This is a genomic window from Nocardiopsis sp. NPDC006139, from assembly GCF_040614155.1.
Classification (GTDB): Bacteria; Actinomycetota; Actinomycetes; order Streptosporangiales; family Streptosporangiaceae; genus Nocardiopsis; species Nocardiopsis changdeensis.
This window is the reverse complement of record NZ_JBEXTT010000028.1, coordinates 1-52860: the sequence shown is the minus strand read 5'-3', so window position 1 is coordinate 52860 and position 52860 is coordinate 1. Positions and strand designations below refer to the sequence as shown.

Sequence of the window (52860 nt, the reverse complement as noted above, 5' to 3'; positions counted from 1 at the left end):
GGCCGCCGGGGTCAGGTGTCGGCGGCGTCGAAGCGGTCGCGGGCCCGTTCGATCTCGGGGGTGTGGTCCCGGATCCAGGCGAGCAGCACGTCCACCGGTTCCCGCATCGTCTTGCCCAGGGGCGTGATCCGGTACTCCACGGCGACGGGCCGGGTGGCGACCACCTCCCGTTCCACGATGCCGTTGCGCTCCAGGCGGCGCAGGGTGGCGGTGAGCGACTTCTGGGTGACGGCGGGGATCGCGCGGCGCAGCCCGTTGAACCGGGAGGGGCTCTCGCACAGCACGGCGAGCACCTCCAGCGACCACTTGTCCAGGACCTGGTCCAGGAGTTCGCGGTGGGGTGCGGTGATCTCCAGGGCGTCGTGGGCCCGCGGGGAGGTTTCCGGCATGACACCTGGTCTCGTTGAAGTTTCTTTCGGCTACCAGGTACCAAGGGTAAACCACTTCGGCACCCGTCACGAGGAGACCGCCATGGCCGTCCGCCGCTTCACCCCCGAGGGCATGATGCAGCCCGTCCCCTACCACCACGTCGCCGTCGGGACCGGTACCCGGCACGTGCACGTCAGCGGCCAGATCGCCCGCGCCGCCGACGGCTCCCCGTCGGCCCCCGGGGACCTGGCCGGGCAGGTCGCCCATGCCCTGCGCAACACCGCCGCCGGCCTGGCCGGGGCGGGGGCGACCTTCGCCGACGTCCTGCGCCTGACCTTCTACGTCACCGACTGGGAGCCCGAGAAGATCGGCGCCTTCATGGAGGGTGTGGAGGAGGTGTCGGCTGAACTGGGCCTGCCGCGGCCGATGCCCCCGGCCTCGCTCATCGGCGTGGACCACCTCTTCGAGCCCGACGTGCTGGTCGAGGTCGAGGCCACGGCCCTGCTGGACTGACCCCCCGGGGCTCAGGCGAGGCGGGCGGCCCGGTCCAGGAGGTACTTCTCCTCGACCGGGTTGACCGCCAGGGCGGCCGCGGCGCGGTAGGCGGCGACGGCGCCAGCCGCGTCCCCGGTCTCCTCCAGCAGGTGGGCCCGCACCGCCGGGTGCCTGCGCCGCGTCAGCGGGTCCTCGGCCAGTCCGTGGCGCCGGTCCAGGTCCGCGAGCAGGGCCAGCCCCCGCTGCGCGCCGTAGGCGCGGGCGACCGCCACCACCCGGGCCAGCCGTACCGGGGCGCTGGGGGAGAGGCGCTCCAGCCACAGGTACAGCACCGCGATCCGGGTCCAGTCGGTCTGTTCCGGGGCCGGGGCGGCGGCGTGCACGGCCGCGATGGCCGCCTGCAACCGGTACGGCCCGGTCTCGTGCGGGTCCCAGGCGGCGTCGAGCAGCTCCGTCCCCTCGTCGATCAGTGCGCGGTCCCACAGCGTCCGGTCCTGATCGTCCAGGGTCAGGAGTTCGTCGTCGTGCCCGGTGCGGGCGGGCCGCCGCGCCTCGGTGAGCAGCATCAGGGCCAGGAGTCCGGCCGCCTCGCCGTCGTCGGGGCGCAGGTCGCGGAGCATGCGGGCCAGCCGGATCGCCTCTGCGGACAGGTCCGTGCGGGCCAGCGATCCCCCGGTCGTGGCGGTGTACCCCTCGTTGAAGACGAGGTAGAGCACCCGCATCACGGAGGCCAGGCGCTGCTCCAGGTCCTCGTCGGTCGGCGGGGTGAACCGGGCGCCCGCGCGGGCCAGGCGCTGTTTGGCGCGGCTGATGCGCGTGCCCATGGTCGCCTCGGTCGTGCCGTGGGCGTGGGCGATCTCGGCCGTGGTCAGGCCGCCGACGGCGCGCAGGGTCAGGGCCGCCCGGTCCGCCGGGCCCAGCACCGGGTGGCAGCACAGCAGGAGCAGGGTGAGGCTGTCGTCGGCCGCCGGCGCCGGGGGCGCGGACCGGCCGGGGTCGAGCAGGACCGACTCGGCCGCCCGCTGCTCGCGCAGGCGCCTGGCCTGGTCGGAGCGCAGGAGGTCGACCATGCGGCGGTAGCCGACCCGGATGAGCCAGGAGCGGGGTTCGCGGGGGACCCCCTCCTCGGGCCAGGTCCGGTTCGCGGCCAGCAGGGCCTCCTGCACCGCGTCCTCGGCGAGGTCGAAGCGGCCGAAGCGGCGCACCAGGGCGCCGAGCACCTGCGGCGCCTCGGTGCGCAGCAGGTGCTCGGTCTCGGGGTTCACGCGGCGAAGTCCTCACCCATGATCGGCCGGATCTCCACGGGTTCCCCGAGCGCCTCCACGATCCGGGAGGCGATCTCGACGGCGCGCTCGTGGCCGGACACGTCGATCACGGCGAAGCTGGCCAGGACCTCCTTGAGCTCGGCGAAGGGCCCGTCGGTGGCGACCACCCCCTCGGGTGAGCGGCGGACGGTGGTGCTGACGGCGGGGTGGCCCAGCCCTTCGGTCGAGACGAGCTCGCCGCTGTGGAGCAGTTCTCTTTCGAGCCGCTGGTAGGCGGCGAACGCGTCGAGCGCGTCCTGCGAGGGCGTGTCGGCGGTCGCGGCGTCCCAGGCCGCGGCCGGGGTGTAGCCCAGGAGCAGGTATTTCACGGTGTCCTCGTTTCCGGTGGCGGTGTGAGCACGGTAACCGTCCGGGCCGGTCGGTGCGGCCGCCGCGCCACCGCGGTCATCGGGTGGCGGCGACGGCGCCCGCGGGTCCTTCCCGGCGGTTCCTCTCCGGTACCTCGGAGCCGGCGCCGGGACTCCGACACCCAAAAAGAGTGATCTGGATCACATTGAAAACCTGTCGGAAGGCGCGTGCCCGCCGCGAGGTGTCGGTGCAACCCCGATCGAGGAGGACGGCATGAACGAGAACACCCGGCCGAGCGAAGCGGTCACGGCCCTGGGCCGGCTCGTGGGCACCTGGGCGGTGACCGGCGGCGCCGAGGGCACCGTGCGGTACGAGTGGATGGAGGGCGGGTTCTTCCTGCTCCAGCACGTGGAGCTCACCCAGTTCGGCGAGCCGGTCACCGGCATGGAGGTCATCGGCAACCTGCACCCGTTCGGGGAGCCGGTCGGCTCCGACGTGGTGTCCCGGTTCTACGACTCCCGGGGCAACACCCTGGACTACGTCTACGAACTGGTCGGCGACACCCTGACCATCTGGGGAGGCGTCCGGGGCGGCCCCGCCTACTTCACGGGGGAGTTCTCCGCGGACGGCTCCACCGTCACCGGCGCGTGGGTCTACCCCGGCGGGGGCGGCTACGACTCCACCATGACCCGGATCTGAGGCCGGGGACCGTCGCGCCCGGGGCCCGCACGGCGCGGGCCCCGGGCCGTGCGGCGCGGCCCTCAGCGCAGGCGGTCGTAGACCAGGGTGACCGTCCCGTGCTCGCCCGCGGCGTGGGAGGCCAGGGCCCACTTCTCGGCGGGCAGGCCGTCCTCGAACAGGCGCGGGCCGCCGCCGATGAACTCGGGGACGATCATCAGCGCCAGCCGGTCGACCCGGTCGGCGGCGAGCAGCGGCCTGATCAGGCTGGCGCTGCACGGCACGAGGATGTCCCCGCCCTCCTGTGCCTTGAGCCCGTCGACCACATCGGCGGCGGGGGCGTTCTCGATCCGCGCGCCCTCCCACGGGGAGGCGGCCAGGGTCCGGGACAGGACCACCTTCTCGGTCTCGGCCAGCCAGGCGGCGAACCCCCGGTCGCGGGGGTCGGCCGTCTCGTCGTGGGCCACCGGCGGCCAGTAGCCCAGGAACCCCTCGGCGTTGACCCGCCCCATCAGCGCCGTGGTGGCGGTCCGCCACAGGTCCGTGAGGTGGTCGCGGGCGACGTCGGTGACGGCGTACGGCGCCACCCAGGCGTGGTCCTGCGGGCCGCCGGGCCCGCAGTACCTCCCGTCGAGGGAGAGGTTCATGTTCGCGATGACCCTGCGGTCGGCGTGGCCGGTCATTTCGTGCTCCTCGGAGTGTCGGAAGGGGTGCCGCCGACGGTGGCGGCGAGCCGGTCCAGGGCCTGGTCCCAGCCCAGGCCGATGCCGGCGACGAAGTCGGCGGAGGCGACGGTGCTGTCGGTGATCCGCAGCCGCACGCGGAGCCGGGTCGCGTCTCCGGCGTCCTCGAGCGCGAACCCGTAGTGGCCGGTGAACGCGACGCCGCCCCCGGGCAGCAGCGGGGAGAGCCGGAAGGCGATCCGCTCGCCCGGGACGGCCTCGTCCACCACCCCCTCGGCGCGGCCCACGACACCGTCCGCGCCGGAGGTGTCGGCGGCGTCGCGGTAGGCCAGCACCGCCCGGCCGCCGGGCCGCGCCTCCAGGGCGGCCTCGGTGACGGCCAGGTCGTCCGGCGTCCACCAGCGGGCGAGCAGGTCGGGCTCGGTGAGGTGGCGCCACACGGTCTCTCGCGGCGCGTCCAGTACGCGTGTGAAGGCGAAGCTCCGCTCGTCGGCCCAGCGCTCCCGGTCGGCGGCGCGCGTCTCGGCGGCCAGCGACGCGGTGTAGGCGTCGAAGGACCCGCGGTGCTCGCGTGCCTGCCCGGCCAGCCCGTCCAGGAGGCCGGCCAACTCGCGGAGCGGGCCGGGCTCCAGGGCGTAGATGCGCCGGTTGCCGGTGCGGTGGGAGGTCACCAGGCCCGCCCGCTCCAGGCGTTGCAGGTGTTTGGTCGCCTGCGGTTGGCGCAGTCCGGCGCGTTCGGCGACCAGGCCCACCGACAGCGGGCGCTCCGCCAGGATGCGTGCGATGCGCAGCCGGGCGGGCTCGCCCAGCGCCTCCAGTCGTTCGTGCATGACCCGAGTATTCACTACAGAGAATATTCCTGTCAAGGAATACTCTGGTTCGGGTGCCGGAGCCCGACCGGCCCGGCCCGATAATGTCCCGGTGACCACCCCCGAAATCTCGGCCCGTGAGGCCGAAGTGCTCGACCTGCTCGGCGGGCACCTCAGCAACGCGGAGATCGCCGCACGGCTGTTCATCTCCGTGCGCACCGTCGAGTCGCACGTCTCCTCCCTGCTGCGCAAGCTCGGAATGCCCGACCGCCGGGCGCTCGCCCGCGCCGCTGCCGAGCGCTCCCGCGGCGGGGGACGGGACCGGTCGGCTCCGGCCCTGCCCGCGCCGCTGACGACGTTCGTCGGCCGGGTGGGGGAGCGCCGCGACCTGGCCGAGGCGGTCCGCGGGCACCGCCTGGTGACCGTGGTCGGCGCCGGCGGGGTGGGCAAGACCCGCCTGGCCCTGGCGGTGGCCGCGCAGGCCGCCGACGACTTCCCCGACGGGGTGTGGTTCGCCGACCTGGTCCCGCTCACCGAGCCCGGGCGGGTGGGGGCGGCCGTGGCCGCGGCGGTCGGCGTGGGCGAGCGCCCCGGCGGCGACTTCGACGAGGCGGTGTCGCAGGCCCTGGCCGACCGCCGGGCCCTGCTGGTCCTGGACAACTGCGAGCACGTGCGCGAGGGCGTCGCCCCGTTCCTGGAGCGGCTGCTCACCGCCTGCCCGCTGCTGCACGTGCTGGTCACCAGCCGCGCCCGGCTGCTGGTGCCCTTCGAGCGCACCTTCCCGCTCCCGCCGCTGTCGCTGGAGGGCGGCGAGGACTCCGAGGCGGCGGCCCTGTTCCTGGAGCGCGCCGCGGCGGTCGGCCCGCCGCCGGGGACGTCGGTGGGCGAGGAGGTCGCGGCCGTCTGCGAACGGCTCGGGGGCATGGCGCTGGCCATCGAGCTCGCGGCGGCCCGGTGGTCCACGCTGGGCCCGGACGGCCTCATGGCCGGGCTCGCCGACCAGCTGCGCGTGCTCACCGGCGGCCCCCGCGCCGACGACCGGCACCGGTCGGTGCGCGCGGTGCTGGACTGGAGCCACGGACTGCTGGAACCGGAGGACCGGGCCCTGCTGCGCCGGGTCTCGGTGTTCGTGGCGCCGTTCACCCCCGAGGCGGCCGCCGAGATCGCCGGGTTCGCGCCCCTGGACGGGGCCGCGGTGGTCGACGGGCTGGGCAGGCTCGCCGAGCAGAGCCTGCTCTCGGTCGCCCCCTCCTCGACCGGGACCCGCTACCACGCCCTGGAGACCATCCGCCAGTACGGGGCCGAGCACCTGGCCGGGGCCGGCGAGCAGGACGAGGTGCGCGCCCGCCACCTGCGCTGGTGCCTGGCCCGCGCCGCCGAGCTGGAGGGCGGCGGGGGAGCCGGCTGGCGCACCCGGTTCGACGCCGTCGCCGAGGACCTGCGCGCCGCCCTCACCGCCACCGCCGAACGGCCCGAACACCGCGCCGGGGCCCACCGGCTCGCCCTGTCCATGGGCAGCCTGGCCTTCACCCGCACCCTGCTCGGCGAGGCCCAGCAGCGGTACGTGCAGGCGGCCGGGCTCGCCGACCGGGACGGCCCCGCGGTCGCGGCGCTGCGCAGCGCCGCCGCGGTGGCCGGGTGCCGCGGGCTGGACGGCGACTCCTACCGCCTGCACCGCTGGGCCGCCGTGGCCGCGGAACGCGCCGGCGACGGCCCGGCGGCGGCACGGGACCTGGCCGACTCGGCCGTGATCGCGTACCGCTTCTCCACGTCCTTCGCGCAGCTGCCCCCCGCCGAGGAGGTCAAGGAGGCGCTCGCGCGCGCCCGCGATCTGGCCGACGACTCCCCGGCCTCGCGGGCGGCGCTCGCCCTGGCCGAGGCCGCGGTGGTCGCGGACGCCTTCGGGGCGCTCCAGGGGGATCCGGACAATCCGGCCTCGGAGACGGTGGCCAGCGCCCGGCACGCCGTCGACCTCGCCCGCGAGGCGGGGGACCCGGTGGCCGAGTCCGCCGCCCTGGACGCGCTCTCCGGCGCCCAGTGCTGGACCGGGGACTCCTTCGCCTCCGCGGAGGCGGCCCGGCGCCGGATCGAGATCCTGGACCGCGTCCCGCCCTCGCCCGCCGCCACGCACGAGCTGATGGACGCCCTGGCCATGGCCGCGGCGACCGCGATCGGCGTCGGCGACCTGCCCCGGGCCCGCCGGTGGGGCCGGCGGATGGCCGACCACCCGCTGCTGTCCGAGGCGGGGCACCACGCCGCCTCCTGGCTCCTGGTCGCCGACGCGTTCGCGGGCGAGGTCGAGGGGGTGCTCGCGGGCGCCGAGAGGTTCAGGGAGGCCTGGCAGCGCAGCGGCCGGCTGCGGACGCGCTCCCTGGGTCCGGCCGCGGCGGCGGTGGCGATGGTCCACGGCCTGCGCGGGGACCCCGACGCCCGGGCCGAGTGGCTGGAGGTCATCGACCGGGCGGGGCCCGGGGACGACCACCGCCTGGGCTACGGGGCGGTCTTCGACGCCCTGCTCCTGCTCCACCACGGGGACGCCGACAGCGCCCTGGAGCGCGTCGCCCCCGAGCCGGAGCGGGTGTGGAAGTGGGTGTGCTGGGTGTGGCTGCACTGGTACACGGCGCTGCGGGCGGAGGCGGCGGTGCTCGCCGGGCGCGCCGACGCCCGGGAGCTGGTCGACGCGGCCCGGGCGGTGGTGGCCGGGAACCCGGTGGCCACCGCCCAGGTGGAGCGGGCGCGGGCGCTCCTGGACGGCGACGCGCCGGGGCTGCCGGCCATCGCGGCGGCGTTCGAGGCGGCGGGCTGCCGCTACCAGGCGGCCCGCACCCTGGTGCTCGCCGGGGGCGGGCACCGGGCGGCGGGCGAGGCCGCGTTCACCGCCCTGGGCCTGGTCCCGGGGACCTGAGCGGCCCGTCCGGGGCCGCCTCCGCAGGGGCCCGCCTCGGGTCCGCGCGGAGGCGGCCCCGGCGGCGCCCCGACGGGGGAGGGCCTCAGCCCGCCGCCCGGCGCACCAGGTCGGCGATCCGCTTCTCGACCTCGTCGGTGACCTCCACCAGGGCGAACGCGGTCGCCCACATCGGCCCCTCGTCCAGCAGGGCCGGGTCGTTGAACCCCAGCGTGGCGTAGCGCGCCTTGAACTTGGCCGCGCTCTGGAAGAAGCAGACGACCTTGCCGTCCAGCGCGTAGGCGGGCATCCCGTACCACGTCTTGGGCGCCAGCGAGGGCGCCTCGCGGGTGACGATCGCGTGCACGCGCTCGGCCAGGACCCGGTCCTCGTCGGGCATCTCGGCGATCTTGGCGAGCACGTCCCGCACCGCCTCGGCGGCCTTCTCCTCGCGCGAGGCCCGCCGCGACGCCTTCTTCTGCTCCTGGGCGTGCTCCTTCATCGCCGCCCGCTCCTCGGCGGTGAACCCCTCGTACGTTCCCTTGTCGGCCATGGTCGCTCCCCGTCGTCGTGGATGGTGCCCGGCCGGGTCGTCCCGGCCCCTTGTGACCACCATCCTGCCCCGGCGCGGGTCAGGGGCGCCTCCGTGGTGGCCACGGAGACCACCACGGATCGCGGTCCCGGTGGTCCTGCCGGGGCGGGCGGCGCCGCACCGGGCGGGGCGCCCTCGGCCCGGCGGCCGGCGGAGACGATAGAGGACCGCGCACCTATGGGACCATGCACATATGTGCGCTATCCTCTATCCATGTCATTGCGGCACGCCATCCTCGGCATCCTGTCCATCCGACCCATGAGCGGCTACGACCTCAAGAAGGCCGTCGACGGCAGCGTCGGCCACTTCTGGACCGCCGACCAGTCGCAGATCTACCGGACCCTCTCCGCCCTGGTGGAGGAGGGGCTGGCGTCCCGCGGCACCGTTGTCCAGGAGGGCCGCCCCACCCTGCACCCCCACACCGTCACCGAGGCAGGACTGGCCGAGCTCGACCGCTGGCTCGCCTCGCCCCTCAAGACCCCGCCCACCCGCGACGCCTTCCTGGCCCGGGTGTTCTTCGCCGACCGCCTGCCGCCCGAGGACGTCCGCGCGCTCCTGGACGCCCGCCGCCGGGAGATCGCCGCGGAACTGGCCGAACTGGAGGCCGTGGAGACCCCCGACCCCGCCGACCTGCCCGAGGGCGTCTCCGCGCTGGGCTACCAGCTGCGCCTGGCCGCCCTCGACAACGGCATCGCCCACGCCCGGGCCGAACTCGCCTGGCTCGACGCCACCGAACAACGACTCGAACGGATCACCCCATGAGCCCGCCCCCCGCCGCCCGGCTGCACCGGATCGCCGCCCGCTACGCCGCCAGACCCACCGTGTCGGCCTTCGCCGCCGCGATCGAGCAGCCCTCCACCGGGTTCTCCTGGAGCCACGGCGACACCGAGCGCCCCTACTTCATCGCCAGCATCACCAAGCTGTACACCGTCGCGGTCGTCATGCAGCTGCGCGACGAGGGCGCGCTGACCCTGGACACCCCCGCCGCCGACCTGATCGGCGCGGACACGATGCGCGGCCTCAACACCCACGGCGGGCGCGACCACGGACCGCGCATCACGGTGCGCGAGCTGCTGTCGCAGACCTCCGGAATCCCCGACTACTTCGAGCAGAAGCGCCCCGACGGCACCACCTTCCTGGACGACGTCCTGCGCGCCGACGCCGCCTGGACCGCCGACGAGCTCATCGACATGGCCCGCCGCCTGCCGAGCCCGTTCGCCCCCTCCACTCCGGGCCGGGCGTACTACAGCGACACCAACTACCAGCTGGTCGGGCGCATCATCGAGACCGTCACCTCCGGGAGCCAGGAGGAGGCCCTGCGCACCCGGATCACCGGCCCGCTGGGCCTGCGCGACACCTGGATGCTCACCCCGGACACCCTGGACCGCTACGGCGAGGCCGCCCCGCTCCTGCACCGCCGCCGGGCCCTGCGCATCCCCCGCGCGATCGCCTCGTTCCCGCCCGACGGCGCGGTGGTCTCCACCGTCTCCGACCAGCTGCGGTTCCTGCGGGCGTTCACCGGCGGCCGGCTGTTCCCGGAGCACTACCTGGCCGAGATGACCGCGCGCTGGAACCCGGTCTTCTCACGCCTGACCCCCATCGACTACGGGACCGGGATCATGCGGTTCCGGGTGCCCCGCGTGCTGTCGCCGTTCGCGCCGGTCCCGGCGATGGTCGGCCACTCCGGCGCCTTCGGCAACGCCCTCTACCACCTGCCCGGACGGGACCTGTACGTGGCCGCCACCGTCAACCAGATGGAGCCGCGCTCCCTGGTGCACGGCCTGGTCGCGCAGCTCGTCGCCCGGCTCTGAGGGGCGGCCCGGGGCCCGGTTCAGCCGGGGGTGTCCAGCCGCTGGGTGCCGACCACCGAGAGCAGGCGCAGGGCGCCCTCCGACGGGGAGCCGGGCTCGGCCGTGTAGATGACGACCCGCTGGTCCCGGTCGGCGACGTCCAGGACGTCGCAGTCCAGGGTGACCGGCCCCACCAGCGGGTGCTCGATGGTCTTGCGCAGGGCGGGGGCCGGGCCCACGTCGTGGGCGGCCCACAGCCGGGCGAACTCCGCGCTGCCCGCGAGGAGGTCGCCCACCAGGGCCGCCACCTCGGGGTCGTCGGGGTAGCGGGCGGCGGTGACGCGCAGGTCCCGGGCCGCGATCCGGGAGAACGCCGCCAGGTCCGACAGCCGGTACCGCCGCCGGTCCGATCCCGGCGGGGCGAGGAAGACCTGCCGCACGAGGTTGCGGTCCTCGCGGGACAGGGCGGAGAAGTCCCCCATCAGGGCGGCCGCCAGGTCGTTCCAGGCGATGACCTCGTAGGTCGCCGACAGCACGACCGCCGCGGCGCCCGGCAGTTTGCCCAGCAGGCGCAGGATGCTCGGGCGCACCTCGCGGGAGGGGCCGGCCGGCGGTCCGGGCGGGGAGCCGGCGAGGTAGTAGAGGTGGTCGCGTTCGGCGTCCGACAGGCGCAGCGCCCGGGCCAGCCCGGCGAGCACCTCGCGGGAGGGGTGCGGGCCGCGGGCCTGCTCCAGCCGCGTGTAGTACTCGGTGGAGATGAACGCCAGCTGCGCCACCTCCTCGCGGCGCAGCCCCGGTGTGCGGCGCCGCGGACCGGCGGGCAGGCCCACGTCGGCGGGGGTGATGCGCTCGCGTCTGCCGCGCAGGAAGCCGGCCAGCTCTCGTCTGTCCACCCTCCCAGTGTGCCCGGGCGGCGGGGCCGATCCAGGTACCGCCGGTACCTGGATCCGTTCCGCCGCCGGGCCCACGCTCATGGCCATGGACACTGTGAACGAACACGACACCCGCACCCTCGGCCTGCTGGCGGACCGGACCGTCCTGGTGACCGGCGCGAGCAGGGGCATCGGCGCCGCCGCGGCGCGCCTGTTCGCCGCCGAGGGGGCCCGGGTCATGCTCACCGCCCGGACCGGGGACCGGCTCAAGGCCGTGACCGAGGAGATCCGGGCCGCCGGCGGCACCGCCGAGTACACGGTCTGCGACCTGGGCGACACGGACGCCGTCCGCGCCGCGGTCGAGCGCACCGTCGAGGTGTACGGCCGGCTCGACGCCGCCTTCAACAACGGGGCGGTCGCCCTGCCGCCCGGCCCGCTCGACCAGGCCCCCGAGGCCGACCTGGACCTGATCTACGCCGTGAACTTCAAGGGCACCTGGGCGGCCCTGGCAGCCCAGGTCGCCGCCATCCGCGCCACCGCGGGCACGGGCGCCATCGTCAACTGCTCCTCCGTCGGCGGCTGGCGGGGCAACGCCCTCCTGCCCGCCTACGGGGCGATGAAGCGGGCGCTCAACAGCCTCACCGAGTCGGCCGCGATCACCTACGGGCCCGAGGGCATTCGCGTCAACGCCGTCGCGCCCGGCACGACGCTGACCGACATGGTGGGCGCCTGGGAGGAGGTGTCCCCGGGCATCGTCGACGTCCTCAACGCCCGGACCCCGCTGCGCCGGGCGGCCGAACCCGGGGAGATCGCCCAGGCGGTCGCCTGGCTGCTCAGCGAGCGGGCCTCCTACGTGACCGGGGCGGTCCTGCCGGTGGACGGGGGGCTGCACACGGCGTGACCCGCTCTCGGCCGCGGGGCCGACCGGCCGTGCCCGGCGCTTTCCCGGGTAGGGATCCCGGCGGCCCCCGCGGGGGGCCTGCGAGCCGAGACCGGAGGGATGCAGCGCGGTGGGAGACGACAGTGCGGCCGACGAGGCGGCGGAGCGGCGGTTCTTCGCGGGCCTGCCCGCGACACGGGGCGCGGCCGGGGCGCTGATCCTGTCCCCGGCGGGGGAGGTCCTGCTGGTGGAGCGCACCTACAGGCCCGACGCGCCCTGGGGCCTGCCGGGCGGCATCGTCGAGCGCGACGAGTCCCCGCTGGCCGCCTGCCGCCGGGAGCTGGCCGAGGAGCTGGGGGTCGTAGCCGCCGTCCGGCGGCTGGTCGCCGTGGACTGGGTGGCGGCCGAGGGGGTGCGCACCACCGCCCTGCACTGGCTGTTCACCGCCGAGCTGCCCGGGGGCGCCCGGCTCCGGCTGCCCCCGGAGGAGCTGTCCGGGTGGACGTGGGCGGACCCCGGCCGCGTCGGCGGCCTGCTGGCCCCGCACACGGCCCGCCGGGTCGCGGCGGGCCTGGCCGCCGCCGCGGCGGGGGAGACCGTGTACCTGGAGAACGGCCACCCCGCCCTGGGCGCCTGAGCACACCCGTAGGGGGGCGGGGCCCGGGCTGATGCGCCGCGGTCCGCGGCGGCCGGACCCTGAGGTGTTCCTGAGGCGGCCGTGAGCCCGTCCGGACCCGGGGCGGGCACTCTCACGGGTATGAGCACACCCGCCGACAGCGGCCCCATCGACAGCCCCGACCCCTCGGTCGCCGAACACGTGCGCCGGTACATCGCCACCGGCGGCGCCAGCGGCTACCTGGAGGGCGGGACGACCAACCTCGTCCTCACCCACCGCGGCCGCACCTCGGGGCGGCTCTACCGCACCGGCCTGTTCTTCGGCACCGACGGGGACTCGCTGGTGCTGGTCGCCTCGGGGGCGGCGATCACCCACACCCACCCGCAGTGGTACCTCAACGTGACCGCCCACCCGGAGGTGGAGGTCCAGGTGCGCGACCGGCGCCTGCGCATGCGCGCCCGCACCGCCCAGGGCGCCGAACGCGAACGCCTGTGGGCCATGATGGCCGGGCGCGCCCCGGTCTACCGCACCTACTACGAGCCCCGTACCCGCCGCACCATCCCGGTGGTCGTCCTGGACCCGGCCGACCCGGCCTGACCGGGGCTATGAGGCGGCGGCCTGGGCGATGGCCTGGGCGTGGAGGCTGAGCCGGTTCCGGTGAGTCCGGGGGGAGAGCGGCGCGGCGTCGATCGCCGCGCGCGCCGTGGCCGGGTTCCGTGACGGGGACGCGGCGCCGCGGGGCTTGACCCTGCCGCAGGGTCAACCCTCCAGCATGGGCCGCACCACCCGTACCGAGAAAGGCGGCGACCCCGTGCGCCACTTCACGATCCACCACGACGGAGCCGCCATCGCGGTCTCCCGCGGCGGCCGGGGCCGCCCGCTGGTCCTGTGCCCCGGCCTCGACACGACCCGGGCCGAGCTGGGCGAACTGGTCGGGCTGCTGCGGCGCGACCACGACGTCGTGGCCTTCGACCTGCGGGGCCACGGCCTCTCCCCGGCCGCCGGCCGCTACACCTTCGAGGCGTTCCTCGGCGACCTGTCCGCCGTGATGGCGCGCACGCGGCGACCGGGGGCGGCGCCCCTGCTGGTGGGCTACTCCCTGGGCGCGGACCTGGTCGTGCACTACGCCTCGGAGAACCCGGACGGCGTCGCCGGACTGGTTCTCATCGACGGGGCGAACCCGGTTCCCGAGCCGTTCGTCACCGAGGACCTCCTGCCGCTGTTCCGTGCGATGTGGGAGGACGCGGCGGCCCGGCGCGCGGCGGACCTGGGCACCGACCGGCAGGTGCTCCTCACCGGCCGCGAGATCCTGGACCTCAATATCGAGGTCGACGCGATCCGGGCGCGGATCCTCGACCGCTACCGGAGGATCGTCCCGCCCGTCACCGTGATCGCCTCGGCCTCCCTGTCCGGGGGGCGGCGCGGGGGTGCACGGGGAGCGCCTGGACCGGAACTGGCGCGCCGGCATCGACCGGCTCGTGCGCGAGCTGCCCCGCGTCGCGGTCACGCGGCTCGACGCCGACCACCGGATGCCGTTCACCCACGCCGCGGAGATCGCCCGGATCATCCGCGGGGCGCACGGCGGTCCGGCGACGACCGCGCAGGAGACCGGTCCGATGCTGACCATCGGAGAACTGGCGTCCTACGCCGGGGTGACGGTGCGCGCCGTGCGGCACTACCACGCCGAGGGGCTGCTGGCGGAGCCGGAGCGGGACCGCTCCGGCTACCGCCGGTACGGCGCCGACGCCGTGATCGAGCTGATCCGGATCCGCACACTCGCCCGGGCCGGGGTCCCGCTGTCGCGGGTGCGGGAGCTGCTGCGCGCCGACCGGGAGGGGTTCGCCGCGGCCGTGGACGACATCGACGCGCGGCTGGAGGAGCTCGCCGACGGGCTGGCGTCCTACATCACCGGGCTGGCCGAGGAGAAGGGCGACGCCTATGTGGACGACGTCGACGTGGAGCCGACGATGGCCGGCCTGATGGACGCGCTGGCCTTCGACACCGTGCCGCAGGCCCGCCGGCTGATCGAGCTGCTGCGCGGCCGGGGCTGGTCCGGCTGGACCAGACTGGCGCGGGTCGAGGGGGACACCGGCCCCCGGTGAGGCCGCGGGGGTGGGCGGCCCCCGGGCGCGGCGGACGGCCCGTGCGGCGCCGAACTTCGATCCCGCTCGTACAATGGCCGCATGCACACCGAGCGGATCCCACCGCACCCCGACGTCGCGGCCCTCACCCTGCAGCGGCTCCTGGAGGCGCTGGTGGACCCGGTGCGGCGCAGCATCGTCGAGCAGCTCTACGACGCCTCGGCCGACGTCGCCTGCGGCGGCTTCGACCTGCCCGTCGGCAAGTCCACCGCCACCCACCACTTCCGGGTGCTGCGCGAGGCCGGGCTCATCCGCCAGTACTACGAGGGCACCTCGCGGATGAACACGCTGCGCCGCCGGGAGATCGACACCGCCTTCCCCGGCCTGCTGGAGTCGGTCGTGGCCGCGGACCGGGCGGACCGGGCCGCCGCCCGCTGAGGCCAGCCGCGCGGGTTTGCGTTCGAGCGCGCTCGAAGGCCTAGCGTCCCGCGCATGACGACGACACCGAAAACCTGGATCATCACCGGCGCCTCCCGCGGCCTGGGACGCGCCCTGGCGCAGGCGGCCCTGGCCGCGGGCGAGCGCGTGGCGGCCGCCGTGCGCGACCCCGGCGGCGTCGCCGACCTGGCCGCCGAGCACCCCGACCGCTTCCTGGCCCTGGCCCACGACGTCCGCGACACCGCCGCCGCCCCGTCCCTGGCCCGGGCGGTCCTGGACCGGTTCGGGAGCATCGACGTGCTGGTCAACAACGCGGGGCGGGCCGTGGTCGGAGCGGCCGAGGAGGTCGGCGACGGCCCGCTGCGCGAGCTGATGGAGCTGCACCTGTTCGGCCCCGCCGCCCTGGTCCGCGCCGTGCTGCCCGCCATGCGCGCCCGCGGCGCGGGGACGATCGTGCAGATGAGCAGCCAGGGCGGGCGGATCTCCTTCCCCGGGGTGTCGGCCTACTCCGCGTCCAAGTTCGCCCTGGAGGGCTGGTCGGAGTCCCTGGCCGGGGAGGTCGCGCCGTTCGGGGTGCGGGTGATGCTCGTGGAGCCCAGCCGGTTCCGGACCGGCTTCAACGGCGCCGACGTGCTGGAGTTCGCCGCCGACTCCGCGGTCTACCGCGACGTGCTCGCGGCGGTGCGCGCCGACATGGCGGGGGCGGACGGCCGCCAGGAGGGCGACCCCGAGCGCGCGGCCGGGATCATCGTGTCCCTGGTGCGCGGCGGGGAGGTGCCGCTGCGGCTGCCGCTGGGCCGCGAGGCCGTCGAACGCCTGGGCGCGGCCCACCGGCGCGGCCTGGCCGAGCTGGAGCGGTGGGCCGGGACCGCCCGCGACGCCGACTTCGCCGGGGTGCCGGCCTCGGTCCGGCCGGTCTAGTCTGGCGCCATGGCCACCGATGAGCTGATGAACCGGGCCCTGGCCGCCCTGGAGGACGGCGCCCCGCCGTCGGTCGAGGCGATCCACCGGCTCACCGACCCGGCCGTCGCCACCGGGCCGATGACGATCGCCGAGGTCGCGGACCGGCTGGAGCTGTCCCCGCACACACTGCGCTACTACGAGCGCGTGGGGCTGGTCCGGGTGGCCCGCGACTCCGGCGGGCACCGGGTGTACGACGCCGGGGCGGTGCGGCGCCTGGTGTTCCTGACCCGGATGCGGCTGTCCGGGATGGCGGTGCGCGACCTGCGCCGCTACGTGGAGCTGGTCGACGCCGGGGAGCACACGGTGCCCGAGCGGCTGTCCATGCTGCTCGAGCACCGCGAGGCCACCCGCCGCCGGATGCGCGAACTGGCCCTGTCCCTGGCCGCGATCGACTACAAGATCGCGACCTACGGGGGAGCGGCCGGCCCCGAGGGGGCCTAGGCCAGGGGGCCGCCGGCGCCCAGGGCCAGGTCGGCGAACCGCTCGCCGATGCGGCGGTGCGCCGCGGTGTCCGGGTGCAGGGAGTCGGGCAGGGGCAGCTCGGCCGCGTCCGCCTCCCCGTACAGCTCCAGGCCGTCCAGGTAGTGCAGGTGCGGGTCGTCGGCCGCCCGGTCGGCGACGATGCGGGCCAGCTCGCCGCGGATGTCGGCGAGCGCGAGCCGACCGGCCGCGCGCGCGGCCGCGTCGCCCCCGGCCCGGTAGGACAGCCGGCCCTCGGCGAGGGCGGACATGTCCATCTGCGTGGGCCCGGGGACCTCCTCGTGGATGGCGCAGTGGATCGGGGAGACCACCAGCAGCGGCGTGTCCGGGTGGCCCTCGCGGACGGTGTCCAGGAACCCGTGCACGGCCGGGCCGAAGGCGCGCCGGTGCATGGCGTCCTGGTTGACGACGTTGATGCCGAGCTTGACGCTGATCGCGTCCGCGGGGACCTCGCGCAGGGTGCGGGCGGTGAAGGGGTCCACCATGGCGTTGCCGCTCAGGCCCAGGTTGACCAGGTCGACCCCGGCGCGCAGCGCGGCGACGGCGGGCCAGGTGGCGGTGGGGCCCGCGGCGTCCGAGCCGTGGCTGATGGAGCTGCCGTGGTGCAGCCAGACGCGCCGCCCGCCGGCGGGCGCGGGGGCCACGGGGGCGTCGGTGCGCAGGGCGACGGGGATGGTGGCCTCGTTGTGCGGCAGCCAGATCTCCACGTCCTTGTCCCGGTCGGGCAGGCCGGTGAAGCGGACGGTCCCGACGGGGCCGCGGCGGTGCTCGACGGCACCGGTGGCCATGTCGATGACCAGGGTGTCCCCGCCGTCGACGTGCCCCTGGGCGGTGAGGCGACCGTCCACGAGCAGGTCGTAGACCCCGGCGGGGCGCGGCGGGGCGCCGGTGAAGGTGCGCTTGGTGGGCAGGGCGTCGAGTTCGACGACGGTGGCGCGGGTGCGCAGGGCCAGGCGGACGCCGGAGGTCTGGGCGGCGATGTGGTCCATCATCGGGTCGGGCGCCTGGGCCAGGGCCCGCCGGGGCAGGCGCATGGGGCGGGGGCCGTGGGCGGTGGGCCGGATCTCGACGGCTCCGCGCAGCAGGTCGGCGGTGACCGGGGTGGTGACGGGGTCCATGGCGGGTTCCTAGTGGTGGTCGGGTGCGGGCCAGTTCCGCAGCAGGGAGTCGAGGGCGTCGATGGTGCGCGACCAGGTCGCCTCGGTGTCGGGGGCGCTGTGGTCGAAGCCCCCGCCCATCTCCAGGCTCACGTAGCCGTGCAGGGTGGCGCCCAGCAGCCGGACGGCGTGGGTCTCCTCGGCACCGGGCAGGTCGTAGCCGCGCAGGACGGCGCGGGTCATCCGGGCGTGCCGGGGTCCGGCGCTGGCGGCCGCGGTGGCGGCGTCGAGCCGGAACCGGGTGGCGTCGTAGCGGCCGGGGTGCTCGCGGGCGTAGTCGCGGTAGACGTCCGCCAGCGCGGCCAGGGCGTCCCTGCCCGAGCGCCCGGCCAGGGCGTCGGCGGCCCGGTCCGCGAGCTCCTCCAGAGCCAGCAGGGCGATCCGGGTCTTGAGGTCGTGGGAGTTCTTCAGGTGCGAGTACAGGCTCGCGACCTTGACGTCGAACCGGCGGGCGACCTCGGAGAGGGTGACGTGCTCGAACCCGGCCTCGTCGGCGAGGTCGGCCCCCGCCCGGACGAGGAGCCCGGTGCTGAGCCCGGCGCGTGCCATCATGACCTCCCTTTTCGACTACAGCGACCCTATATATGCCTAAAGGCTTTAGGGAAGCGCTGGATTCCTGTAGGGCGTGCGACCCCGGTCACGCCGACCGCACGCGCGGCCGCGCGGGGCCCTTCCCACAAGCCGGGCCGGAGCATGGGTTCGGCGGATGGACCCTCGGAAATGGACCGACGAGGCCGCGATCGCGCGGTGGGACGCCTCCGCCACCCGGGAGGCCATGGAGGCGCACGGCCGGGACGGCGACTTCGCCGAACGGCACCTGGCCGACCCGGCCCTGCTGCGGATGCTCGGGCCGGTGTCGGGGCTGCGGGTCCTGGACGCGGGCAGCGGCGACGGCTACCTGAGCCGGATGCCGGCCGCGCGCGGGGCGCGGGTGGTGGGGCTGGAGCCCGCCGGGGCGATGGTCGCCTTCGCCCGGGAGCGGGAGGAGCGCGACCCCCTGGGGGTGGAGTACGTCCAGGGGGACCTGGCCCGGACGCCCGTCCCGGGCGGGCCGTTCGTCTTCGGGATCGTGCACCCGGCCTTCGAGGGGCCGGCCGGGAGCCGGCGCCGGCACGGCGAGTACCGGCAGGGCCGCTACCTGGAGGAGTACGTGGTGCACGGCCCCGCCGCGCCGGACTTCCACCGGCCGCTGTCGGCGTACCTGAACGAGGTCGCCGCCCTGGGGCTGCGGCTGCGCGAGGTCGCCGAGCCGGGGCTGGACCCGGACGCGGCGCGCGAGGCGGTGGCGGCGGATCCGGGCGTCGGGGCGTACGTCAGGATGCCGAACTTCCTGTTCGTGGCGGCCGAGGCGCCCTAGGCCTCCAGGCCGCGTTCGATGCGGTACTGCTCGGCGAGTTCGGGGTACTCCTGCGCGGGCACCTCCACCAGGTGGGCCGGCCGGCCCAGGGACTCCCCGATGCGCTCGGCCGCCGCGCGGGCCGCGCCGGCGGTGGCGTACACCCCCGCGACGACGGTGTGGCCGGTGCCCACGGGGTCGGGCTCCTCCTCTTCCAGGCGCACGCCCGTGCTCCAGGGGATCGGGCAGGGGCCGTCGTGCTCGGGTTCGGGGCACAGCAGGCGGGCGACGGCCCCGCCCTGCGCCAGGGCCTCCTCGCCGGTGGCGAAGCCGGGGACGAGGATCTCGAAGGTGCGGGGCCGGTCGGTGCTCATGGGGTCCCTCCTCGGTGCGGGCCCGGTCGACGATAGTCCCGCCGCCCCGGCCGCGCACCCGGTTTTCACAGGTCGGCACCGCGGTCGGGCCCGCGCCGCCCCTGGCTGCGGTCCGGGCTCAGGAGCCGTCGCCGGTGAAGTAGTGGGAGATGTCCTCCCACGTGAAGGGCTCGCGCCAGGCGGGGGCGCCGGTGAGCCAGCCCGACATCGCGGTGGCGACCTCCTCGGGGGACTCGGTGTACGTGCGGTGGTGCTCGGTCGGGCCGCCGTCGCGGTACTCGAGCTGGTACCGGCCCTCCCGATGCCTCCACAGCACCTGCACGTAGTGGTCGTCGGCGCGTTCGACGATGAGGAACTCGTTGCCCGCCTCCAGGCCCGCCACCATCGTGTCCACGTCCCGGGGGGTGGGGTCGTGGACCGTCCGTCCGCTCTCGTCCCATGCCTTGGTGGTCATGGGGCGAGTATCGGCCACGGGTGCGACATCCGCGACCACTACTCCCCAACATTCCTTTTGACTCCCCACTAAAGGGAAGTTTAGAGTACAAAAAAGCACTCCAATGGGGAGTGATGGGGGAGGAAGGGGAGTTCCGATGAACGCCATCTACCGGTCCGAGGCCGGGGAGCGGGAGGTCCGGCGGCGGTACCTGGAGGCGCTGGACGCCTGGCCGGTGCCCGCCGAGCGGGTGCGCCTGCCCACCCGGGAGGGCGAGACGTTCGTCCTGGCCTGCGGCCCGCGCGACGCGCCGCCCGTGGTGCTGCTGCACGGCTCGGGGGCCAACTCCTCGGTGTGGGCGGGCGACGCCCCCACCTGGTCGCGGCACCTGCGGATGTACGCCGTGGACCTGGTCGGCGAGCCCGGGCTGAGCGCCCCCGCCCGCCCCGCCCTGGACTCCGACGCCGTCGCCCTGTGGCTGGACGACGTCATGGACGGGCTCGGCCTGTCCCGGGCGGCCTTCGTGGGGATGTCCCTGGGCGGGTGGACCGCCCTGGACCACGCCGTCCGCCGGCCCGGGCGGGTCGAGCGGCTGGCGCTGGTGTGCCCCGGCGGCATCGGCCGCCAGACCCCGCTGCGGCTGGCCCCGGCCCTGGCCTGGACCCCCTTCGGCCGGTGGGGCAGGCTCCGCTCGGTGCGCGCCGTCCTGGGGCTGCACGAGCCCCGGTACGCGCCGCTGGTGGAGGAGGTCGCCGCCGCCTTCGGGGAGTTCCGGCCGCGCACCGAGACCCTGCCCGTGTTCTCCGACGCCGCCCTGCGCTCCCTGGACATGCCGGTGAAGGCCGTGATGGGCGACAGGGACCTGATGCTCGACTCGGCGGACACCGCGCGGCGGCTGCGCGCCCACGTCCCGCACGCCGAGGTCACCGTGCTGCCCGGCGTGGGGCACGCCGTCATCGGGCAGGGCCCCGCGGTGCTGGACTTCCTACGCGCCTGAGTGCTCCGGGACCTCCAGCTGCGCCTCCAGGGAGTCCAGGACGGAGGCCAGCCCCGCCCGGAACGTCTCGCGGGCCTCCTGCTCCAGGTAGGGCTCGGACTCGTCCCCGTTGGCGAACGCCCCCGCCCGCGCCATCGCGGTCAGGGTGGGGAAGCGCGCGCCGAAGTCCGGGGCGACCTCGTCCAGCAGGCCCGACCGCTCGCGCCACCACACGTCCTCGGGGATCCCGGTGACCGCCCCCGCCCGGCGGGCCTCAGCGGCGACCTGCACCTGGCCGCGCACCAGGTTGAACAGGGTCCCGTAGGCGGTGCGGATGCGCGCCGGGGGCAGGCCCGCCCGGTGCAGCACCGCCGCCAACGACTCGAAGAGCCGGTACTCGTTGGGGCCCAGCACCGGGCGGGCGGTGGAGACCTCCAGGGTCCAGGGGTGGCGCAGGTAGAAGTCCCACAGCCGCACGGCCCAGGCCTCGGTCGCGGCGCGCCAGCCGGGGGAGCGGTCGGCCTCCGCGGCGTCGGCGGGCTCGCCGAAGACGTGGTCGTACATCAGCTCGACGAGTTCGTTCTTGCTGGCCACGTAGGTGTACAGGGACATGGCGGTGCGGCCCAGGCGCTCCCCGACCGCCCGCATGGACAGCGCCTCCATGCCCTCGGCGTCGGCCACCTCCACGGCGGTGGCCACCACCAGGTCCACGGTGAGCTCGGGTCGGCGGCCGGCGGCCGGGGCGGGGGCCGCCTCACCCGGGGAGCGCCACAGCAGGGACATCGTGCGGCGTGCGTCTCCGCGCCCGGGGTACACGACCACGAATGTCCTCCTTATGGCATAAACTCGACCGGTCTGAGAGTTTATCGCATAAGGAAACCTGGAGAACAGCGTGCGAACCGAGCATCCGGCCGACGGCCACGACACCATCCAGGTCCGCGGTGCCAGGGAGAACAACCTGGCGGGGGTCGACGTCGACATCCCCAAGCGCCGCCTGACCGTCTTCACCGGCCTGTCCGGCTCCGGCAAGTCCTCCCTGGTCTTCGGGACCATCGCCGCGGAGTCCCAGCGGCTCATCAACGAGACCTACACGACCTTCATCCAGTCGTTCATGCCCAACGTCGGCCGCCCCGAGGTGGACACGCTGCGCAACCTCAGCGCCGCGATCATCGTCGACCAGGAGCGCATGGGCGCCAACTCCCGGTCCACCGTGGGCACCGCCACCGACGCGGCCGCCATGCTGCGCGTGGTCTTCAGCCGCGTGGGCACCCCCCGCCTGGAGCCCTCCAGCGCGTTCAGCTTCAACAACGCCGAGGGCATGTGCCCCGAGTGCGAGGGCCTGGGCCGGGTCAACGCCATCGACATCGGCGAACTGGTCGACGCCGACCTGTCCCTGAACGAGGGGGCCATCACCGCCCCCGGCTACGGGGTGGGCACCTGGTACTGGCAGGTCTACGCGGGCTCCGGCCTGCTGGACCCGGACAAGAAGGTGCGCGACTACACCGAGCAGGAGCGCGAGACCTTCCTGTACCACCCGGTCACCAAGGTCAAGGTCGGCACCAACAACATCAGCTACGAGGGCCTGGTCCCCAAGATCAAGCGCACCTACCTGTCCAAGGACCGCGAGAAGATGCAGGCGGGGCTGCGCGCGTTCGTGGACCGCGCCGTCACCTTCTCCACCTGCCCCGAGTGCGAGGGCACCCGCCTCAACGCCGCCGCCCGCTCGGTGAAGGTCGCCGGGCGCAGCATCACCGAGTGCTCGGCGATGCAGATCGACGACCTGGCCGCTTTCGTGCGCACCCTGGACGAGCCCTCGGTCAAGCCGCTGCTGGACGGGCTGGGCCACACCCTGGACTCCCTGGTGGAGGTCGGCCTGGGCTACCTGAGCCTGGACCGGGAGTCGGGCACCCTGTCGGGAGGGGAGTCCCAGCGGGTGAAGATGGTCCGCCACCTGGGCTCCAGCCTCAGCGACGTCACCTACGTGTTCGACGAGCCCACCATCGGCCTGCACCCGCACGACATCGAGCGGATGAACAACCTCCTGCTGAGCCTGCGCGACAAGGGCAACACCGTCCTGGTGGTCGAGCACAAGCCCGAGACCATCTCCCTGGCCGACCACGTGGTGGACCTGGGGCCGGGCGCCGGACCCGCGGGCGGGCGCATCACCTACACCGGCGACGTGGCGGGCCTGCGCGCCTCGGGCACCCTCACCGGCGACCACCTGGACCACCGGGCGCGGCTGCGCGAGAACGTGCGCACCGGCCGCGGGGCGCTGTCCATCACCGGCGCCACCTCCCACAACCTCAAGGACGTCAGCGTGGACATCCCCCTGGGGGTGCTCACCGTGGTCACCGGGGTCGCGGGGTCGGGCAAGAGCTCGCTGATCCACGGGGCGCTGCCGGGCCGCGAGGGCGTGGTGGTGGTCGACCAGTCGCCGATCAAGGGGTCGCGGCGCTCCAATCCCGCCACCTACACCGGGCTGCTGGACCCGATCCGCACCGCCTTCGCCCGCGCCAACGGGGTCAAGGCGGCGCTGTTCAGCGCCAACTCCGAGGGCGCCTGCCCCGAGTGCAAGGGCGCCGGGGTCATCTACACCGACCTGGCGATGATGGCCGGGGTGGCCACCACCTGCGAGCAGTGCGAGGGCAAGCGGTTCCGCCCCGAGGTGCTGGCCCACACCCTGCGCGGCAAGGACATCAGCCAGGTGCTGGCCATGTCGGTGGTGGAGGCCCGGGACTTCTTCGCCTCCGGCAACGCCCGGGTCATCCTGGACCGGCTGCACGACGTGGGCCTGGGCTACCTGGGCCTGGGCCAGCCGCTGACCACCCTGTCGGGCGGCGAGCGCCAGCGGCTGAAGCTGGCGATCTCCATGGCCCGCCAGGGCGCGGTGTACGTGATGGACGAGCCCACCACCGGCCTGCACCTGGCCGACGTGGACCGGCTGCTGGCGCTGCTGGACCGGCTGGTGGACGACGGCAACACGGTGATCGTGATCGAGCACCACCAGGCGGTGATGGCCCACGCCGACCACATCATCGACCTGGGCCCGGGCGCCGGGCACGAGGGCGGCCGGGTGGTGTTCGAGGGCTCCCCGGCCGAGCTGGTCGAGAAGGGCGACACCCTGACCGCCCGCCACCTGCGCACCTACCTGGGCCGCTGACCCGACGGGCGGCGGTGCCGCCGGCCCGCCCGCCGCGCACCCCGCGGCGGGCGGGTCAGCGGGAGGGGTGCAGGGAGCGGAAGGCCGAGCGGTAGGCCAGGGGGCTCACACCGACGGCGCGGTGGAAGTGGCGGCGCAGCGTGGCGGCCGTGCCCATGCCGCAGCGGGCGGCGATCTGCTCCACGCTCGCGTCGGTGCCCTCCAGCAGCTCCCGGGCCAGGCCCACGCGCTGGCGGTGCAGCCACTCCAGCGGGGACGTCCCGGTCTCGGCGTGCATGCGCCGGGCCAGCTGCCGCGGGCTCAGCCCCGCCCGGCGGGCCAGGTCGGCCACGGTCAGCGGCCGGTCCAGCCGGGCACGGGCCCACTCCAGGGCCTCGCCCAGCCCGTCGCGGGTGCGCGGCACGGCGGGCGGGGCGATGAACTGGGCCTGCCCGCCCGGCCGGTGGGCCGGTGCGACCAGGCGCCGGGCCAGCCCGTTGGCCGCGGCGGCCCCGTGGTCGGTGCGCACCACGTGCAGGCACAGGTCCAGCGCCGCCGTCTTGCCCGCGGCGGTCAGCACCCGCCCGCCGTCGGTGTACAGGACGTCGGCGCGCACGTCCACGCGCGGGTGGCGGCGGGCCAGCTCCCCGGCGTGCATCCAGTGCGTGGTGGCCTCAAGGCCGTCCAGCAGCCCCGCGGCGGCCAGTACGAACGCCCCCGTGCACAGCGAGACCACCCGCCGCCCGGCGGCGTGGGCGGCGCGCAGCGCCGCCAGGAACACCGGGTCGGGCTCCTCCAGCGGCCGGTGGGAGGCGGGCACGACCACGGTGTCCACCGCGGCCAGGTCCTCCCAGCGGCGGGCGGGCACCCCCGGCAGCAGGGGGGCGGGGGCGCCGTCGGCGGTGTGCGCGCTCAGCCGGTACCAGTCGCCGTCGGCGGACAGGTCGGAGCGGTCCACCCCGAAGACCTCGGCGGCGATCGCCGTCTCGTAGGGCATGGTGTGCTCGTGCAGGGCGATCCCGACCGTGTGCATGTCCGAAAGTGTACGCAGGGCGTCGGATCGGACGCTGGTCGGCGGGGTCTGCCGGGCCCGAGGATAGGGGTCATGAACTCCTCGACGACTCATCGGTCCGCGCGCGGCAGGGTAGTGGTGTACGGGGCCTACGGGCACACCGGCAGGTTCGTGGTGGCCGAACTGCTGCGGCGCGGGCTGGAGCCGGTGCTCTCCGGGCGCAACGCGGACCGGCTCGCGGACCTGGCCCCGGCCCACCCCGGCCTGGAGGTGCGCCCGGCCCCGGACGCGCGGGCGCTGGGCCGGGCGGTGGCGGGCGCCGCGGCGGTGGTCAACGCCGCCGGGCCCTTCCTGGACACCGCCGGGCCGGTGGCGGCGGCCGCCGTTGCGGCCGGGGCCCACTACCTGGACGTGACCGCCGAGCAGCCCGCCGCCGCGGCGACCCTGCGCGACCATGCCGCGTCCGCCGCGGCGGCGGGGGTGGCGGTGCTGCCCGCGATGGCGTTCTACGGCGGGCTGGCCGACCTGCTGGCCACCGCCGCGGCCGGCGGCGACCCGGTGCAGGAGGTCACCGTGGCCGTGGGCCTGGACGGGTGGCGGCCCACCGAGGGCACGCGCGTCACCGGCGAGCGCAACACGGCCCCGCGCCTGCTCGTCGAGGGGGGCCGGCTCGTGCGGCTGGAGGAGGTCGCGCCCGCCGGCCGCGACTGGGACTTCCCCGGGCCGCTGGGGCGCCAGGCGACGGTCCCCCTGCCCTTCTCCGAGATCGTGCTGCTCCACCGCCACCTGGGCGCGGACCGGATCACCTCCTACCTCAACGAGGGGCCCCTGGCCGAGCTGCGCGACCCGGCCACGCCCGGCCCCGAGGCCGCCGACGCCACCGGCAGGTCGGCCCAGCGGTTCGCCGTCGACGTGCGGGTGCGGGTGGAGGGGACCGAGCGGCGGGCCACCGCCTCGGGGCGGGACATCTACGCGGTGACCGCGCCGCTGCTGGCCGAGGCGGTGGTGCGCCTGCTGGACGGGCGCGTCCGCGCCGTCGGGGCCCTGGCCCCGGGCGAGGTGTTCGACGCCGCGGACTTCCTGTCGGCGCTGGCTCCCGACCCCCTGGCCCTCACCCTGCCCGCAGCGGTCCCGGTCCCCTAGGGCGGCCCCGGGGTCCGGCACCGCGTGTTCCCGGTGCGGCCGCCCGAGCGGGCGGCCGCACCGGACCTGCGAGGGGACAGGTCAGGAACCCTGCTCCACCAGGGCCTTGAGGCGGCTCAGGCGCTCGCGCCAGAACTCCTTGGCCCCGGTGGCCGCGTCCGGGTCGGCCAGCCGGGACTGCTCCACCGCCACCGACACCCGGTCGGCGTCCCTGGCGGTGAGGTAGAAGACCACCCGGGTGCCGTCGCCCAGGTCGGCGGTGACCCGCTTGGGCGGGTTGTCCGAGCGCACCGTCAGGTCCAGGTCGGCCAGCCACCGCTCGCGGACGTCCTTCTCCGACAGCGCCGCGAAGACCTCCTCCGCCGGCGCGCGCACCGTCTTGGAGGCGTTGGCCGAGTAGCCGTCCTTGCGCTGGCCGGGGGCGCGCATCCCGCGCTCCTGCTCGTAGGCGACCGTCAGCGACTGCGCCCACCAGCCCGCGACGTCCCGCTCCCGGACCAGGTGGGCGGCGATCTCCTTGTGGGTGCGGCCGGTGGCGCCCCAGGCGTCCAGCACGGCGAACCACTCGTCGTAGCCGCGCCCGGTGCGCTCGCGCACCGCGTCGGAGGACACCCGGGCCCGCATGGTCGCGGTGGCCTGCCCCGGGGCGGCGGGCGCGGCCGGCTCCGGTGCCGTGGCGGGGGGTGCGGGGGCCTCTCCGGCCGCGGGGCGGGCCCCGTCGGGGAGCAGGTGGGCGCGGGCCGCGGTGTAGCTCTCCCCGGTCTTGGCCATCCGGGTGCGGACCTGCTGCTTGAAGGACTTGTGCCTGGTCATGACGGCTCCTCGGCGACGGCGGCACGACCCACGCTCGTCCACCCCGCCGGTAGGGCGCATCAGACCGGCGTCCCGAGGACTCTCAGATCCCCTTTGCCCCCTCTCAGCCGGCGGCGTGGGCGCCGGAACCGGGGGTTGGGCGCGGGACGGCGCCACCTCCAGGGTACTCCGTCCCCACCGGTTCCTCCAAGCCCGCCCGCCCCTCGCGGGTGCCCCGACGGCCCTGTTCAGGGGCGGCGGGCGAGGAACAGGGCGTGCCCGCCCTCCCCTTCGGGCACGAACTCCTCCGCCTCCACCGCCGGCCCCGCCCCGGTGATCCACTCGCGGTAGCGGGCGGCGTCCGCCTGGCTCCACCACATGGGGACGCCGCCGCCCGGCCGGTCGGGGTCCGCCCCGGTCCAGGTGCGGTGCCCCGTGGTGGCCGGCAGGGTCCCGCCCGGCCGCAGCCACCGGCCGATCCGGCCCAGGAGGTCGGCGATCCACGGCCCGTACTCGGAACCGGCGCCGAAGGCCTCGTCGTAGCGGTGGGACAGGGCGTCGTAGCCGCGCCGCACGGTCTCCCTGGGGTCGGTGTCCATGCCGGGGACGCCGGCCGCACGGCCGAGGCCGGGCGAGGGGTTTTCCGCACCCGGCCCCGGGGGCGGGTCGGGGGCGGCTCAGGGGCATCCCCGATGGATTCCAGGCCGCCCGTGTTAGATTCTGGCCATGCGGTCAAAAAATGAGACGGACGGTCAGAAAAGGTCCTTCATCGAGGAGGCCCGGCGGAAGCAGATCATCGCGGCGGCGGTCGCGACCATCGCCGAGGTGGGCTTCCCGAAGGCCTCCCTGGCCCGGATCGCCGCCACGGCGGGCGTCAGCAAGGGGGTCATCTCCTACCACTTCGCGGGAAAGGACGAGCTGGTGGACCAAGTGGTCGTCACGGTGTACACCGAGATCGCCGACACGCTCCTGCCCCGGCTCGCCGAGCAGGAGAAGGCCACCGACGTCGTCCGCGCCCATGTCCTGGGGGTGGCCGAGTATGCCCTGGCCCACCCGGACCGGCTGCGCGCGCTCACCGAGATCTTCGTGCACGACCGCGGCGCCGACGGGGTCCCCCGCTACGGCGCCGTGGCCGCCGAGCCCCTGTACGAGTCCCTGGAGGGGCTCTACCGCGAGGGGCAGGCGCGCGGGGAGCTGCGCGAATTCGACGTCCGGGTCATGGCGGTCACCCAGCAGTCGGCCATCGACGCGATGTTCGGCTACTGGATCTCCCGCCCCGAGACCGACCTGCTCGCCCACGCCCGCGAGCTCGCAGACCTGTTGGTACGCGCGGTGCGGCCCGACTGAGCCGTACCCCCCATCCCCTTGGACGAGGACACCATGTCACAGCACGCCCCACCCCGCACCGCCGCCGGACCCGGTGGCGGGCCCCGCACCCGCCTGCACTACATCGACAACCTGCGGGTGGCGCTGACCGTCCTGGTCGTGCTCCACCACGCGGCCCTGACCTACAGCAACATCCCCGTGTGGTTCTACCTGGAACCGGTGGGGGACGCCTCGGCCGGGCTGCTGGACCTGTTCATCGTCCTCAACCAGACCTACTTCATGGGCCTGTTCTTCCTGCTGTCGGGCTACTTCACGCCCGGTTCGGCGGACCGCAGGGGCGTGCGCGGGTTCGTGCGCGAGCGCCTGGTCCGCCTGGGGGTGCCCTTCCTGCTGTTCGTGCTGCTGGTGCGGCCGCTGCTGATGATCCCGCCCTACCAGGACGCGCTGGCCCAGGGCCTGGCCGGCGACATGCCGTTCTGGCTGTTCGCGATCGTGGCCTACGACCCGGGCCCGATGTGGTTCGTGGAGGTGCTGCTGGTCTTCGGCCTGGCCTACGCGCTGGTCCGGCGGCTGCGCCGGGACCGCGGCCGGGCCCCGGAGCCCCGCCCGGCCGACGGCGCGCGGCTGCGCTGGCTGTGGCCGGTGGTGGGGTTCACCCTGGCGCTGGCCGTGGTCTCGTTCCTGTGGCGGTGGGTCAACCCGGCCCCCTACTACTGGCCGGTCCTGGGCCTGCCCAGCCCGAACTACCTGCCCCAGTACGTCTCCCTGTTCGTGGTCGGGATCCTCGCGTTCCGCGGCAACTGGGCCACCCGCCTGCCCGGCGCGGCCGGGTGGTACGGGGCGGGCACGGCGCTGACGGCCCTGGTCGCCTTCTTCGCGGCCCAGGGGGCGCTGGGCGGCGCGGAGGCCGCGGCGAGCACCCCGCAGGCGCTGGCCCTGATGGTGCTGGAGACCTTCCTGTCGGTGGGCACCATCCTGGCGCTGCTGGTGTTCTTCCGCCGGTTCGTCGCCGGCGGCGGGCCCCTCTCCCGGTTCCTGTCCGCCAACGCGTTCGCCGTCTACGTCCTGCACCCGCTGGTACTGGTCGCCGGCGGGGTGCTGCTGGCCGGATGGGAGGCGCCCGCGGCGGTGAAGTTCCTGGCCCTGTCCGCGCTGGCGGTGCCCGGCTGCTGGGCGCTGGCCGCCGCGGTCCGGGCGGTCCCGGGCGTCAAGAGGATCCTGTGACCTGATCCGGAGGGGCCGCCCCGCACGGGGCGGCCCCTCCTTTTTCCGGGTGCCCGCGGGGAGGTGGGACGGCTAGGGTGCGGGGGTCGACCATCCCTGGGAAAGGACCCGTGTGGCCAGTCAGAAGGAACGCATGCTCGCCGGTGAGCTCTACCGGTCCGACGACCCCGAGCTCCAGGCCGAGCTGATCCGCGCGGAGAAGCTCGCGCACCGCTACAACACCTTGGAGCCGGACGACCCCGCCCGCCGCGAGGCGCTCGCCGAACTCCTGGGCGGGCTGGGCGAGGACACCTGGATCCGGCCGCCGCTGCGGGTGGACTTCGGCTACCACATCACCATCGGCCCCCGCTCGTTCGTCAACTGCGGGGCCGTGATGCTGGACGTGGCCCCGATCCGGATCGGCGCGGACGTGCAGATCGGCCCCAACGTCCAGCTGCTCACCCCCACGCACCCGATCGAGCCGGGGCCGCGCCGCGACAAGTGGGAGGCGGCCGAGCCCATCACCATCGGCGACAACGTGTGGCTGGGCGGCGGCGTCATCGTCTGCCCGGGCGTGAGCATCGGCGAGAACACGGTGGTGGGCGCGGGCGCGGTGGTCAGCCGCGACCTGCCCGCCAACGTGGTCGCGGTGGGCAACCCGGCCCGGGTGATCCGCGAGATCGACCCCGAGTCCTGAGCACGCCGCTGTGACGGGCCGCCGTGAGGGGCCCGCCCGCGGGCGGGCCCCTCACCCCTGGAGGCGGTCCATGTTCTCCTCCCCCCAGGCCCCCAGCGCGTTCAGCGCGGGGACGAGGGAGCGCCCGAACTCGGTGAGGGAGTACTCCACCCGGGGCGGGACCTGTTCGTGGACGTGCCGGTGCACCAGCCCGTGCGCCTCCAGTTCGCGCAGCTGGAGGATGAGCACCCGTTCGCTGATGCCCTCAACCGTGCGGCGCAGCTCCCCGAACCGGAGCGGCTTCTCCTGGAGCCACCACAGGATGAGGGCCTTCCACTTGCCGCCCATGGCGTGCATCGCCGCGTCGAGCCCGCAGATGTAGGTCCGCCCGCTCATCACCCCTCCTCACTGACGAAAATGCCGGTACCCGATAAAAATATCGGTACTTGAAGAAATGTTCGTACCCCGACCAGCATGGGAGCGGACCCGGGCGCCGGCCCGGGGATTCCTTCGAGGACGGGGAGAACGACATGGCGAAAGAGCGGCGCACGGCGGTGACCGTCATCGGACTCGGGCTCATGGGCTCGGCGCTGGCGCGGGCGTTCGTCCGGGCGGGCCATCCGACGACGGTGTGGAACCGCAGCCCCGGCAAGGCGGCCGCGCTGGTGGCCGAGGGGGCCGGGGCCGCCGGGTCGGTCGCGGCGGCGGTCGCGTCGAGCCCGCTGGTCATCGCGTGCCTGAGCACCTACGACGCCACGCTCGCGGCGCTGGACCCCGCCGCCCCCGAGCTGCGGGGGCGCACCCTGGTCACCCTCAACTCCGGCACCCCGGCGGGGGCGCGGCGGATGGCGCGGTGGGCGGCCGGGCACGGCGCCCGGTTCCTGGACGGCGCGGTCAAGGACGTGCCCACCGCGGTCGGGGGAGCCGACACCCTGCTGTACTACGGCGGCGACCGCGAGGTGTTCGAGGAGTACGAGCCGGTCCTGCGGGTCCTGGGCGGCGACACCGTCCACCTGGGTTCCGAGCCCGACCTGGCCGCCCTGTACGAGACGGCGGTGGGCGTTCCGCTGCTGCCGGCCCTCCTCGGGTTCTTCGAGGGGGCGGCCCTGATGCGCGAGCGGGGACTGGAGGCGGCGGCGCTGGTGCCCTACTCCGTCAGATGGCTGGAGATGATCGCCTCGGTCCTGCCCCTGTTCGCGCGGGAGATCGACTCCGGGGACTACTCCGACCCGGTCTCCACGGTGGCGACCTTCCACGCGGGGATCCCCGAAGCCGCCCACGCGGCGCGGGAGGCCGGCGTGGACACCGCCTGGCGCGAGGCCATGGACGAACTGCTCGAACGGGCCGTCGCGCAGGGGCTCGGCGACCGGAGCATCGCGGCACTGTACGAGCTGCTCCGGCGGCCCGAGCCGGTGTCCTGACGAGGTGACCGCCCCCCGGTGTGGCGCCACCGGGGGACGGGGTCGGTCGGCCCCTCAGGAGGGGGCGGTGGCGGAGGGCTCCCCGGCGGCGAACTGGGTGCGGTACAGCTCCGCGTAGCGGCCGCCCCGGGCGAGCAGCCCGGCGTGGTCGCCGCGTTCGACGATCCGCCCGCCCTCCACGACCAGGATGGTGTCGGCGGCGCGGACCGTGGCCAGCCGGTGGGCGATCACCAGGGCGGTGCGCCCCTCCAGGGCCTCGGCCAGGGCGGCCTGGACGGCGGCCTCGGAGGTGGAGTCCAGCGCCGAGGTGGCCTCGTCCAGGATGACGACCTGGGGGTCGCTCAGCAGCAGCCGGGCGATGGTCAGGCGCTGGCGCTCCCCGCCGGAGAACCGGTAGCCGCGTTCGCCGACGACGGTGTCCAGCCCGTCGGGCAGGGAGGCCACCAGGTCGGCCAGGCGGGCGCGGCGCAGGGCGTCCCAGACCTCCTCGTCGCCGGCGTCGGGGCGGCCCAGGGTCAGGTTGGCGCGGATGGACTCGTGGAACAGGTGGCCGTCCTGGGTGACCATGCCCAGGGCCCCGCGGATCGAGGAGAAGGACAGCTCGCGCACGTCCCGCCCGCCCAGGCGGACGGTCCCGGAGTCGGGGTCGTACAGGCGCGGGGCGAGCTGGGCGATGGTGGACTTGCCGGCCCCGGAGGAGCCGACCAGGGCCACGGTGGTGCCGGGTTCGACGGTGAAGGACACCTCGTGCAGGACCTGCCGCCCCTCGGCGGGGTCCAGGACGGCGACCTCCTCCAGGGAGGCCAGGGACACCTTGTCGGCGGCGGGATAGGTGAAGGAGACCCGGTCGAACTCCAGGGACGCCGGCCCGGGCGGCAGGTCGGCGGCGCCGGGGGCCTCGCGCACCAGCGGCTCCAGGTCCAGGACCTCGAAGACCCGGCTGAAGGCGACCAGGGCGCTCATGACCTCCACGCGGGCCCCGGCCAGGGCGGTCAGCGGCGCGTACAGGCGGGTGAGCAGCATGCCCATGGCCACGACGGTGCCGGCGTCCAGGCCGCCGGACAGGGCGCTGAAGCCGCCCAGCCCGTAGACCAGCGCCAGCGCCAGGGCCGAGACCAGGGTCAGGGCGGTGAAGAACACCTCCTGGACCATGGCGGTGCGCACGCCGATGTCGCGGACGCGGTCGGCGCGGCGGGCGAACTCGGCGGACTCGCGTTCGGGGGAGCCGAAGAGCTTGACCAGGGTGGCCCCGGGCGCGGAGAACCGCTCGGTCATCTGGGTGCTCATGGCGGAGTTGTGCTGTGTGCGCTCGCGTTCGATGCGGGCCAGGCGGGCGCCCATGCGGCGGGCGGGGTAGACGAACACGGGCAGCATGACCAGGGCGGCCAGGGTGATCCACCAGGACAGGGTGAGCATCACGGCCAGCGCCAGGACGAGGGTGACCAGGTTGCTGACCACCCCGGACAGGACGCTGCTGAAGGCCCGCTGAGCGCCGATGACGTCGTTGTTGAGGCGGCTGACCAGGGCTCCGGTGCGGGTGCGGGTGAAGAACGCGACCGGCATGCGCTGGACGTGGTCGTAGACGGTGGTGCGCAGGTCCAGGATGAGGCCCTCGCCGAGCCCGGCCGACAGGCGCCGCACGATGAGGCCCAGGGCGGCCTCCAGCAGGGCGACGGCGGCGATGAGCCCGGCCAGCAGCAGGACGGTGCGGGGCGCCCCGCCGCTGACGATGGTGTCCACGACCCGGCCGGCCAGCAGCGGGGAGGCGACCGCCAGGACGGAGACGGCCACGCTCAACGCGAGGAACCAGGTCAGGACGCGGGCGTGCGGCCGGGCGAAGCCCGCGATGCGGCGCAGGACGGGTAAGGAGAAGGGACGGCGGTCCTCACGGGCGTGCATGGCGTGGTAGATCGAGTTCCACGCGGCCATCTCCATGCTCATGGGCGGTCACCGGTTCCGTTCGGGGAGTTGCGGATACCGGAACGTTACGACCTGAACCAATGTTGAGGTCAACTTCCGGGCCGGCCCGTGTCGGCGGATTCAGCCGACGTGGACCCCGAACCTCTCCAGGGCGCCGGTGAGCCACAGACCCTGGCGCAGCACCAGGAAGCCGACGATGCCCACGATCCAGGGCAGCGCCTCGCGCCCGCTCGACTCGATCCCGGTCCGCCACTTCTCCAGCCGGGGGCGCGCCCGCTCGCCCAGGGCCCGGTACCCCAGGTAGAGCAGGAGGCCCGGCGCGACCATGACGAGGTTGTAGGCGGCCAGCACCGGCAGCCACACGGCGGGGGCCAGGCCGGCGGCGGTCATGATGCCGATGGCGCCGAAGTAGGGCAGGGCGGTGGAGCCCTCCAGCAGCCCGGTGCCCAGCCCCAGGGCGACCATCGCCCCGACGCGCAGGGACTCCGGGCGCCGGGGGCGCGGCTCGGTGGACATGAAGAACGAGTACACGAGGGCCGCGCCGCCCGCCACGGTCAGGACCCAGCCCAGGGCGGTGTCGTCGAGCAGGCCCCCGACCCTCTCCAGGGCGGCCCCGGCGCCGAACATGAGCGCGCACCCCAGGGCGAAGTAGAACGCGGCGACGGTGCCCAGGTAGGCCAGCAGCGGGCGGGCCGCCGAGCGCGCCCCGCTCAGGAGCACGTACAGGGAGACGCCGATGACGGCGGGGCTGAGGGTGTCCAGCAGGGCCAGTCCGGCGACCGGCAACAGGACGTTCAGAGACGGCACGGGGGGCTCCTCTGTTTTCTCACGGCTGTGCGAAATAAAATAACACAGGTGTGTTAGAAAGTACGCATGCCGAAGATCGTCGACCATGAACAACGTCGTCGCGAGCTCGCCGACGCCCTGTGGCGGATCGTCGCCTCCCAGGGGCCGGCCGGGGTGTCCATCCGCTCCGTCGCCGCCGAGGCGGGCTGGTCCCCGGGGGCGCTGCGCCACTACTTCCCCACCCGCGAGGAGCTGCTGCTGTTCGCGATGGACCTGTCCGAGGCCCGGGCCGTGGAGCGGATCACCCGCCTGCACGAGCACCTGGAGCCGGGCCTGTCCATGCTGGAGACGCTGGCCGCCTACGCCGAGCAGCTGCTGCCGCTGGACGACGACCGCCGGGCGGAGTACCGGGCCTGGGAGTCCGCCGGGATCCTCCGCGAACAGGACCGCGACCGCGCCCGGCGCTGGCAGCAGCAGCGCGGCCTGTACCGCCGCCTGGTCTCCGCGCTGGCCGGGGTCGAGGTGGGCGATGACCCCGAGAGCCCCCACACCGACCCGTGGGTGGAGGAGTGGTCGACGCACCTGCACTCGATCGTGGACGGCCTGGCCCTGCAGCTGATGGTCACCCCGGGCATGACCGACCCCGAGGACTGCCGCCGCAGGCTGCGCGCCTTCCTGGCCCGGGTCGCCGAGGCGGCGGAGTACCGCGAGAAGAACGCCCCGGACGATGACTGAAGCGACCTTTGGTGCCCTATGTGACCAAGGTCCGGATTCTGGGCACCGCGCCCGGGCCGTTAGGGTGTGAGCCCAGCGACACCACCACGGGGGGCACGGGTGACCACGGACAGCACGGAGAAGACCACCGGACCAGAGTTGACCTACCGCCACGCCGGCCGGGACGACGTGCCCGCCCTGGTCGAGCTGGTCAACTCGTGCTACCGCGGCGACTCCTCCCGCCGGGGGTGGACCACCGAGGCCGACCTGCTGGAGGGCCAGCGCGTGGACGCCGAGGGGCTGGCCGCGCTGCTGGAGCGCACCAACACCCTCATCCTGCTCGCCGAGGCCGACGGGGCCCTGGTGGCCTGCTGCGAGCTCCAGCGCGGCGTCAACGGCGCCTACTTCGGGATGTTCTCCGTGCGCCCCGACATCCAGGGCGGCGGCCTGGGCCGGCGCGTCCTGGCCGAGGCCGAGCGCACCGCCGCCCAGGAGTGGGGCTGCCGCCTGATGCGCATGAAGGTCCTCAAGCAGCGCCCGGAGCTGATCGCCTGGTACGAGCGGCGCGGCTACACCAACACCGGCCGCACCGAGCCGTTCCCCTACGGGGACGAGGCCTTCGGGCTGCCGCGCCGGGACGACCTGGCCTTCGTGGAGCTGACCCGGGAACTGCCCGCCTGAGCGGCCTCAGCCGGCGTCGGGTCCGGCCTCCAGGTTGGCCGACATCCGCTCCAGGACGCTCACGGCGGCCCGGTACTCCTCGGCGCCGATGCCGCGCGAGATGCGCTCGCGGGAGGCCCGGACCTTCCCGAACAGGTCGTCGTGGGCCCGGCGGCCGGCGTCGGTCAGGTCCAGGGCGACCAGGCCCTCCAGCCAGCCGCGCCGGCGCAGGTCCTCCACCGCGGGGGCCGTGCTCACCTCGCTGTCGTCCAAAAACGCGGCGAGCCTGCGGTCCAGGTCGGCCAGGGTGCCGGGCTCCTCGTACAGGGAGTGGAGCACCTGCCACTGGCGCCGGCCCAGCGACTCCGAGGCCAGGGTCCGGTCGAAGTCGTTCTCGATGAGCCGGTCCAGGTGCTTGAGCCAGTAGCCGATGGGCAGGTCCGACATGCTCTCCCCCTTTGGAGACAGTCACTTACTATCGACATCGGTAAAGATACATCTTTATGGTTCCGGTGTCGTCCCCCGTCTGTGTCCTACCCGCCCGCTAACCTGGCCGCCATGTCCGACACCCCCGCCCCGCTGCGCATCGTCCGCGGCGACGCCACCGTTCCCCAGGCCGCCGGGCCCAAGATCATCGCCCACGTGTGCAACGACCGCGGCGGCTGGGGCAAGGGGTTCGTACTGGCCCTCTCCAAGCGCTGGCCCGAACCCGAGCGCGACTACCGCGCCTGGCACCGGGAGCGGGCCCGCAACGGCTTCGGCCTGGGCGCGGTGCGCCTGGTGCGGGTCCAGGCCGACACCTGGGTGGCCAACATGGTCGGCCAGCACGGCACCAGGCGCGGCAGCGGCGGCCCGCCGGTGCGCTACGAGGCCATCGCCGCCGGCCTGCGCACGGTGGCCGGCCACGCCCTGGAGCTGGGCGCCACCGTGCACATGCCGCGGATCGGCTGCGGCCTGGCGGGCGGCAGGTGGGAGCGCGTCGAACCGCTGGTGCGGGAGGAGCTGTGCGCCCGCGGCGTGGCCGTCACCGTCTACGACGTCGACTAGCCCGCGTTCTTTCGAGCAGCCGCGCTTCGGCCCGCCCGCCCAGTGGCGCAAGGCCCCCGACGGACGGCCTGCGGCCACGGGCTCTCCCCGGGGGGCCGCTCACGCGGGCCTCCCTCCTCCCGTGTTCCCGGCCTCTCAGATCAGTGCACCCGGCCCTCGGGCTCGTGGACGGTGACCGTTCCGGCGGCGCCGTCCACGGTGACCGTCTGCCCGGTCCGGATGCGCTCGGTGGCGTCCGGAACGCAGATCACCGCCGGAATGCCGTACTCGCGGGCCACGGTCGGCCCGTGCGCCATCACCGCGCCGGTCTCGGTGACGAGCCCGCCCGCGGTGAGGAACAGCGGCGTCCACCCCGGGTCGGTCGTGGGCGCGACGAGGACCTCGCCCGGCTCCACCGACGCCGTCGCCGGATCGCGCACCACACGGGCGCGGCCGGTGACCCGCCCGGGGGCCGCCCCGGTGCCGGTGAGCGCCCTGCCGTCCGCGGCCCGGGACGGCAGCAGGGTCTCCACGTCGGTGCCGTCGTCGAGCAGGGCGACCGGGACCCGCCGGCGCCGCAGCTCCCGGGCGTGGAGCTCCCGGCGCCGGGCGACCTCGGCGCGCGGGTCCGCGCCGCCTTCCGCCACCGAGCGCAGCTCGGACGGGTCGAGGAACATGACGTCCCCGGCCCGGTCCAGGAGCCCCTGCCCGTGGAGCCGGGCACCGATCAGCAGCAGGCGCCTGCGCCGGTCGCGCAGCGCGTACAGCCCGGCGAACTTGCCCGCCTCGCGCAGCCCTCCCAGTTCGCGGGCCCGGCGCAGGAAGAAGGCGGCGATCCGGCCGCGCACCGGTCGGGCGCGCCGCGCCCGCCCGGAGAGTTCGGCGAGCATGGCCTCGGCCCGGGCGGCGGCCCGCCCGAACCTCTGGTCGGGGGCCTGTCCGGGGTCGGTGACCCGCAGGTAGCCGGCCAGGGCCGCGAAGACCGGTGCGGGGTCCTCCGACCAGCGCGGGACGCCGACGTCGACCTCGGCGGCCGAGCGGACGCCGTAGCGGTCCAGGAAGGCGTCCAGGCCGAAGTCCGGCAGTTCGCCGGCCAGGTGGGCGGCCGCGAGCTCCTGGGGCGGGGTGCCCAGCAGCCGCTCCCGGTACGGCTCGGCGTCGCGGGCCACCCGCCAGAGCGCGAGGTCCATCTGGAGGGTGACGTTGTGCGGCATGCCGCCCAGGACGGTGCGGATCTCCTCGTCGGTGGCGATCCCCCGAAGCAGCGGGGGCAGGGCGGCGCACACCGCCAGGCCGCTGACGACGGGCCACAGGACCGGGTCGGGGCGCTCCTGCGGGTGCTCGCCCTCCTCGACCAGGTCCAGCAGCTCCCCGACGGCGGGCGGGTCGGCGACGGGCCGGAGCCGCAGGCGTTCGAGCTCGTCGAACACGCGGGCGCGCGCGGCCCCGGGGCGGGCCAGCGCGCCGAGGATCCCGGCGGCCGCCCGCGGCGCGGCCGCCAGTGCGGCCGCGCCGCGCCTGCGCGCGGCGGGCAGCGGGGCGAAGCGGGGGTCGTCGAGCATGTGCTCGACCACGGCCTGGGCGCGCGGCCCGAAGTCGACCGCCATCAGCCCCACCAGCCGCCGCCGGGTCGCGGGGTCGCGCATCGCGTCGGTCAGGTCGCCGTAGAGCCGCCCGCCGATGTCGACGATCTCGACGGTCAGGCCGAAGGAGGCGAGCATGCCCGCCAGCACCGACTTCAGGGTCGCCATGCCCATGGGGGTGGCCGGGCGGAGCATGCCCTGGACGTGCCCGAACTCGACGTACAGCCGCGGGCCCGGCCCCGCGCCCCGCGGGGGCTGCGGGAACAGGGTGGTGATCGGCCGCGACTGCAGCAGCCACAGGGCGCCTTCGCGGTCGTAGGCCCATTCGACGTCCTGTTCGGCGCCGAGGGCGCCGCGGAGGCGCTCGCCGGCCCGGCGCAGTTCGTCCAGGCGGTCCGGGGTGAGACAGCCGTGCCCGGCCGGCGCCGAGCCGTCCAGGACGTAGCGGTCGGCGGCCGCGGTCCCCTCGACCACGGCGGTGCCCGGGCCGGGGGCGGCCTCGACGACGGTCCGGCCGCGTGTGCCGGTGAGCGGGTCGGCGGTGAACAGCACGCCCGCCACCTCGGCGTCGACCATCCGCTGGACGACCACGGCCATGTGCGCGTCCGCGTGGGCGATCCCGGCGGCCTCGCGGTAGGCCCCGGCGCGGTCGCTGTGGAGCGAGTCCCAGCAGGCGCGCACGGCCCCGAGCAGGTCCTGCGCGCCCTCCACCGACAGGAACGTGTCGTGCTGTCCGGCGAAGCCGGCCTCGGGCAGGTCCTCGGCGGTGGCGCTGGAGCGCACGGCGACCGGCCCGCCGCCGAGCCGCGCGTAGGCCGCGAGCACCTCTCGGCGGGGCACCTCGCCGCGCCGGTACGCCCGGGTCGTGACGCAGAAGCCCTCCGGGACCCGTTCGCCCAGGCGGATCAGCGCGGCCAGGCCCGCGGCCTTGCCGCCCACCAGGTCACGCCGGCCCGGGTCGACCTCCGACAGTTCGAGCACGTCCATTCCGGCACCCCCCTTTTTTTCAATACGACTGCAATGTACATGCGTGGCAATACAGTCGCAATGTAAGGTGGGCCGCATGCCCCGAAAGATCGACGACCGCGAGCGCCGGGAGCGCCGCGAGCTGCTCGCCGACGCGCTGATGCGCCTGGCCGCCGCGCAGGGCCTGGAGAAGGTGAGCCTGCGGCACGTGGCGGCCGAGGCGGGCGTCTCGACCGGGATGGTGCAGCACTACTTCCGCACCAAGGACGAGATGATGGCGTTCGCCGTCACGATGGTCATGGACCGGATCCGCGAGCGGTCATCGGCGCGGGAGGCGCCCCAGGAGCCGCGCGCGCTCGTCCGCGCCCTGCTGCTGGAGATCCTGCCGCTGGACGAGACGCGCCGCCTGGAGGGCCACGTCTCCCTCGCCTTCCTCGCCTACGCCGCGACGAAGCCGTCGATGGTCTCGGGGCTGGGGGAGGAGGCCGCGCAGATGCGCGCCTTCCTGGCCGGGCAGCTGCGGGCGGGCGGGGCGCGGGGGGTGGACCCCGAACGCGCGGCGGCCGGCCTGCTGGCGCTCGTCGACGGCCTGGGGCTGCAGGTGCTGGCCCGCCAGTGCGGGGCGCGGGAGGCGGTCGCCGCGCTGGACGCCCACCTGGACCTGGTCTTCGCCCCGGCGCCCGCGCCGGCGGGCGGCGCCCCGCCGGGGTGAGGCCGGGCCTACCCGTCCTGCGGGGGGTTGCCGCGGGCCCGCATCTGCCGCAGGGCCTCGTTGGCGGCGTTGACCTCCGGGTAGAACTGCCGGTGCACCTTGTAGGCGCCGCCGTACTCGATCCGGTGGTAGAAGCCGGTCGGGTCGCCGAAGTGGAAGTCGCGGGGCAGGCGCTGCGCGCCGTCGCGGCCCACCACCAGGATCGCGCGGTCGGTGACCACGAACGTCGCCGCCGGGACGGTGAAGATGCCCGAGCCGGTCAGCGCGATGAACCCCGTCTGGACCCGCTCGCCGGGCTCCAGGTGCGGTGCGGCCCGCTCCGCGACCATGGCGGCCCGCCGTTCCCTGTACCCCATGCGCTTTCCCCTCCCGGGCGAGATGTCCCCGTAGTTTAGGGCGGCCCCGCCCCGGGGCCCACCCCCCTGGGGCGGACGCGGGGCCGGGTGCGGCGCCGGCCCCCGCGCCCGTTCGCGGCGGGCCCGGTCAGGGCGCCGAGGGGGCCGTCTGGGAGTCCAGCCACTCCTCGAAGGTCGTCGGCGCGATGCGCGCCCCCTCGCCGGGCAGCAGCACCTCGCCCGCCATGGACGTCCCGAAGACCCCCGACCAGGTCGGCACCAGGCGCACCCGCCGCCCTTGGGCGTGCAGGGTGCGCCGGGCCATGTCCACCAGGTCCTGCGTCTGGGGCCCGGCGATGTCGGGGTGGCGGCCGGCCGGAGCGCCCACCGCGACCTCGGCGAGGATCTCGGCGACGTCGGCGGGGGCGATCGGCTGCACCAGCAGCGGGGCGATGGCGGCCGCGCCGTCCTGCTCGGTCCACCCGGCCACCATGGCGGCGAAGTCGTGGAACTGGGTGGCGGGCACGATGGTCCAGGGCACGGGCCCGTTCTCCACCAGGCGCTCCTGCTCGCGCTTGCCCGCGTAGTGGGGGTTTCCCTCCACCCGGTGGATGCCCACGATCGAGAGCAGGACGTGGTGGCCCACCCCGGCGCGCTCCTCGGCGGCGAGCAGGGTGCGGGTCAGGTGCGCGAAGCGCTCCACCGAGCCCTCGCGGTCGGCGGCCGCGATGTTGGTGGCGTCGACGACGGCCTCCACCCCGCGCAGGGCCGCGTCGAGCCCCTCCCCGGTGGCCAGGTCCACGCCGAGGGAGCGGCTGATCCCGACGACCTCGTGGCCCTGCCGGCGCAGCACGGCGCAGGTGAGGGAGCCGATGTTGCCGGTGGCCCCGGCGACGGCGACACGCATGGCGGTTCCTTCTTTCGCTCGGTGGTGGTCCCGGAGCCGAACATATCGTGGACCAAACAGATCCACAATGTCTTCGATAGGCTGGCGGTATGAAGCTTCCCGCGAGCACCGAATGGGTCCTGCACTGCGCCACCACCCTGGCCCAGCTCGAACCGGGGGACACCGCCTCCACGGCCCAGCTGTCCCTGTACTTCGACCTGCCCGCGCCCTACCTGGCCAAGCAGCTCAAGGCCCTGGTCAGGTCCGGTGTGCTGAGCGCGACGCCGGGCCCCCGGGGCGGGTTCCGGCTGGCCCGGCCCGCCCGGGAGATCGACCTGCTCCAGATCGTGGAGGCGGTCGACGGCGCCTCCTCGCCCTACCTGTGCGCGGAGATCCGGCAGCGGGGGGCGGGCGCGCTGCCGCCCGAGGAGTGCCGGGACACCTGCGTGCTGGCGCGCAAGATGGCCGAGGCGCACCAGGCGTGGCGCCGGAGCCTGGCCGGGAGCAGCCTGGCCGACATCCTCGCCACGCTGCCCCCGGGGGCCCCGGCCCGCACCCGCGCCCGCCTGGCCGCGGTGCGCTGACCCCTACCGCTCGCCGCCCAGGTGCCGGGCGAGGAAGCGGGCCGCGTCCTCCCCGGCCCAGGCCGGAACGCCGGTGTGCCCGCCCATGTTGGCGTTGAGCGCCTTCTCCGGGGAGCCGAAGGCGTCGAACAGGTCCAGGGCCGACTGGCGGTCGTTGCCCTCGTCGTCCCACTGCAGCAGCAGGTGCAGCGGAATGGTGACCCGGCGGGCCTCGTCGAACACCGAGCGGGGCACGAAGCTGCCGGCGAACAGGACGGCGGCGGCGATGCGCGGCTCGACCGCCGCGAGCCGGACGCCGAGGGAGACGATCCCGCCCGAGTAGCCGACGGGGCCGCCGACCCCGGGCAGGGCCAGGAGGGCGTCCAGGGCGGCCCGCCATTCCGGGGCCGCCGCCTCCACCACCGGCAGGACCAGCCGGTCGACGAGGTCCTCGCCGGGCCGCTCGCCGGCCGCCAATACGCGGCGCAGGTCGGCGCGGGCCTGCTCGGCCGTGTCCGACCGGGGCCGGTCGCCGCTCCAGGGGAGTTCGACGGCGGCCGCGGCGAAGCCGTCCGCGGCGCACCGCCGGGCCCGGGCCGCCAGGCGGGGGTACATCCCGCGCAGGCCGCCGGGGTGGCCGAGCAGGACCAGCGGGGCCGGTGAGGAGGCGGTCGCGGACTCGGGCGTCCACAGGATGCCGGGGACGTCGCCGAGGGTGAAGGCGCGCTCGAGGAGACCGCCGTCGAGGCGCTGTTCGGAGGTGAAGTGCATGGTCGTGTTCCTTCGGGAGTGCTCGTGGACGGCGCTCCCGGACGACCTATCGCCCGACCGTGACCCCGCAGGGGAGCACCCGTGTCGATACAGCGTTCACGGGTACCACCTCCTCGGTCTCTCGCACGGCCACGGGAAGGCTAACAACGGCCGCCTCCGCCCGCCACCGGTTTTTCCGCCCGCCGGGTCCCGGGGGCGGCCCTCACGGCCGCCCGCGCGGCCGGCGAACGCCCCGGACGCCGTCCGGTGGTGTACCCGGAGCAGGCCCTGCCGCGCCTGTGACCTGCTGGATCGCCCCGACGGCTCGGTGGCCTCCATCGCCCGTCCCCTCGGCGTCAGCAGGCCGATGAGGACGGGCGCGGTCGTTGTGCCGGTAGGGGTGGCGGGCATGGGCGGGCCCTTCGGGATGCGGTGATGCGTCCGGGAGTCGAGCCGAGCCCCCGAACGCCGTCGGTGGGCGGGGTTCGGAGGAAGCCCCGTTCTCGGAGCCCCGAGGTCCGGAGCTCCGAGAACGGGTTCAGGCCGTGCCGTGTGCCCGGCTCAGGGGCGGGTGTCGAGCCAGTCCTGGAAGGTCGGGCCGGCGAGCTTGGCGTGCGGGCCGGGCAGGAACCCGCCCTCGGCGGCGATCTCGGCATCGGGCATGCCCGAGCCGTCGACGCCGACGACCTCGATGCCTCGGCGAGTGCCCAGAAGGGCGGCCGCCTCCGCCAGGATTTCCTTTCGAGGTCCGGCGATCTCGGGGATCGGCGCTCCCGGAGCCGGTTCGCCGGGTCCCAGGGCCAGGTCGACCAGTTCCTCGGCCACGGTGCGGCAGGCTACGAGCTGGGTGGGCAGGGCCGGGATGTGGGCGACGCCGCCCTGCTGCCAGTCCAGGAGCTGACCGACGAACTCGTGGAACTGCGCGGCCCGCAGAATGCGGACGGGCAGCGGGCCGGACAGGAGGAGTTCCTCGTGCACCTTCTTGGCGGCGAGGAAGCCGGCGGTGGCCCTGTCGACACCGATGATGGACGCCGCGGTGATCCGGGCGACCCCCGCCTTCCGCCCGTACTCGTGCAGCCTGCGGGCCGACGTGCGGAAGAACTCCGTCGCGGCCTCCTGGTCGGAGGCGTGCCACGAGGCGACGTCGATGACGGCATCCACCCCGGCGAGCGCCTCGGCCAGGCCCTCACCGGTGATGATGTCCACGCCGGTGGCCCGTGACATCGGCACGACCCGGTGCCCTCGTTCGGTGAGGACGTCCACGACGTGGCGGCCCAGCCGCCCGGTCGCTCCCGCCACCGCGAACACGGTGATGCCCATGCTCTCAGCCCTTCTGTTCGCTGTAGTTCCGGCCGGGGGGCATGCCGGGGATCGGCTTGGCGATGAGAGCGGCGGGGGTGAAGAAGCCGATGTGGGCGATCGCCAGGATGAGCGTCCAGAGCGCCTTGTCGCCGTAGTGCGCTGACGCCTTGGCGTACAACTCGTCGGGGACGCGCTCCCCGTACGGGTTCGGGGTGAGGACGGCCTCCACGAGCTCCAGCGCGACCCGCTCGGCGTCGGTGAAGCAGGTGGCGTCCCGCCAGGTCGCCACGGCGGTGATGCGCTCCTCCGGTTCCCCTGCCCGGCGGAGGTCGCCGGTCTCCCTGATGGTGAAGTACGTGCTGCCGAGCAGCTGCCCGGCGCGCAGCTGCAGCAGGTGGACGGTGGTCTGCGGAATCGTGCCGTTCCTGATGGCCTTGTGCAGACCTTCGGCGACTTCCGCCATCTCGGGGATGAACAAGAGGGGGTCGGGCATGCGCGACCGGAGGCCGGTCTCTGGGGGTGCGGACATGGCGAGGGCTTCCCTTCTCGAATCTCGAACTCGGGTTTGTGGTGTCGCGTGCCGTACGGATCGTTCGCACGGCATCCGGACGGACACGAGACGCCGGCCGCCCGCCCCCCGTAACGGCGCCCTCATGTGACGTGGATCATCGATCGCGCGTGTTACGCAGCGGTCGAAAGCGGCGTCTCGTGCGTGTGGTGGAGCTGAACACGGACAGGCGGGGGCCGGGTATGAGCGGACGCAGCGAGCGAGCGACGGACACACCGGGACCGCTCGGTCGTGCCGAACGCGTGGACCCCGCCACGGAGGCGTTCGTCGCCCACCGCAACCTGCTGTTCACCGTCGCCTACGAGATGCTCGGTACGGCCGCCGACGCCGAGGACGTCCTGCAGGAGACCTGGTTGCGCTGGGTGGGCGTCGATCTCGACATCGTGCGGGAGAAGCGTGCCTACCTGGTGCGGATCGTCACCCGGCAGGCGCTGGACCGGCTGCGCGTGCTAGGCCGGCGCAAGGAGTCCTACGTCGGGCCGTGGCTGCCCGAGCCCTTGCTGACCGCGCCTGATGTGGCCGAGGACGTGGAGTTGGCCGACAGCGTCTCCATGGCGATGCTGCTGGTGCTGGAAACGCTCCAGCCGGTCGAGCGGGCGGTGTTCGTGCTCCGCGAGGTGTTCGATCTGGGATACGACGAGATCGCCGAGGCCGTCGGCAAGAGCCCGTCCGCGGTCCGCCAGCTCGCCTACCGGGCACGGGCGCACGTCGCTGCGCGGCGGCCGCGCGGCACCGGCTCCCCGGCCGAGCACCGAGCCGCTCTCCACGCCTTCCAGCGGGCGGTCGAAACCGGCGAGCTGCAGAGCCTGCTCGACATCCTCGCGCCGGACGTCGTCGCCTTGAGCGACGGCGGCGGTGTCAAGCATGCCCTGCTGCGGCCCGTCGTGGGGGCCGACAACGTCGCTCGCCTGCTGGCCGTCGGCTGGTGGAAGCGCGACGCGGAGAGGTCGGTCGAGTTGGTGCAGATCAACGGCGGCCCAGGGCTGCTCGTCCGAGCCGACGGAGAGATCGACGGCGTGCTGGTGGTGCGAGTGGAGAACGGCCACGTCACCGGCGCCTACCACGTGCGCAACCCCGAGAAGCTGTCGCGTATCGGCCGGCAGACCACCGTGACCCGCTGAGAGCGCGTCGACTCCGCAGGGGACCCGTGTGCTCAGGGGGCGCGGTCCGGGGGGCCGTGGTCCGTGCCGAAGGGGCCGGGGTCGATGGCGGCGAAGGCGCGGTCCAGCGCGGCCCCGTAGCCCTCGGTACCCAGGCCGCGGATGAGCGGCGCGAGCGCCTGCTGGACGTCGGACAGCACCTTCTGCTCCACCGGGCGCTCCGGCTCGATCGAGGTCAGGTCGTTCGCGAACTCCGCGAAGGCGATCAGCTCGTGGAGGACCGTCGCCTCGGCCTGCGACATGCTCAGGGTCACCGAACCGTCGGGGGCATCGGCCGCACGCATCGCATCGCTCCCCTTCCGCACCTGTGATCGTGTCGGGACCCTACAGCGTCGCCGTGGGCCGCCGCGCACCCGGGCCGGAGCCGGGACCGGGCGCGTGCGGCGGCCTCAGGCCGCGAGGGCGGGGGCGTCGGCTCTGCGGCCGCAGACGGGGCAGGGGACGGCGACGGCGTCGCGCCCGTCGGGGGTCAGGCGGACGACGGTGCGGTAGCGGGGCGAGGCCCTGTCGGGGTTGCAGTGCTCGTTGGCGCATTTGGGTGCGGTGAACCCCTCGTCGACGTCGGGCGGGCCGAACAGCCGTTCCAGGACGCCGTCGCGCCGGGCGGCGGCGAACGGGTGGACGGCCTCGTCGGGCCGGGTGCGGCAGGGGGCGCCGCACACGGAGCAGGCCCCGCCGGGGATGTTGCGGATGGACGGGTGGTCCGGGCAGGTGTGGGCGGCCCTGCCCCGGGAGTCCAGGGCGAACTCCGGGAGCCGTGGGAACGCCTCCCCGGGCTCCTCCGGCCGGGCCAGGGGCCTCAGCAGGGCTCTGGCGTTCCAGTCCCGGACGGTGGCGGGTGAGGCCAGGCGGGTGTGCAGGGCGGCGAAGGGCCGGTCGGTGTGCTCCCAGCCGGCCAGTGCGCGGGCCAGCTCCCCGACGGACACGCCCTGGGCGCGCAGCTCGACCAGCCGGGTGGCCAGCAGGTTGCGATCCACGTGGGGGCGGTAGAGGGCTCCGTCCGGGATGCGGGCCAGCAGCTCCAGCGCCCACGGGGCCGGGCCCGGCGAGGTCCGCGGCCGCGGGAGGGGCGCCGGCCCTGTGGTGGACCGCTCACGGATCGGATCCGGAGAGGGGTCGCCAGGGGAGGGGTCATCAGGGAAAGGGTCTGTGGGTCGCTGTGACCCGTCGCGACGGTTCACCGTGGACCGTCGCGGGGGTTCGTCCCGGTCCGCCGCCGCGAAGTCGGGCCGGCCGGCGGGGGTCAGGGGCTCCTCGCCCAGGCGCGCGCGGACCTCGTTGATCTCCTCCAGGACCTCCGGGCCGTGGCGGGTGTAGGCGCTGGCCGGGATGAGCAGCTCCAGGACGTCGGGGAGGTTGTCGGCGCGGCGCCGCCCGGCGGCCAGGTCCTTGAGCGCGCGCTTGGCGGTGGAGCGGCTGAGCCTGCCGCAGGAGCGGGCGACCAGGGTGTCCAGGTACAGGAAGCACCAGCGGCCGTCGCGGTCGGCGGCGTCGGCGATGATCGAGGCGACGGCGAAGGCCGGCAGGCTGGGGAACACATTGCCGCGGAAGGCCTCGCACACCCAGATGGCCGGGATGAACCCGATGCCGTCCATCGCCCCCTGGGGGCGTTTGCGGGGGATGGGGGCCGAGATGCGACCCCGGTTTTGGACATGCGTAATCGAGGGACTAGAATTCACGCCTAGCCACCTTCCTGCTCTTATCAGGACGGTCGGTCAGGAGCCGTCATGGTGTTGGCGCACCAGGCGGCTCCGAACTTTTTCCGCGGCCTTCACGCCGCGGATCGTGTTCTCGTGTGCAGTCTAGGGCCGGTCGAACGGCCGCGAAGCCCGAATTCGCTTCTTTATCGTTCGCCTTTTCGATTCACCGTGCATTTCGACGGCTTATGTCCTGATATGAAATGCCCCGCGGGCGAACCGCCCGCAGGCCGGCCCCCGGGGGGCCGGCCCGGCCGGACACCCCGCACGGGGGCACGCCGGCGCCCTCCGATAGCGTTCGGCCGTATCGGAGCACGCCGGGACGGCGTGCGACCTCCCGGGAGGAACAGCGCCGTGCGCCCATCCCCGCCCCCGCCCGCCCGGGCGGTGCCCGCGTGAGCGAGACGGACCCGACCACACCCGCCCCCGCCGACCGCGCCGCCCGCGGGACGGCCGGTGAGGTCTTCGGCGCGTTCCTGCTGCTGGGCCTGACCTCCTTCGGCGGACCGGTGGCGCACCTGGGCTACTTCCGCGAGGCGTTCGTCGTGCGCCGCCGGTGGCTCTCCGAGGCCGCCTACGCCGACCTGGTGGCCCTGTGCCAGTTCCTGCCCGGCCCCGCCTCCAGCCAGGTCGGCATGGCCCTGGGGCTGCGCCGCGCCGGATACGCCGGGATGGCCGCCGCCTGGGCGGCCTTCACCCTGCCCTCGGCCGTGCTCATGGCGGGCTTCGCCCTGGGGGTGCAGGCCATCGGCGCCGAACCCGGGGCCGGGTGGCTGCTGGGCCTGAAGGCGGCGGCGGTGGCCGTGGTCGCCCACGCCGTCCTGGGCATGGCCACGACCCTGGCCGCGGGGCGCCGCCCGGCCACGATCGCGGTCGCCGCACTGGTCCTGGCCCTGCTGGTGCCCTCGGCCCTCGGCCAGGTGGCGGCCATCGCCCTGGGCGCCCTGGCCGGCCTGCTCTGGCTCTCCTCCGGGGCGTCGGCCGACCGCGACGCGACCGGAGCCGGCGTGCCGGTGCGGCGCCGCACGGCCCTGGCCTGCCTGGCGGTGTTCGCCGTCCTGCTCGCGGGCCTGCCCGCGGCGGCCGCGCTGACCGGCAACGCGGCGCTGGACACGGCCGACGGCTTCTACCGCGCCGGGTCGCTGGTCTTCGGCGGCGGCCACGTGGTCCTGCCGCTGCTGGAGGCCGAGACGGTGGGCTCCGGAGCGGTGGACCACACCTCGTTCCTGGCCGGCTACGGGGCGGCCCAGGCCGTACCGGGACCGCTGTTCACCTTCTCCGCCTACCTGGGGGCGCTCATGCCCGTGGCGGGCAGCCCGCTGCTGGGCGCCGCGCTGGCCCTGGTGGCGGTCTTCCTGCCCTCGGCGCTGCTGGTGGTGGGCGCTCTGCCGTTCTGGGAGCGGCTGCGCGGCGACGCCCGCGCCCGGCGGGCCCTGGCGGGCGCGGGCGCGGCGGTGGTGGGGATCCTGGCCGCGGCGCTGTACGACCCGGTCTTCCTCCAGGGCGTGGTCTCGCCCGCGACGATGGCGCTGGCCGCGGCCGCGTTCGTTGCGCTGGCGGTGTGGCGGGCCCCGGCCTGGGCGGTCGTCGCGGCGTCCGGCGCGATCGGCCTCCTGCTCCTGTGACCCGGCCGGCCGTCCGGTCCCCGACCGTCCGCGCCGCCCACGCGCACCCGGCCGCCGACGCCACCGCCCACCTCACGGCGCTCACGCAGCGGCACGCGCGCCGTGCCCCGGAGACCGCCCCGACGCACTGAGGGGCGTCCCGGGGCCACGGGCCGACCGCGCACGGCGGCCGGCCCGCGCCCTGGGGCCCGGGGGAGCCGCCCCGGAGCCGACACGGGTCAGCGGGGCGCGCCCATGAGGCCGACCTCGACGGACTGAACGGTCCCGTCAACGCTGAACAGGACGCGGGCCTCGTAGAGGCCGAACAGGCCGCCGAGCGCCTCGGGCCCGTACATGTTCAGGGTGGGCAGGCCGAACGCCTCGAAGTAGCCGCGGGCCAGGGCGCGCATGTCGCGGCGCAGACTCTCGCGGGAAGCGACCGGGTGCACCAGGTTCGCCGCACCCAGGATCACCTCGGCGACACGCTCGAGGTCGGCGCGGGCGGCAGGGACGGCCGGATCGGTCACCACCACGTAGCGGGTGCGCCCCCCGTCCGCCGGCACGGTCGCGACGCCGCGCCCCGAACCCAGGCCGGCGGCGGTGCGGGTCAGGATGTCGACGATGTGGGCGGGGCGCCGGTACCCCGACAGGTCCACCCCGTCGGCCGCGAGCTCCGGGTGTCCGCTGTCGCCGGCCGCCGCCCGCAGCGGTTCGGCGCCCTCCCACCCCGCCCACTCCCAGGTGGCGGTCGCGGGGTCGAACACGCCGATCTCACGCCCCGCGACCACGACCGCGCCGGGCCCCTCGGCCGCCGTCGGGTAGCGCAGGGTGGCGGTGTCGGCGTCCCATTCGACACCAGCCCCGGCACTCCACCCCGCCTCGCGCAGGTGATCCTCCAAAGCCAGGTCCTGGGCGAGGGCGCGGGCCAGCCGCGGCAGCACCGTCGGCAGCAGCCCCGAGGGGAACGGTTCCGGCTGCGGTCCGGCGTCGGTCCGCCGCAGACCGGTGGCCGCGACGGTCGGCCCCGGCAGCGGTTCGCCCCCGTCAGGTCCGGTGATCTCGACCCCGTCGAGGGTGTCGTCCGCACCGATCCGCACCGTGAGCACGTTGCCGTTGTCGAACACGCCGCCGATCCCGCCCTCACCGACCCTCTCGGTGAGCCCGTGGTGGGCGAGGTATCCCCGGACGACCGCGGTGGCGTACCCGCGCTCCCCGTCCCAGGCGGAGTCCCCGAAGAGCAGGGAACCGTTGCGCAGGCACGCCTCCACCCTGTCCGCCGCCCCCGGCCGGGCGAAGGGGATCCCGGGGTCCGTCACCACGAGGAAGGTGCGGGCGCGACCGCCGTGGTTGAAGATGACCAGCCCTCGCGCCCCGAGCAGCCCCATGGCGGCCAGCGCCAGGTGGTCCGAGCCCAACCGCGGGTCGGGCAGGTGATTGAGGTCCACCAGGCCCTCCGCGAGTTCGGGCACGCCCGGTCCGGCGGCGCCCAGGGTGCGCAGACGCTCCGTCTCCGCTATGACCGGCGCCCCCTCGAAGTGCGGGTTGGCCCAACCCCACAGCCACGTGCCGTCCTCGGCGTAGCTGCCCAGCAGCCCCACCCGCAGCTCGTACCCGCCCCGCCGCACCGTGCACGCCGCGAAGTCGACGTTGACGTCACCGTTGGGGACGAGCTCGTCGAACAGGTTGTACTGCTCCAGCACCCACCCCAGGTGCGGTCGGGCGAGGTCGTGGAATTCCCGGCTGTAGAACGGGCTCATGGGCGTGGTGTCTCCGGATCTCGTGTCACGGTCGTCGGCGGGGGGTACGACGCCGCGGGCACCGACCCGGTTCTCCGACCGGGCCCGGGCCGGCTGCGTGCGGGCTCAGGCCGGCCGCGCCTCCGCGTCGGCGGCCGAGCGCGCCCGGGACCGGAACCGGGCCGGTGACACGCCCACCACCCGGCGGAACGCGGTGCTGAACGCGCTCTCGGACCGGTAACCGGTCGCCGAGGCCAGCTCGGGGATCGACAGTGTCCCGTGCCGCAGCGCGTCGCGCGCCAGGCTCATCCGCCACTGGATCAGGTACTCCAGCGGCGGCACCCCCACCCGCTCCTTGAAGGTCCGGGCGAAGGCCGAACGCGACATGTGCCCGGCCTCGGCGAGCTCTCTCAGAGTCCAGGAGCGCGCCATGTCCGCGTGCATGGCGCGCAGCGCCGCACCGATCCCGTCGTCGTTGAGCGCGCAGAGCCAGCCGACGGGGCGGCCGGTGCGGCTCGCGTGGGCGCGGAGCATGTGCACGAGCATGATCTGCCCCAGGTGGTTGAGGACCAGGGAGCCGCCCGCCGCGTCGGCCTCCAACTCGATGACCAGCAGCTCGCAGACGAGCGCCAGGTGCCGGGCGCGCGGGTCGGTGGAGGGCACGACCACCAGCCGCGGCAGGATGTCGGTCAGCACCGACGCGTTCGCGTCCTCGAACGTGAACCGCCCGTCGCACACGTAGGTGTCGTCCTCGGCCTCCGGGCCGATGCGGACCACCCCGCCCGCGGCGTTCCCTCCCACCCGGACCGCCGAGCGCGGGTCCGCGGTGGGCGTGCCGGAGAGCACGTACGGGTCGGGGTTGCCCAGCAGGTAGTAGTCGCCCCGCTCCAGCCGCACGGGTTCGTGCCCCTGGAGGAGCAGCCAGCACCCGCCGCGCGCGACGAAGCCGGTCCTCATGTGCGCGGACCCGTCGAAGCGCGCCGCCCACTCCCCGGTGGCCTGCACGCTGGGCCCGATCGACGTGCTGGGCCGGAGCAGGCCGATCGCGTCGGCGACGGGGTCTCTGAAACCGAGCAACACACGGCCCTCCTGGACGATCTGTAAAGAATCAGGGATCTTACATTATGGATCTTGCCTGTCGGGCGCAGCATGATCGTTGGCGGAGCGGATCGGCCGAGATCCGCGCGGACAGGGGGCAGGGGAGTTCTCATGGGACAGCTCGACGGCAGGACATCGCTGGTCACCGGCGGCAACGGCGGCATCGGCCTGGCCACCGCCCAACGGTTGGCGGACGAGGGTTCACACGTTTTCATCACCGGTCGGCGCAAAGTGGAGCTGGACGCCGCGGTCGAGGCGGTCGGCGCGGACCGGGCCACGGGCATCGTCGGCGACGTCTCGGATCCGGAGGACCTGGACCGGCTCTACGCGGCGGTCCGGGCCCGGGGCAGGGGGCTGGACGTGCTCGTCGCCAACGCGGCGATCGGTGAGTTCGCGACGCTGGAGCAGACCACCGAGGAGCACTTCGACACGACCTTCGCGGTCAACGCCCGGGGCGTGGTGTTCACCGTGCAGAAGGCGCTCCCGCTGCTCAACGACGGGGCCTCGGTCGTCCTCATCGGCTCCACGGCCGCCGACCGCGGCATGGAGGCGTTCGGCGCCTACGCCGCGTCCAAGGCCGCCGTCCGGTCGTTCGCGCGGACCTGGTCCGTCGAGCTCAAGGGGCGCGGCATCCGGGTGAACGTGGTCTCGCCGGGCATGATCGAGACCCCCGGGGCCACCGCCCTCCTCGGCGAGGAGGGCGCGCGGGCCGTCCGGACCGGTGCCGCCGAGACCGTGGTCAAGGGCCGTACGGGCGAGCCCGAGGAGGTCGCCGCGGCCGTCGCCTTCCTGGCCTCGGAGCAGAGCGGCTATGTCGTGGGGGCGAACATCTACGTCGACGGCGGCGTGAACCAGGTCTGAGGACCGGGTCCGGGAAGCCTCCGCGCGTCACGGGGGTTCCGGGGCGGGCGCCGGTCGCGGGGACCGGCGCCCGCGGGGGCCGCGCGGTGCGCGGCCCCCCGGTGTCAGTCGTGCTGAGCGGGGTCCAGCACGAAGACCGGGATGCGCCGGTCGGTCTTGGTCTGGTAGTCCGCGTACGGGGGGAACGCCTCCACCGCGCGCTCCCACCACAGCTCCCGTTCGGCGCCGGTGAGCTCGCGCGCCACCATGTCGTTGCGCTCGGGCCCGTCCTGGAGCTCCACCCGGGGGTCGGCCTTGAGGTTGAAGTACCAGACGGGGTGCTCGGGCGCGCCGCCGAGCGAGGCGACGACGGCGTAGCGGCCCTCGTGCTCGACCCTCATCAGCGGCGTCTTGCGCAGCTTCCCGGTCTTGGCGCCGATGGAGGTCAGCAGCACGACGGGCAGGCCGTTCATCGTGGTCCCCTCGGTGCCGCCGGAGGACTCGTAGAGTTCCGCCTGCTCGCGGGCGCGGGCGGAGGTACTGGGTTCGTATTCACCGTGCAAAGGCATGCGCCCAGTCAAACAGCAACGGCGGCCCCGGGGGACCACCGGCTCGCGGGAGGGGCCGGCCCGCACCCTGCTGGGGAAGGCTTGGGCGTCGGTGTCGGACCAGTCGCCGAGGGCCGAGTTGGTCAGTCGGACGACGATCGGCTCGAGCCAGTCC

58 protein-coding genes and 1 pseudogene are annotated in these 52860 nt (G+C 74.9%); 29 read left to right on the top strand and 30 right to left on the bottom strand.

Features of this window, described 5'->3' with window-relative positions:
- Nucleotides 1-11: 11 nt before the first annotated feature.
- A complete protein-coding gene (locus ABZ249_RS28300) occupies nucleotides 12-389 on the bottom strand; it encodes a helix-turn-helix domain-containing protein (protein ID WP_355268913.1) in 378 nt (125 codons plus the stop codon).
- Nucleotides 390-471: 82 nt separating this feature from the next.
- Between ABZ249_RS28300 and ABZ249_RS28295 the strand changes: the two genes are divergently transcribed.
- Nucleotides 472-882, top strand: a complete 411-nt coding sequence (locus tag ABZ249_RS28295; RefSeq protein ID WP_355268911.1) for a RidA family protein — start codon at nucleotides 472-474, stop codon at nucleotides 880-882.
- Nucleotides 883-893: 11 nt separating this feature from the next.
- On the opposite strand, the gene ABZ249_RS28290 is transcribed toward ABZ249_RS28295, so the two are convergent.
- On the bottom strand, nucleotides 894-2129 hold the full coding sequence (locus ABZ249_RS28290; protein WP_355268909.1) for a DUF6596 domain-containing protein: 1236 nt from the start codon (nucleotides 2127-2129) through the stop codon (nucleotides 894-896).
- The gene (locus tag ABZ249_RS28285; RefSeq protein ID WP_355268907.1) at nucleotides 2126-2497 is read right to left on the bottom strand and encodes a YciI family protein; all 372 of its coding nucleotides are present in this window, start codon (nucleotides 2495-2497) and stop codon (nucleotides 2126-2128) included. Before ABZ249_RS28285 ends, ABZ249_RS28290 begins: the two co-directional genes overlap by 4 nt.
- Before the next feature lie 253 nt (nucleotides 2498-2750).
- Between ABZ249_RS28285 and ABZ249_RS28280 the strand changes: the two genes are divergently transcribed.
- Nucleotides 2751-3176 (top strand): hypothetical protein, encoded by a 426-nt coding sequence (locus ABZ249_RS28280; RefSeq protein ID WP_355268905.1) that lies wholly within the window; start codon nucleotides 2751-2753, stop codon nucleotides 3174-3176.
- Between the two features lie 62 nt (nucleotides 3177-3238).
- Here the strand turns inward: ABZ249_RS28280 and ABZ249_RS28275 are convergent, their stop codons facing one another.
- Nucleotides 3239-3838 (bottom strand): dihydrofolate reductase family protein, encoded by a 600-nt coding sequence (locus ABZ249_RS28275; protein ID WP_355268903.1) that lies wholly within the window; start codon nucleotides 3836-3838, stop codon nucleotides 3239-3241.
- Nucleotides 3835-4668, bottom strand: coding sequence for a metalloregulator ArsR/SmtB family transcription factor (locus tag ABZ249_RS28270; protein WP_355268901.1), 834 nt, complete (start codon nucleotides 4666-4668; stop codon nucleotides 3835-3837). The genes ABZ249_RS28275 and ABZ249_RS28270 overlap by 4 nt, the downstream gene beginning before the upstream one ends.
- 91 nt (nucleotides 4669-4759) lie before the next feature.
- On the opposite strand from ABZ249_RS28270, the gene ABZ249_RS28265 reads away from it, so the two are divergent.
- Entirely contained in the window at nucleotides 4760-7552 is a 2793-nt protein-coding gene (locus ABZ249_RS28265) for a LuxR C-terminal-related transcriptional regulator (protein ID WP_355268899.1), read from the top strand.
- An 85-nt stretch (nucleotides 7553-7637) separates the two neighbouring features.
- Here the strand turns inward: ABZ249_RS28265 and ABZ249_RS28260 are convergent, their stop codons facing one another.
- Nucleotides 7638-8084, bottom strand: a complete 447-nt coding sequence (locus ABZ249_RS28260; RefSeq protein ID WP_220561209.1) for a hypothetical protein — start codon at nucleotides 8082-8084, stop codon at nucleotides 7638-7640.
- Between the two features lie 252 nt (nucleotides 8085-8336).
- Here ABZ249_RS28260 and ABZ249_RS28255 point away from each other — a divergent pair, with 252 nt between their 5' ends.
- Together ABZ249_RS28255 and ABZ249_RS28250 are read left to right on the top strand one after the other, a co-directional pair.
- Nucleotides 8337-8885 carry a PadR family transcriptional regulator gene (locus ABZ249_RS28255; RefSeq protein ID WP_220561207.1) on the top strand — a complete coding sequence of 183 codons (549 nt, stop codon included), beginning with the start codon at nucleotides 8337-8339 and terminating at the stop codon, nucleotides 8883-8885.
- The gene (locus ABZ249_RS28250; protein WP_355268897.1) at nucleotides 8882-9934 is read left to right on the top strand and encodes a serine hydrolase domain-containing protein; all 1053 of its coding nucleotides are present in this window, start codon (nucleotides 8882-8884) and stop codon (nucleotides 9932-9934) included. The genes ABZ249_RS28255 and ABZ249_RS28250 overlap by 4 nt, the downstream gene beginning before the upstream one ends.
- 20 nt (nucleotides 9935-9954) lie before the next feature.
- On the opposite strand, the gene ABZ249_RS28245 is transcribed toward ABZ249_RS28250, so the two are convergent.
- Nucleotides 9955-10806, bottom strand: coding sequence for a helix-turn-helix transcriptional regulator (locus tag ABZ249_RS28245; protein WP_355268895.1), 852 nt, complete (start codon nucleotides 10804-10806; stop codon nucleotides 9955-9957).
- Between the two features lie 85 nt (nucleotides 10807-10891).
- On the opposite strand from ABZ249_RS28245, the gene ABZ249_RS28240 reads away from it, so the two are divergent.
- The 8 genes and pseudogenes from ABZ249_RS28240 (at nucleotide 10892) to ABZ249_RS28205 (ending at nucleotide 16204) form a co-directional block, all read left to right on the top strand.
- Nucleotides 10892-11686 carry a glucose 1-dehydrogenase gene (locus ABZ249_RS28240; RefSeq protein ID WP_355268893.1) on the top strand — a complete coding sequence of 265 codons (795 nt, stop codon included), beginning with the start codon at nucleotides 10892-10894 and terminating at the stop codon, nucleotides 11684-11686.
- A 109-nt stretch (nucleotides 11687-11795) separates the two neighbouring features.
- Nucleotides 11796-12302: an NUDIX hydrolase gene (locus tag ABZ249_RS28235; RefSeq protein ID WP_355268891.1), complete on the top strand. Its 507-nt coding sequence runs from the start codon at nucleotides 11796-11798 to the stop codon at nucleotides 12300-12302.
- Between the two features lie 120 nt (nucleotides 12303-12422).
- Nucleotides 12423-12878, top strand: a complete 456-nt coding sequence (locus ABZ249_RS28230; protein ID WP_355268889.1) for a nitroreductase/quinone reductase family protein — start codon at nucleotides 12423-12425, stop codon at nucleotides 12876-12878.
- A 175-nt stretch (nucleotides 12879-13053) separates the two neighbouring features.
- Nucleotides 13054-13758: pseudogene (locus tag ABZ249_RS28225) on the top strand (alpha/beta fold hydrolase); the annotation flags it as partial.
- Nucleotides 13759-13810: 52 nt separating this feature from the next.
- Nucleotides 13811-14383 (top strand): MerR family transcriptional regulator, encoded by a 573-nt coding sequence (locus tag ABZ249_RS28220; protein ID WP_355268969.1) that lies wholly within the window; start codon nucleotides 13811-13813, stop codon nucleotides 14381-14383.
- An 81-nt stretch (nucleotides 14384-14464) separates the two neighbouring features.
- Entirely contained in the window at nucleotides 14465-14800 is a 336-nt protein-coding gene (locus tag ABZ249_RS28215; protein ID WP_355268887.1) for a helix-turn-helix transcriptional regulator, read from the top strand.
- 54 nt (nucleotides 14801-14854) lie between these two features.
- Nucleotides 14855-15721, top strand: a complete 867-nt coding sequence (locus ABZ249_RS28210; RefSeq protein WP_355268885.1) for an SDR family NAD(P)-dependent oxidoreductase — start codon at nucleotides 14855-14857, stop codon at nucleotides 15719-15721.
- 9 nt (nucleotides 15722-15730) lie between these two features.
- The gene (locus tag ABZ249_RS28205; RefSeq protein WP_355268883.1) at nucleotides 15731-16204 is read left to right on the top strand and encodes a MerR family transcriptional regulator; all 474 of its coding nucleotides are present in this window, start codon (nucleotides 15731-15733) and stop codon (nucleotides 16202-16204) included.
- Here ABZ249_RS28205 and ABZ249_RS28200 read toward each other — a convergent pair.
- Both ABZ249_RS28200 and ABZ249_RS28195 read right to left on the bottom strand, forming a co-directional pair.
- Complete coding sequence (locus tag ABZ249_RS28200; RefSeq protein WP_355268881.1) at nucleotides 16201-17361, bottom strand: GDSL-type esterase/lipase family protein; 1161 nt, start codon at nucleotides 17359-17361, stop codon at nucleotides 16201-16203. The genes ABZ249_RS28205 and ABZ249_RS28200 overlap by 4 nt on opposite strands.
- Nucleotides 17362-17370: 9 nt before the next feature.
- Nucleotides 17371-17949 carry a TetR-like C-terminal domain-containing protein gene (locus ABZ249_RS28195; RefSeq protein ID WP_355268967.1) on the bottom strand — a complete coding sequence of 193 codons (579 nt, stop codon included), beginning with the start codon at nucleotides 17947-17949 and terminating at the stop codon, nucleotides 17371-17373.
- A 157-nt stretch (nucleotides 17950-18106) separates the two neighbouring features.
- On the opposite strand from ABZ249_RS28195, the gene ABZ249_RS28190 reads away from it, so the two are divergent.
- Nucleotides 18107-18757, top strand: a complete 651-nt coding sequence (locus ABZ249_RS28190; RefSeq protein WP_355268879.1) for a class I SAM-dependent methyltransferase — start codon at nucleotides 18107-18109, stop codon at nucleotides 18755-18757.
- On the opposite strand, the gene ABZ249_RS28185 is transcribed toward ABZ249_RS28190, so the two are convergent.
- The gene (locus tag ABZ249_RS28185) at nucleotides 18754-19110 is read right to left on the bottom strand and encodes a hypothetical protein (RefSeq protein WP_355268877.1); all 357 of its coding nucleotides are present in this window, start codon (nucleotides 19108-19110) and stop codon (nucleotides 18754-18756) included. The genes ABZ249_RS28190 and ABZ249_RS28185 overlap by 4 nt on opposite strands.
- Before the next feature lie 118 nt (nucleotides 19111-19228).
- Nucleotides 19229-19564: a hypothetical protein gene (locus tag ABZ249_RS28180; protein WP_355268875.1), complete on the bottom strand. Its 336-nt coding sequence runs from the start codon at nucleotides 19562-19564 to the stop codon at nucleotides 19229-19231.
- A 136-nt stretch (nucleotides 19565-19700) separates the two neighbouring features.
- Between ABZ249_RS28180 and ABZ249_RS28175 the strand changes: the two genes are divergently transcribed.
- Nucleotides 19701-20540 (top strand): alpha/beta fold hydrolase, encoded by an 840-nt coding sequence (locus tag ABZ249_RS28175; protein WP_355268873.1) that lies wholly within the window; start codon nucleotides 19701-19703, stop codon nucleotides 20538-20540.
- On the opposite strand, the gene ABZ249_RS28170 is transcribed toward ABZ249_RS28175, so the two are convergent.
- Entirely contained in the window at nucleotides 20529-21341 is an 813-nt protein-coding gene (locus ABZ249_RS28170; RefSeq protein ID WP_355268871.1) for a TetR/AcrR family transcriptional regulator, read from the bottom strand. The two genes, ABZ249_RS28175 and ABZ249_RS28170, sit on opposite strands and share 12 nt — an antisense overlap.
- 70 nt (nucleotides 21342-21411) lie before the next feature.
- On the opposite strand from ABZ249_RS28170, the gene ABZ249_RS28165 reads away from it, so the two are divergent.
- Nucleotides 21412-23679 carry an excinuclease ABC subunit UvrA gene (locus ABZ249_RS28165; RefSeq protein ID WP_355268869.1) on the top strand — a complete coding sequence of 756 codons (2268 nt, stop codon included), beginning with the start codon at nucleotides 21412-21414 and terminating at the stop codon, nucleotides 23677-23679.
- A 55-nt stretch (nucleotides 23680-23734) separates the two neighbouring features.
- Here the strand turns inward: ABZ249_RS28165 and ABZ249_RS28160 are convergent, their stop codons facing one another.
- Nucleotides 23735-24691, bottom strand: a complete 957-nt coding sequence (locus ABZ249_RS28160) for a helix-turn-helix domain-containing protein (RefSeq protein WP_355268867.1) — start codon at nucleotides 24689-24691, stop codon at nucleotides 23735-23737.
- A gap of 72 nt (nucleotides 24692-24763) precedes the next feature.
- Between ABZ249_RS28160 and ABZ249_RS28155 the strand changes: the two genes are divergently transcribed.
- The gene (locus ABZ249_RS28155) at nucleotides 24764-25813 is read left to right on the top strand and encodes a saccharopine dehydrogenase NADP-binding domain-containing protein (RefSeq protein WP_355268864.1); all 1050 of its coding nucleotides are present in this window, start codon (nucleotides 24764-24766) and stop codon (nucleotides 25811-25813) included.
- A gap of 81 nt (nucleotides 25814-25894) precedes the next feature.
- On the opposite strand, the gene ABZ249_RS28150 is transcribed toward ABZ249_RS28155, so the two are convergent.
- Both ABZ249_RS28150 and ABZ249_RS28145 read right to left on the bottom strand, forming a co-directional pair.
- Nucleotides 25895-26626 (bottom strand): hypothetical protein, encoded by a 732-nt coding sequence (locus ABZ249_RS28150; protein WP_355268862.1) that lies wholly within the window; start codon nucleotides 26624-26626, stop codon nucleotides 25895-25897.
- Between the two features lie 227 nt (nucleotides 26627-26853).
- Entirely contained in the window at nucleotides 26854-27204 is a 351-nt protein-coding gene (locus tag ABZ249_RS28145; RefSeq protein ID WP_355268860.1) for a hypothetical protein, read from the bottom strand.
- Between the two features lie 127 nt (nucleotides 27205-27331).
- Between ABZ249_RS28145 and ABZ249_RS28140 the strand changes: the two genes are divergently transcribed.
- The 3 genes from ABZ249_RS28140 to ABZ249_RS28130 all read left to right on the top strand — a co-directional run bounded on the left by ABZ249_RS28140 (nucleotide 27332) and on the right by ABZ249_RS28130 (nucleotide 29831).
- Nucleotides 27332-27952: a TetR/AcrR family transcriptional regulator gene (locus ABZ249_RS28140; RefSeq protein ID WP_355268858.1), complete on the top strand. Its 621-nt coding sequence runs from the start codon at nucleotides 27332-27334 to the stop codon at nucleotides 27950-27952.
- A 33-nt stretch (nucleotides 27953-27985) separates the two neighbouring features.
- Complete coding sequence (locus tag ABZ249_RS28135) at nucleotides 27986-29155, top strand: acyltransferase (RefSeq protein WP_355268856.1); 1170 nt, start codon at nucleotides 27986-27988, stop codon at nucleotides 29153-29155.
- Between the two features lie 133 nt (nucleotides 29156-29288).
- Nucleotides 29289-29831: a sugar O-acetyltransferase gene (locus tag ABZ249_RS28130; protein WP_355268965.1), complete on the top strand. Its 543-nt coding sequence runs from the start codon at nucleotides 29289-29291 to the stop codon at nucleotides 29829-29831.
- Nucleotides 29832-29882: 51 nt separating this feature from the next.
- Here ABZ249_RS28130 and ABZ249_RS28125 read toward each other — a convergent pair whose 3' ends face one another.
- Nucleotides 29883-30206, bottom strand: a complete 324-nt coding sequence (locus ABZ249_RS28125; RefSeq protein ID WP_355268854.1) for a helix-turn-helix domain-containing protein — start codon at nucleotides 30204-30206, stop codon at nucleotides 29883-29885.
- Nucleotides 30207-30340: 134 nt separating this feature from the next.
- Here ABZ249_RS28125 and ABZ249_RS28120 point away from each other — a divergent pair, with 134 nt between their 5' ends.
- Nucleotides 30341-31231, top strand: a complete 891-nt coding sequence (locus ABZ249_RS28120; RefSeq protein WP_355268852.1) for an NAD(P)-binding domain-containing protein — start codon at nucleotides 30341-30343, stop codon at nucleotides 31229-31231.
- Nucleotides 31232-31285: 54 nt separating this feature from the next.
- Here ABZ249_RS28120 and ABZ249_RS28115 read toward each other — a convergent pair whose 3' ends face one another.
- Both ABZ249_RS28115 and ABZ249_RS28110 read right to left on the bottom strand, forming a co-directional pair.
- A complete protein-coding gene (locus tag ABZ249_RS28115; protein WP_355268850.1) occupies nucleotides 31286-33172 on the bottom strand; it encodes an ABC transporter ATP-binding protein in 1887 nt (628 codons plus the stop codon).
- A gap of 99 nt (nucleotides 33173-33271) precedes the next feature.
- Entirely contained in the window at nucleotides 33272-33958 is a 687-nt protein-coding gene (locus ABZ249_RS28110) for a GAP family protein (protein WP_355268848.1), read from the bottom strand.
- A 66-nt stretch (nucleotides 33959-34024) separates the two neighbouring features.
- Between ABZ249_RS28110 and ABZ249_RS28105 the strand changes: the two genes are divergently transcribed.
- Both ABZ249_RS28105 and ABZ249_RS28100 read left to right on the top strand, forming a co-directional pair.
- A complete protein-coding gene (locus ABZ249_RS28105; protein ID WP_355268846.1) occupies nucleotides 34025-34672 on the top strand; it encodes a TetR/AcrR family transcriptional regulator in 648 nt (215 codons plus the stop codon).
- Between the two features lie 99 nt (nucleotides 34673-34771).
- Complete coding sequence (locus ABZ249_RS28100) at nucleotides 34772-35332, top strand: GNAT family N-acetyltransferase (RefSeq protein ID WP_355268844.1); 561 nt, start codon at nucleotides 34772-34774, stop codon at nucleotides 35330-35332.
- A 6-nt stretch (nucleotides 35333-35338) separates the two neighbouring features.
- On the opposite strand, the gene ABZ249_RS28095 is transcribed toward ABZ249_RS28100, so the two are convergent.
- Nucleotides 35339-35758 carry a MarR family winged helix-turn-helix transcriptional regulator gene (locus ABZ249_RS28095; RefSeq protein WP_355268842.1) on the bottom strand — a complete coding sequence of 140 codons (420 nt, stop codon included), beginning with the start codon at nucleotides 35756-35758 and terminating at the stop codon, nucleotides 35339-35341.
- 111 nt (nucleotides 35759-35869) lie between these two features.
- Between ABZ249_RS28095 and ABZ249_RS28090 the strand changes: the two genes are divergently transcribed.
- Nucleotides 35870-36358 (top strand): macro domain-containing protein, encoded by a 489-nt coding sequence (locus tag ABZ249_RS28090; protein ID WP_355268840.1) that lies wholly within the window; start codon nucleotides 35870-35872, stop codon nucleotides 36356-36358.
- Nucleotides 36359-36498: 140 nt separating this feature from the next.
- On the opposite strand, the gene ABZ249_RS28085 is transcribed toward ABZ249_RS28090, so the two are convergent.
- A complete protein-coding gene (locus ABZ249_RS28085; RefSeq protein ID WP_355268838.1) occupies nucleotides 36499-38907 on the bottom strand; it encodes a PEP/pyruvate-binding domain-containing protein in 2409 nt (802 codons plus the stop codon).
- A 76-nt stretch (nucleotides 38908-38983) separates the two neighbouring features.
- On the opposite strand from ABZ249_RS28085, the gene ABZ249_RS28080 reads away from it, so the two are divergent.
- Nucleotides 38984-39598 carry a TetR/AcrR family transcriptional regulator gene (locus ABZ249_RS28080; protein WP_220561131.1) on the top strand — a complete coding sequence of 205 codons (615 nt, stop codon included), beginning with the start codon at nucleotides 38984-38986 and terminating at the stop codon, nucleotides 39596-39598.
- 8 nt (nucleotides 39599-39606) lie between these two features.
- Here the strand turns inward: ABZ249_RS28080 and ABZ249_RS28075 are convergent, their stop codons facing one another.
- Both ABZ249_RS28075 and ABZ249_RS28070 read right to left on the bottom strand, forming a co-directional pair.
- The gene (locus ABZ249_RS28075) at nucleotides 39607-39954 is read right to left on the bottom strand and encodes a hypothetical protein (protein WP_355268835.1); all 348 of its coding nucleotides are present in this window, start codon (nucleotides 39952-39954) and stop codon (nucleotides 39607-39609) included.
- A gap of 127 nt (nucleotides 39955-40081) precedes the next feature.
- Complete coding sequence (locus ABZ249_RS28070; protein WP_355268833.1) at nucleotides 40082-40840, bottom strand: NAD(P)H-binding protein; 759 nt, start codon at nucleotides 40838-40840, stop codon at nucleotides 40082-40084.
- Between the two features lie 89 nt (nucleotides 40841-40929).
- On the opposite strand from ABZ249_RS28070, the gene ABZ249_RS28065 reads away from it, so the two are divergent.
- Complete coding sequence (locus ABZ249_RS28065) at nucleotides 40930-41403, top strand: Rrf2 family transcriptional regulator (protein ID WP_355268831.1); 474 nt, start codon at nucleotides 40930-40932, stop codon at nucleotides 41401-41403.
- Nucleotides 41404-41406: 3 nt separating this feature from the next.
- Here ABZ249_RS28065 and ABZ249_RS28060 read toward each other — a convergent pair whose 3' ends face one another.
- The 3 genes from ABZ249_RS28060 to ABZ249_RS28050 all read right to left on the bottom strand — a co-directional run bounded on the left by ABZ249_RS28060 (nucleotide 41407) and on the right by ABZ249_RS28050 (nucleotide 43963).
- Complete coding sequence (locus ABZ249_RS28060) at nucleotides 41407-42153, bottom strand: alpha/beta hydrolase (protein ID WP_355268829.1); 747 nt, start codon at nucleotides 42151-42153, stop codon at nucleotides 41407-41409.
- A gap of 540 nt (nucleotides 42154-42693) precedes the next feature.
- Complete coding sequence (locus ABZ249_RS28055; RefSeq protein ID WP_355268827.1) at nucleotides 42694-43452, bottom strand: NAD(P)H-binding protein; 759 nt, start codon at nucleotides 43450-43452, stop codon at nucleotides 42694-42696.
- Nucleotides 43453-43456: 4 nt separating this feature from the next.
- The gene (locus ABZ249_RS28050) at nucleotides 43457-43963 is read right to left on the bottom strand and encodes a carboxymuconolactone decarboxylase family protein (protein WP_355268825.1); all 507 of its coding nucleotides are present in this window, start codon (nucleotides 43961-43963) and stop codon (nucleotides 43457-43459) included.
- A 281-nt stretch (nucleotides 43964-44244) separates the two neighbouring features.
- On the opposite strand from ABZ249_RS28050, the gene ABZ249_RS28045 reads away from it, so the two are divergent.
- Complete coding sequence (locus ABZ249_RS28045; protein WP_355268823.1) at nucleotides 44245-45123, top strand: RNA polymerase sigma-70 factor; 879 nt, start codon at nucleotides 44245-44247, stop codon at nucleotides 45121-45123.
- Between the two features lie 32 nt (nucleotides 45124-45155).
- Here the strand turns inward: ABZ249_RS28045 and ABZ249_RS28040 are convergent, their stop codons facing one another.
- Complete coding sequence (locus ABZ249_RS28040) at nucleotides 45156-45446, bottom strand: hypothetical protein (RefSeq protein ID WP_355268821.1); 291 nt, start codon at nucleotides 45444-45446, stop codon at nucleotides 45156-45158.
- Between the two features lie 105 nt (nucleotides 45447-45551).
- Nucleotides 45552-46757 (bottom strand): hypothetical protein, encoded by a 1206-nt coding sequence (locus tag ABZ249_RS28035; RefSeq protein WP_355268819.1) that lies wholly within the window; start codon nucleotides 46755-46757, stop codon nucleotides 45552-45554.
- 497 nt (nucleotides 46758-47254) lie between these two features.
- On the opposite strand from ABZ249_RS28035, the gene chrA reads away from it, so the two are divergent.
- On the top strand, nucleotides 47255-48484 hold the full coding sequence (chrA, locus tag ABZ249_RS28030) for a chromate efflux transporter (RefSeq protein WP_355268817.1): 1230 nt from the start codon (nucleotides 47255-47257) through the stop codon (nucleotides 48482-48484).
- Nucleotides 48485-48702: 218 nt separating this feature from the next.
- On the opposite strand, the gene ABZ249_RS28025 is transcribed toward chrA, so the two are convergent.
- Complete coding sequence (locus ABZ249_RS28025) at nucleotides 48703-50220, bottom strand: DUF6882 domain-containing protein (protein ID WP_355268815.1); 1518 nt, start codon at nucleotides 50218-50220, stop codon at nucleotides 48703-48705.
- A 105-nt stretch (nucleotides 50221-50325) separates the two neighbouring features.
- Nucleotides 50326-51276 (bottom strand): AraC family transcriptional regulator, encoded by a 951-nt coding sequence (locus tag ABZ249_RS28020; RefSeq protein ID WP_355268813.1) that lies wholly within the window; start codon nucleotides 51274-51276, stop codon nucleotides 50326-50328.
- Between the two features lie 132 nt (nucleotides 51277-51408).
- Here ABZ249_RS28020 and ABZ249_RS28015 point away from each other — a divergent pair, with 132 nt between their 5' ends.
- A complete protein-coding gene (locus tag ABZ249_RS28015) occupies nucleotides 51409-52158 on the top strand; it encodes an SDR family oxidoreductase (RefSeq protein ID WP_355268811.1) in 750 nt (249 codons plus the stop codon).
- Between the two features lie 104 nt (nucleotides 52159-52262).
- Here the strand turns inward: ABZ249_RS28015 and ABZ249_RS28010 are convergent, their stop codons facing one another.
- The gene (locus tag ABZ249_RS28010; RefSeq protein WP_355268963.1) at nucleotides 52263-52706 is read right to left on the bottom strand and encodes a nitroreductase family deazaflavin-dependent oxidoreductase; all 444 of its coding nucleotides are present in this window, start codon (nucleotides 52704-52706) and stop codon (nucleotides 52263-52265) included.
- Nucleotides 52707-52860: the final 154 nt, after the last annotated feature.

Coding starts and splice junctions, on each gene's coding strand:
- ABZ249_RS28300 (WP_355268913.1), bottom strand. CDS start 389: ATGCCGGAAACCTCCCCGCGGGCCCACGACGCCCTGGAGATCACCGCA.
- ABZ249_RS28295 (WP_355268911.1), top strand. CDS start 472: ATGGCCGTCCGCCGCTTCACCCCCGAGGGCATGATGCAGCCCGTCCCC.
- ABZ249_RS28280 (WP_355268905.1), top strand. CDS start 2,751: ATGAACGAGAACACCCGGCCGAGCGAAGCGGTCACGGCCCTGGGCCGG.
- ABZ249_RS28275 (WP_355268903.1), bottom strand. CDS start 3,838: ATGACCGGCCACGCCGACCGCAGGGTCATCGCGAACATGAACCTCTCC.
- ABZ249_RS28270 (WP_355268901.1), bottom strand. CDS start 4,668: ATGCACGAACGACTGGAGGCGCTGGGCGAGCCCGCCCGGCTGCGCATC.
- ABZ249_RS28260 (WP_220561209.1), bottom strand. CDS start 8,084: ATGGCCGACAAGGGAACGTACGAGGGGTTCACCGCCGAGGAGCGGGCG.
- ABZ249_RS28255 (WP_220561207.1), top strand. CDS start 8,337: ATGTCATTGCGGCACGCCATCCTCGGCATCCTGTCCATCCGACCCATG.
- ABZ249_RS28250 (WP_355268897.1), top strand. CDS start 8,882: ATGAGCCCGCCCCCCGCCGCCCGGCTGCACCGGATCGCCGCCCGCTAC.
- ABZ249_RS28240 (WP_355268893.1), top strand. CDS start 10,892: ATGGACACTGTGAACGAACACGACACCCGCACCCTCGGCCTGCTGGCG.
- ABZ249_RS28230 (WP_355268889.1), top strand. CDS start 12,423: ATGAGCACACCCGCCGACAGCGGCCCCATCGACAGCCCCGACCCCTCG.
- ABZ249_RS28220 (WP_355268969.1), top strand. CDS start 13,811: ATGCCGTTCACCCACGCCGCGGAGATCGCCCGGATCATCCGCGGGGCG.
- ABZ249_RS28215 (WP_355268887.1), top strand. CDS start 14,465: ATGCACACCGAGCGGATCCCACCGCACCCCGACGTCGCGGCCCTCACC.
- ABZ249_RS28210 (WP_355268885.1), top strand. CDS start 14,855: ATGACGACGACACCGAAAACCTGGATCATCACCGGCGCCTCCCGCGGC.
- ABZ249_RS28205 (WP_355268883.1), top strand. CDS start 15,731: ATGGCCACCGATGAGCTGATGAACCGGGCCCTGGCCGCCCTGGAGGAC.
- ABZ249_RS28200 (WP_355268881.1), bottom strand. CDS start 17,361: ATGGACCCCGTCACCACCCCGGTCACCGCCGACCTGCTGCGCGGAGCC.
- ABZ249_RS28195 (WP_355268967.1), bottom strand. CDS start 17,949: ATGGCACGCGCCGGGCTCAGCACCGGGCTCCTCGTCCGGGCGGGGGCC.
- ABZ249_RS28190 (WP_355268879.1), top strand. CDS start 18,107: ATGGACCCTCGGAAATGGACCGACGAGGCCGCGATCGCGCGGTGGGAC.
- ABZ249_RS28185 (WP_355268877.1), bottom strand. CDS start 19,110: ATGAGCACCGACCGGCCCCGCACCTTCGAGATCCTCGTCCCCGGCTTC.
- ABZ249_RS28180 (WP_355268875.1), bottom strand. CDS start 19,564: ATGACCACCAAGGCATGGGACGAGAGCGGACGGACGGTCCACGACCCC.
- ABZ249_RS28175 (WP_355268873.1), top strand. CDS start 19,701: ATGAACGCCATCTACCGGTCCGAGGCCGGGGAGCGGGAGGTCCGGCGG.
- ABZ249_RS28160 (WP_355268867.1), bottom strand. CDS start 24,691: ATGCACACGGTCGGGATCGCCCTGCACGAGCACACCATGCCCTACGAG.
- ABZ249_RS28155 (WP_355268864.1), top strand. CDS start 24,764: ATGAACTCCTCGACGACTCATCGGTCCGCGCGCGGCAGGGTAGTGGTG.
- ABZ249_RS28150 (WP_355268862.1), bottom strand. CDS start 26,626: ATGACCAGGCACAAGTCCTTCAAGCAGCAGGTCCGCACCCGGATGGCC.
- ABZ249_RS28145 (WP_355268860.1), bottom strand. CDS start 27,204: ATGGACACCGACCCCAGGGAGACCGTGCGGCGCGGCTACGACGCCCTG.
- ABZ249_RS28140 (WP_355268858.1), top strand. CDS start 27,332: ATGCGGTCAAAAAATGAGACGGACGGTCAGAAAAGGTCCTTCATCGAG.
- ABZ249_RS28135 (WP_355268856.1), top strand. CDS start 27,986: ATGTCACAGCACGCCCCACCCCGCACCGCCGCCGGACCCGGTGGCGGG.
- ABZ249_RS28130 (WP_355268965.1), top strand. CDS start 29,289: ATGCTCGCCGGTGAGCTCTACCGGTCCGACGACCCCGAGCTCCAGGCC.
- ABZ249_RS28125 (WP_355268854.1), bottom strand. CDS start 30,206: ATGAGCGGGCGGACCTACATCTGCGGGCTCGACGCGGCGATGCACGCC.
- ABZ249_RS28120 (WP_355268852.1), top strand. CDS start 30,341: ATGGCGAAAGAGCGGCGCACGGCGGTGACCGTCATCGGACTCGGGCTC.
- ABZ249_RS28115 (WP_355268850.1), bottom strand. CDS start 33,172: ATGAGCATGGAGATGGCCGCGTGGAACTCGATCTACCACGCCATGCAC.
- ABZ249_RS28105 (WP_355268846.1), top strand. CDS start 34,025: ATGCCGAAGATCGTCGACCATGAACAACGTCGTCGCGAGCTCGCCGAC.
- ABZ249_RS28095 (WP_355268842.1), bottom strand. CDS start 35,758: ATGTCGGACCTGCCCATCGGCTACTGGCTCAAGCACCTGGACCGGCTC.
- ABZ249_RS28090 (WP_355268840.1), top strand. CDS start 35,870: ATGTCCGACACCCCCGCCCCGCTGCGCATCGTCCGCGGCGACGCCACC.
- ABZ249_RS28085 (WP_355268838.1), bottom strand. CDS start 38,907: ATGGACGTGCTCGAACTGTCGGAGGTCGACCCGGGCCGGCGTGACCTG.
- ABZ249_RS28080 (WP_220561131.1), top strand. CDS start 38,984: ATGCCCCGAAAGATCGACGACCGCGAGCGCCGGGAGCGCCGCGAGCTG.
- ABZ249_RS28075 (WP_355268835.1), bottom strand. CDS start 39,954: ATGGGGTACAGGGAACGGCGGGCCGCCATGGTCGCGGAGCGGGCCGCA.
- ABZ249_RS28070 (WP_355268833.1), bottom strand. CDS start 40,840: ATGCGTGTCGCCGTCGCCGGGGCCACCGGCAACATCGGCTCCCTCACC.
- ABZ249_RS28065 (WP_355268831.1), top strand. CDS start 40,930: ATGAAGCTTCCCGCGAGCACCGAATGGGTCCTGCACTGCGCCACCACC.
- ABZ249_RS28060 (WP_355268829.1), bottom strand. CDS start 42,153: ATGCACTTCACCTCCGAACAGCGCCTCGACGGCGGTCTCCTCGAGCGC.
- ABZ249_RS28055 (WP_355268827.1), bottom strand. CDS start 43,452: ATGGGCATCACCGTGTTCGCGGTGGCGGGAGCGACCGGGCGGCTGGGC.
- ABZ249_RS28050 (WP_355268825.1), bottom strand. CDS start 43,963: ATGTCCGCACCCCCAGAGACCGGCCTCCGGTCGCGCATGCCCGACCCC.
- ABZ249_RS28040 (WP_355268821.1), bottom strand. CDS start 45,446: ATGCGTGCGGCCGATGCCCCCGACGGTTCGGTGACCCTGAGCATGTCG.
- ABZ249_RS28035 (WP_355268819.1), bottom strand. CDS start 46,757: ATGGACGGCATCGGGTTCATCCCGGCCATCTGGGTGTGCGAGGCCTTC.
- ABZ249_RS28025 (WP_355268815.1), bottom strand. CDS start 50,220: ATGAGCCCGTTCTACAGCCGGGAATTCCACGACCTCGCCCGACCGCAC.
- ABZ249_RS28015 (WP_355268811.1), top strand. CDS start 51,409: ATGGGACAGCTCGACGGCAGGACATCGCTGGTCACCGGCGGCAACGGC.
- ABZ249_RS28010 (WP_355268963.1), bottom strand. CDS start 52,706: ATGCCTTTGCACGGTGAATACGAACCCAGTACCTCCGCCCGCGCCCGC.